Here is a 55,379-nt window from a genome sequence, read left to right on the forward strand (position 1 = left end):
CCGTTCTAAAAACAAGCCCCCCTCATAGACTAAGATTGACGAATATGAGACAAGGGGTTTTGGCATGAACGGGGATATTTTATTAGTCATTCTCATTATTATCGGGCTTGTTGGCCGTTCGCCGATCATTACGACGGCGGCCTGTGTTTTACTTGTTTTCAAGTTAATTGGCTTGGACCGCTACTTGCCGACTGTCGAACGAAGAGGCTTAGAGCTTGGTCTGCTCTTCTTAACGATGGGCGTGCTTGTCCCGTTCGCAAGCGAGCGTATTTCGTACAAAGACATCGCCAGTGTCTTCACAACCTGGCCGGGCATCATTGCGTTGATTGGCGGTGCCATCGCGACATACATGAATGGCAAAGGGCTTGAATTATTAAAAATAGACCCACAATTAATTGTGGGTCTTGTTCTTGGTTCTATATTCGGCATTATCTTCATGCGCGGCATTCCTGTCGGACCGTTAATGGCTGCGGGAATTACGGCATTTCTCTTAAAGATCGCTTACTTCTTGGCGGATAAGTTCAAATAGCTGATCTTATCTGCGGTCTTGCGGTCCGCCGACGAACACTTGGCTTGTTGTGTCCAAGCCATAAGCCGTATGAAGGGCGCGGATGACATCCTGCAAGTGTGTGCCGTCAATGACACAGGAAACCTTGATTTCCGATGTGCTAACCATGGAAATGGTAATGCCCAAGTCGGAAATCACTTTAAACATGGTAGCCGCAACGCCCGGTGTGCTGACCATGCCTGCACCGACGATGGATACTTTCACAAGGTTTACTTCCGAAGTCACTTCGCGGAAGCCCACTTCGCCGCGCAGCTGCTCCAGCACATCCAGCGCTTTGGCTTTATCTTCCAAAGTCGTCGTGAAGGAGAAATCAGCCGATCCGTTCGTCACACCGCTCTGTACGATAATATCTACGTCGATTTGTACATCGGCGAGAGAGGTAAACACTTTCGCAAGCTGTCCTGGTTTCTCAGGAACACCTAGAATACTTATTCTTGCCACATTTTTATCATAAGCGATGCCGCGTACGACGATTCCTTGCTCCATGACTGCTTCCTCCTTCACATTGGTACCTTCATTATTCGTAAAGCTGGAACGAACCACGAGGGTTACGTTGTAGTTCTTAGCGTATTCCACCGCTCTTGGATGCAGGACGGCTGCTCCGAGATTCGCCAATTCCAGCATTTCATCATAGGAAATTTCATTCAGCTTACGCGCTACCTTCACGATCCGCGGGTCTGTCGAATAGACGCCGTCGACATCCGTGTAGATCTCGCAAAGATCCGCTTTAATTGCTGCCGCCAGGGCGACTGCCGTCGTGTCGGAACCGCCTCGCCCCAGTGTCGTGATCTCCCCGGACTCCGTCATCCCTTGGAAACCGGCAACGATGACAACATTGCCCTGCTCAATTGCATTCAGCACACGATGCGGCTGGATATCTGTAATTCTCGCTTTCCCGTGCAGCTCCTCGGTGAAAATACCGCTTTGCCAGCCGGTGTAAGACACCGCTTTTTCACCTAAACTATGTATCGCCATCGATAAGAGGGCAACGGACACTTGCTCTCCTGTCGTTAACAGCATATCCATCTCGCGGGCCGGAGGGGCTCCGTCGTAAATTTGCTTGGACAGGTCAATCAATTCATCGGTTGTATCCCCCATCGCCGAAACGACCACCACGCAGCTATGCCCGGCTTGCTTTCGTTCCACGATCCTTCTTGCTACACGTTTCATTCGCTCCGCATCACCGACAGAGCTGCCGCCAAATTTCATGACGATTAGAGACATAGCTGACTCACTCCTAACGCATACTATTGCTTAACATTTCCGTATTATAGCATAAAACAGCGAATTGTGTAGATAATTCCGAACGATTTCCGCAAAAACCCCGCTCATTCATCGGAATCAGGGATTTTAACAAAAAACAGACCAAAACTGAAAGATCAGTTCTGGTCTGTTTGCCATTCACACCCGAGCTTCATTAAGCACGGGAGATGTATTTGCCGTCATCCGTATCAATCAGCAGCACATCGCCTTCGTTGATGAACAATGGCACTTGCACGTTAAGGCCTGTTTCGAGCTTAGCGTTCTTCGTTGCACCTTGCGCCGTGTTCCCTTTAATGCCCGGCTCGGTTTCAGCAACTTTCAACTCAACGCTCTTAGGCAGGTTAATACCGAGAATTTCACCTTGGTAGCTCATGATTTTGATCATCATGTTCTCAATCAAGAAGTTCAATTCCCATTTCAATTGATCCTGCTCCAAGCTGATTTGGTCAAAAGTTTCTGTATCCATGAACGTATGCTCGCTGCCGCTGGCATACAGGTACTGCATTTCACGGTTGTCGATGTGCGCGCGGCCCACGTTCTCGCCTGCACGGAATGTACGCTCAACGGTGTTGCCGTTGCGCAGGTTTTTCAATTTGGAGCGAACGAATGCCGCGCCTTTACCTGGTTTCACGTGTTGGAAATCCTGAACAGTGAACAAATCGCCTTCTACTTCGATGGTAAGTCCTGTTTTAAAATCGTTAACTGAAATCATGCGTAGAGCCCTCCGCTAATCAATAATGAGAAAATCTTTCGTTGAATGTGTAAGTATTTTAATGCCGGTGTCGGTAATTACGACATCGTCCTCAATCCGTACTCCCCCGAAACCAGGGAGATAGATGCCAGGCTCGACGGTTACGACCATACCGGGAGTTAAAATCATATCTTCCGTCTTGGACAATCGCGGAGATTCATGAACCTCCATGCCCAATCCGTGTCCTGTACCATGGCCGAAGAAATCGCCATAGCCGTGCTTGATGATGACGTCCCGCGCGAACGCGTCGCCTTCACGGCCTGTGATGCCCGGTTTCAAGTTCGCCAAGCAATTCAATTGCGCTTCTAGCACAATGTCATAGATTTCTCTATGCTTGTCCGTTGGCTTGCCGAGCATAACGGTACGGGTGATGTCAGAGCAGTATCCTTTATAATACGCTCCAAAATCTAGTTTGACAAATTCGTTGCCTTGCAATACACGATCGCTGGCTTTGCCGTGCGGCAGCGCGGAGCGCTCGCCGGAAGCGACGATCGTTTCGAAGCTGGTCGAAGTGCCGCCGTTTTTGCGGATGAACATCTCGATTTCAAGCGCGATCTCTTTCTCAACTGCACCTGGCTTCAGGAAGGACAAAATGTGCGAGAACGTTTGATCCGCCAAATCCGCCGCTTCCTGCATCACCTGCAGCTCGGCTTCGTCTTTGACGATCCGGATCTGCTCAACGATGCGGCTGGTCGGCACCAGCTCGATGCCTTCAAGACCAGCTTGAAAGTTCACGTAGTCGCCGTAAGTAACGTCTGCTTGTTCAAAGCCGACTTTTTTAATGCCTTGCTGCTGCAGTAAGTCCTTGACCGTTTCAATCGCCTTCGGCTTATGTTCCACAACTTCGAACAATCTCGCCTGCTGCGGCGCTTGCGTCATATACCGGAAATCGGTCAGCAGCAACGCCCGATCCCATGTGATAAGAATATAGCCGGATGATCCTGTGAAGCCCGATACATATGTACGGTTATAAGCATTCGTGATGAGCAGTGCTGGCAAATCTTGCTGCTGCATGACTGTTCTTAGACGTTCAATGCGTTTCTCCTGCATCCATTATCACCAATCTTTCTTACAAGTGGGGTAGTAGCGCTCGTAATCCGAGCCCATAGCCTGCGGCTCCGAACCCGCATATTTGCCCGATCACGACAGGAGCGGTAACCGAAGTGTGACGGAACTCTTCACGCTTGTGAATATTCGACAGATGAACCTCCACAGCGGGCAGTTGCACGGTCGACAGCGCGTCGCGAATCGCGTAGCTGTAATGCGTGAAGGCGCCGGGGTTAATCAGGATGCCGTCTTTGGTGCCGTAAGCCTCATGAATTTTGTCGATGATATCGCCCTCATGATTGGATTGATAAGCTTCGAGTTCAATCGACAGTTCCGCGGCAAGCTGTTCAAGACCTTCAAGAATGGCAGGAAGTGAGTCCTTTCCATAAATGCCTGGCTCCCTTACGCCGAGCATATTTAAGTTCGGACCATTAATAACTAGGACCTTTTTCAAGAGAACCCTCCTAGCTTCAGCAAATGGTTTAAGCTTTTGAACTTAAGTATTTTACCATAACTTTCATGTCTTGTGTATAGGCTCTCTTTCTCTTTCATCATTATATTCAACCGTAATGGAATATCCGATGAACATGCCCCACACCAGGAAAAGGCAAAAATCACTCAAGATGGAATTCAAATCCTGATCTTTAATCCAGAACACCATCCCGGTGATCGGTCCGATCAGCAAATATAAGACACACCACCAGACGAACCCGTACGCAATCCCCCACCAGGGCCCGTCCTGCTTCCAAAGCATAACCATATAAAGGAATGCCGCCACAATCGAAAATAGCGTGAAAAAGCCCCAGCCCATCAGCATCCCCTGCCAAGTGAGCAGAAAATCATGGCGAAAAAACGGTTCAACTAAAAATCCGATCGTAATTTTCGTGAATTTGAAGTATTGCTCGACAATTTTCAGAGCCCCCCATATAAATCCGGCAAAAAAACCAATATAAAGCGCAAATAACCATCGGTTTGTTTTCATCTTGCTTGCCTGCGTGTCACTCATGCCTCTTCCATTCCTTTCTCTGTATACGCTGTCCGTCATTTCCTGAACAGGAATAGTATGTTCTACCTTCATCTGTAGCATTCAAACCGCGAATCCGTTACAATAAGTAGATAGTACCTAAATCAAGTATAGATTAAAGAAGGTGGACCTATGGCAGAACAAAACAGTATTTACGGAGGACAAGCCGTCATCGAAGGCGTCATGTTCGCAGGAAAGAATGTGCACGTTACCGCTGTGCGCAAAAAAGACGGCTCCATAGAATATCTAGAGGTGCCGAAAAAAGTCATTCCTTGGGTCCAAACACTCAAAAAAATTCCTTTTATCCGGGGCATCGTCGGGATTATCGAATCCAGCGCCAAAGGCGCGCAGCACCTGAATTTTTCGGCGGAGGCATTTGCCGAGCAAGAGGGTGAGGAGCAGAACGCTCCGCGGAAAGAAGAAAAACCAGGCCTGTTCAACAACGTCTCCATGATTCTAGGCGTTGCTGTGGTCGGTGTCATTTCCTTCCTTTTCGGCAAATTCGTCTTTACGCTGGTGCCAGCGATTATAGAGCAGTTTTTATTCGGCAATGTATTTAGCAATCAAATTCTTCATAATCTTGTAGAGGGCGTTATTAAGATCATCCTGCTGGTCGGATATATTTATTTTATCTCATTGACCCCGATGATCAAACGCTTGTTCCAATACCATGGGGCTGAGCACAAAGTCATTAGCGCCTACGAAGCCGGCATGGAACTCACTGTCAGCAATGTGCAGAAATTCAACACGCTTCACTACCGTTGCGGCAGCAGTTTCATTGTCTTTACCGTTATCGTCGGTGTCGTGATCTACTCGTTCCTGCATTATGACGGTTACGTGGAGCGCATTGTACAGCGCCTGCTGCTGCTCCCTGTTGTCATTGGCGTTTCCTATGAAGTGCTGCGCTTCACCAATTCGCTGCGCGATACACCTGTTCTGCGAGTGCTCGGTTATCCGGGACTGTGGCTGCAGCTGCTGACTACGAAGGAACCGGAGGATAGCCAAGTCGAGGTCTCCATTGCCTCTTTCAACCGTATGCGCGAAGCGGAAAAAAGAATTATGGAGGGACAGGCATGAGAAGACGTTTTTCAGCAGTCGAAATCGTTATTGGCGTATTGATTGCGATTGGTTTAATCGTAAGCTTGCGAACTTTATTCATCCCAATCCTCGTGCTGGGCATCATCTTTCTCTTATATAAATTTCCGCCGAACCGTTGGAAATGGAACGCGCGGATGAGCCGCAGGACGCGAAAGGGGAAAACAAAAACCGCCAAGTTCCGTGTTATTAACGGTGGCGGATCGAACCCATCGGATTCCGATTCCGATGATATGCCGAAATATCATTAAGATTAACCATGCTGGTCTTTATGGCGTCTGAGCACATATTTCTCGTAATTTTGCTCGTACGTCGCCATCGTCCACTTATGAAAGTATTGATCCGTGGCTTGATATCCTGAATTGAACAAATCGATGCTGGTGTCCTTGGACAGATCAAATTGGATGTTCTTGACGCCGAGTGTTGGGATTTTCACGGTACGGAACCGGTTGTGCTGTTCGATATAGCGCTCGTCATGAGCATCCAGCATCGTTCCGAATAAAGCTTCCAGCATTGAGAACGGGCCGTGAATCCGGTGCATCTGCTGATCGCTCTTCCCAACTAGTTGAAAGCCGATCACCGGAATCCGCTGCGTATCCGCATCTCGATCGAAGACCCACAGCGGAAAGTTGCTTAACAGCCCTCCATCGACGATATAATAGAATTGTTTGGCAAAAGGCTCTGCATTGGCAGAGCTTTTTATTTTTTGCCGGATCATCACGGGATCAAAAAAATAAGGGATGCTCGTGCTCATCCGCACAGCCTTGGCTACCGAAAACCGGCTGGGATCGATGCCGTATTGCGCGATATCGTCTGGCAGCACCAGCAGCTTCCCCTGTGTGATGTCCGAGGCGATGATTCGCAGCTGATTCGGCCTGAGGTCGCCAAAGGTGCGGATGCCTTTTGCCAGCAGATGGCCGTAGATCCATTGCTCCAGCGCTTCGCCGGAGTACATCCCTTTTTTGATCAGCAGCCGCACCGCGGGTCCGATGACTTTCGCATTGTAGATCGGCGAGCGCTTCAAAAACGATTTGAACGGCATTCGGATGATTAAATCTTTCATCTCGTCTCCCGTGTATCCCGCTGCTAGGAGCGCAGCTACAATGGATCCGGAGCTTGTACCGGCTACCTGGTGGAATGTGTACCCCCGCTTCATCGCTGCACTCACGCCGCCAGCCAAGGCAATGCCCTTCACGCCTCCGCCTTCAAACACGCCATTGATTTCCATCATCGAACTCCCTCCTTCAGAAGCCCCGTTTCATGGCAGTAGGCTCACTTTGGTATATGCACGGTGGGATTGTATCTATGACAAGAAATCTGACGGGTCGCGGCGCAGTTTCGGTTGAGGTGACGATGATTGCTGTAGTCCGGAAAAACCCAATTGCAGCTGGCTGCAGCTCGTACTTGATCGCTGTAGTCCGGTTTTGCCGAACTACAGGCACCTTTTTCGCTCAAACGCGTAGAAAGGTGCTCTGCAATTGGGCAAATCCGGACTGCAGCATCCCCGACGCGCGTGCCCCCTTATGCAATTGGGCAAATCCGGACTACAGCTCAAGATGCCGGCAGACCGGACTCCATCCGCGATGGCGGTCAGCGCGAGGCAAGCTCTGTAGTCCGGTTTTGCCGGTAATGGAGAGATTGTTGGTCCGCGTAAACCAAGAAAAAAGGCTATCCCCCAAAGGGACAGCCTTTCTAGCTATCTGCATCCAAATCCTTCCGCACCAGGGCAAGATCGTCCATGCGGCCTGGCTCGCGGCGAAAGTATTCCAGTAACGTTTCAATACATGTGATGGAATCCCAGCTCAGATGATGCTCAATTCCTTCAACATCCTTATATATGTTGTCTTCATGAACGCCGATCAGGGTAAGAAACTCCTCGAGAAGTTGATGGCGGTCGACTAAGCGCTTACCCATCTTTTTCCCTTTGGATGTAAGCATCAAGCCGCGGTATTTTTCATAAACCAGATAATTGTCTTTATCCAGCTTTTGGATCATTTTCGTAACTGATGAGGGATGCACCTCAAGCCCTTCGGCAATGTCGGAGACACGAGCGTAGCCTTTCTCGTCAATGAGTTTGTAAATTCTCTCCAGATAGTCTTCCATGCTTGGCGTGGCCATTGCGATGTTTCCCCCTGCTTTCGTTGATTTCCGATCCATAGCTTAAACTATCATAATGCATGAACATAGACGCGGTCAAATCTCCCATGATTCAAGTTAAGTCCGCTTGGGACACTAAGAGTTATCGAGACTAAGCCACTAAATCGAGTCGAAAGGGAGATTGCCATGACTACGGAATTGCTGACACGGCCCGTGCCGAATACGGCGGTTTTTGTCCCGGAGCTTGTATATTTTGAGCCGGACGCCATGAATTATCCCAAAGGACAGCAGATTTACGAATGGGCCAAACAGCAAGGGCTGGAAATTCACATGACAACCTCGCACAACCAAATCCGCGATCTCCCTGGGGACACCGAGCTGGAGAAATACCGCATCGCCAAGCAAACCCTCGTTGTCGGGCTGCGCAAGACGCTGAAGTTTGACACTTCCAAGCCTTCGGCGGAATACGCCATTCCGATCGCAACAGGATGCATGGGCCACTGCCACTATTGCTATCTACAAACAACGCTAGGCGCAAAACCTTACATCCGTGTCTACGTCAATATGGACGATATCTTGGCCGCGGCGCAAAAATATATCGATGAACGCGCCCCGGAAATCACCCGTTTTGAGGCTGCGTGTACGTCCGATCCCGTTGGATTGGAGCATATATCCGGATCCTTGAAGCAGGTGATTGAATTTATGGGACAACAGCCGCTAGGCAGGCTGCGGTTCGTCACGAAGTTTCATCATGTCGATTCGCTGTTAGACGCGAACCATAACAAGCATACCCGCTTCCGCTTTAGTGTCAATGCGGATTATGTAATCAAAAACTTCGAGCCCGGCACTTCGCGTTTCCACGAGCGAATCGAAGCCGCTGGCAAAGTAGCGCGAGCCGGCTATCCGCTTGGATTCATCATTGCCCCAATCATATGGCATGAAGGATGGGAAGAAGGCTATGCGCGATTGCTTGAAAAGCTGCATGAACAGCTGCCGCAAGAGGCGGTGCAAGACTTGACATTTGAAATGATTCAGCACCGTTTCACCAAAACGGCCAAAAACGTCATTCAGAAGCGGTATCCCAAGACGAAGCTCGAAATGGACGAAGAGAAGCGCAAGTATAAGTGGGGACGTTGGGGGCAAGGCAAATACGTCTACCCTGACGATCAGGCTAACGCATTAAGGGAATTTATCACCGAACAAATCTTTGATAAATTCCCTGACGCGAAGATTGAATATTTTACGTAAGTGTTAAAATCTTAAAATTTCAACCAGTCGGGGGTAATCGTGTTAAGCCAAAGCGTAATCTGCGTCATTTTTCCAGTGTACAGCAGAATGGCGATTAGCACCATGAGCCCCCCGCCTATTTTCATCAAAGCATTTGAATAACGCAAAATCCAGCGCGTCGATCCGATGAAAAACGAGAGGACAAAAAATGGAATGGCAAATCCTAGCGAATACGCACTTGTCAGTTGGAACCAAGTACCTGGTTCTGTTGTAGCCAGTGCTAGAATAGCGGATAAAATCGGCCCGATGCACGGCGACCAGCCTGCGGCAAAGCCCATGCCGATCAGGATCGAACCGAGATAGCCAGCAGGTCTGAACTTCATCTGCAGCTTTCTTTCTTTCATCAGCCATTGCGGTTGAAAAATGCCAAGCAAGAACAAGCCCATAATAAATATTAATAGAGCAGCGATTTGACGCAGCAAATCGCGATATTCAACGAACATATTGCCTACGAATCCGGCCGTTAAGCCCAGCGCATAAAAAATAATCGAAAAACCTACGATAAAGCTTAACGTGTGCAGCATCGTCCGGCGGCGAACGTCAGCGGACGACTGTCCGGATTTTAACTCACTGACGGAAATGCCCGTTATGTACGAAAGATAGGACGGATATAATGGCAAACAGCAGGGCGAAATAAAAGATGCAATTCCCGCCCACAATGCGATCCATAAGTTGACGGAGCCGATTTCCATATCAGATTCTCAGACCTCTTTTCATGATTATTCCAATAAGCAGCGCAATCAATGTGAGAACAACCGTTCCCCCGGGCGCCAAATCCCATACTCCTGCCAAAATAAGTCCTATGATAACGGCAATTTCGGAGAAAAGCACGGCCAGAAACACCGAATGTTTAAAGCTGCGGGCAATGAGCAAGCTGCACGCCACCGGGATCGTCAACAGCGAGGAAACGAGCAGCGCGCCGACAATTTTGATCGCAACGGAGATCACGAGGGCAGTTAGCATCGTAATCATCATGTTGTAGTAACGCAGCGGAAGACCGCTTACACTCGCCGCATCCTCATCAAAGAACATGAGGAAAAATTCTTTAAAATGCAAAGCAATGACGCCAATAACTAGCAAGCTAACCCCGAAAACGACCCATAAATCCGTCGAATCCAACGTATATATGCTGCCAAATAAATAGCTCATGACGTTCATATTGAACCCTTTGCCTAGTGTAAACAGCAAAGTTGCTAGTGCGACACCGCCAGACATGATGATGGCAATGGAAAGCTCGGCATAAGTTTTATAGGCTTTGCGCAGCTTTTCGATGGCGAATGAAGCCAACAAAGCAAAGATAAGTCCTACACCCAACGGGTAAACATTAATTAAAAAACCGAGCGCGACGCCGGCGATCGAGATATGGGCAAGCGTGTCGCCGATCATCGACAACCGCCGAAGGACAAGAAAAACGCCCATCAAAGGCGCTGTAAGTCCGATGAGCAAGCCGCCGATCAAAGCCCGCTGAAAAAAATACTCCGTGAAAATATCCAATGTGTCCTCCTACTGAACGCCGATCATCTCCCGAATCTGGTCGAGCGAATGCGTCAAATTCGTCTCGCGGCAATCTTCGGGATCGTGGGTATGCTTAACATGAAATTTAATGCCGCCGCTTTGCTGCTGCGGCTCAGAACCGAGATACGATTTCATCATATCCATATCGTGGGACACCATGATGAACGTCATATGATGATGCTGGTGCATATGACGGATCATGCGGAAAAAGCCGGCTTGCGTTTCGGCGTCAATGCCGACGGTCGGCTCATCGAGAATGAGCAGTTCCGGATTGTTGACTATCGCCCGGGCGAGAAAAGCGCGCTGCTGCTGGCCACCCGACAGCTGGCCGATCTTGCGGTCGGCCAGATCCTCGATTCGCATCGCCATCATCGCATCTTCCGCCTTCTGCAGATCGTCTTTGGACAGCCTGCGGTAAATCCGCTTCTTACTGTACAAGCCCGACTGCACAATCTCTCGCACCGTTGCCGGGAATAACGGGTTAAACGCATTTTTCTGCGGAACGTAGCCGATCCGTTCCCAATCCTTGAACTGGCTGAGCGGCTGCTCGAACAGCCGAATTTCCCCTGCGGTCGGCTTGAGCAGACCGACGAGCATTTTGAGCAGCGTCGTTTTGCCGGCTCCGTTGGAGCCGATGACGCCGACAAAATCGCGTTCCAGCGCAGCAAAGCGCAGGTTCTCAATCACTTTTTTATGCTCATAGGAAAAAGAAACGTTATCTATCGAAACGATGCTGCGATGGCAAGATTGCAAGCTGCTATTCTCCATCTACGAAACTCCTAACTGTTTTGAGTAAAATCATATCTAAAGTCTTGTTACTGCTATTGTAAGGCTTTCACAAGATTTTTCAAATTATCGTCCATAATTGAAATATAATCTTTTCCGGCCTTTTCCTGCTCAGCCGTCAAGCCTTCCAACGGGTTCAAAACCATCGTGTCAACGTTCGCATCCTTAGCAAGCGTCTTGGCCAATTTATCGGACACCAGCTCTTCAAAGAAAATATATTTCAATTGATGCTCTTTAATGTACTGATTCATATTTTTCAAATCTTGCGCAGTCGGCTCCGCTTCCGGAGACAGCCCCATGATCGCTAATTGCGTAAGCCCGTAATCACGGCACATATAGGCAAAAGCTTGATGAGATACGGCGATTTCTTTTTTCGACGTCTTGGCAAGCTCTGTGCGGTAACGCACGTCCAAATCCTTCAATTTGGCAGCATACGCCTGATAGTTTTGCTCAAAAGCATCCTTATGCGCAGGATCTGCGGCAATCAGGGCATTTTTAATATTATTGGCCATTTTCACAGCGTTTAACGGACTGAGCCAAGCATGCGGATCATAAGCCTCTTTGCTATCCGATGTCTTTATTAAATCGCTGCCTTGGCTAGCTTCCACAACCTTAAGGGAAGAATCCTTGGGAATGGTCTGCAAAAAGTCTCCGACCCAACCCTCAAAACCTGCGCCTTGATACACAAACACTTGGGCATTGTTCATATTCTTGATGTCGCGGCTCTTAGGGGACCAGTCATGCGGCTCAACGCCGGCTGGCACCAAGTTAATGACGTTCACATATTCGCCGCCGATGTTGCGGGTAAAATCATAGAGCGGATAAAAGCTCGTGACGACATTCACTTTGCCCTCGATCAGCCCCGCTTTCGAGCCAGGCGCACTTCCGCAACCCGTTACAACGAATAGGAAAATAGCTAGTAAACCTATATAAATGAATCCTTTTTTGAACATTTTAGTCTCACCGTCACATTTCTAAATCGTAATTTTTTTTATTAACGACCTTGATTATACGAGTTAGGCTTCCAAAATGTCAACAGATAGGCGGATATTACGAGGGTCGAACAGGCTAGCTGGCAAAGGCCCAGAAAAAAGAAAATCATCCTGCTTGATTAGCAGGATGTCACTATGAGATGCGGCTAGACGATTAAGATTCCGATTTGCCTCCTCCTTGCTTTTTGGAGGAAGGTTTGCTGCTTGCTTTGGGCGATGCTGACGGTGAAGGTGAAGCTGAAGGCGAAGGCGAAGGAGAGGACTGCTTCTCGCTTTGCTCCTTCATTTTCTTATTCCGCTCCTCCGTTTGCTTGATCGCCTTCTTATCCTGCTCAATCTGATATTGAATGATTTCTTTATAAATGTTGTACTGCTTGTGCAGTTCCTGATCGATTATACTTGGCTTCGCCGTACTCTGCGCTTTCTGTTTGTTTGGGTCGGCCCCTTTCGTTTTGTCGGATTGGCCGCCACCGAACATGCCGCAGGCGGTGAGAAGAACGATTAGCCCGGCGATACCCACACATTTAAGGAACACCATTAGTCTCATGCGCTTCACCCCGTTGAGTTCTTTGTCCTTAGATTGCCCCAATATCGCGAAAAAACGCCGATCCAACTTCTTCATCCGATAAAAAAAACACCCCGATCTCTATGAGAATCGGGGTGTCTACAGTTATTTCACGATAGCGCCATTCGGCATACTGTCCGGCACCGTCGCCAGCGTTAATTGATCACCGTGCGAAGCGGCCAGGATCATACCTTGCGACAGCTCGCCGCGCAGCTTGGCGGGCTTCAAGTTCGTGACGCAAATCACTTTGCGTCCTTTGAGTTCCTCGGGCGAGTAAAACTTCGCGATGCCCGAGACGACTTGACGCTGCTCGTAGCCGAGGTCGAGCTGCAGCTTCAACAACTTATCCGCGCCTTTCACAGGCTCGGCTGCGATCACTTGCGCCACGCGCAGCTCCACCTTACCGAAATCGTCGATGCCGATTTCGTCTTTGGGCTCCGGCGCGGGCACAACTGCAGCAGCTTCAGCAGGCGCTGCTGCCGCACTCGCGGCGCTGCCGGCTTCGCCGCCGCTCATCGCCTGGACGATGTAGGCGACTTCCGCCGCGACGTCCAGGCGAGGGAACATCGGCTCTCCCTTCTGGACTTTCGTCCCCGCAGGGAGCAGCCCGAAGTCCTGCATGCTGGACCACTCGGTCAAACGCGGCAGATCTTCGGCAGCAAGGCCCAGCTGCTGCCAAATCAGTTGCGGCGTCTTCGTCAGGAACGGACGCAGCAGCACGGACGAGATGCGCTGGGACTCCGCCAGCACATACATCACGGAGCCAAGAGTTTCACGCTTGGCTTCATCTTTCACCATCGACCACGGCTGTGTCTCGTCGATGTATTTGTTCGTGCGGCTGATCAGCTGCCACACGGCCGACAGGGCGATGGAGAATTCCATCTTCTCCATCGCTTCCTCGTACTTCGCTACCGCAGCTCGGACAGTCTCCAAGAGACTGTCGTCGAATTCGGTAGCCCCCGGCACATAAGCGGGAATGCTGCCGGCAAAATACTTGTCGATCATGACGATCGTCCGGTTCAGCAAGTTCCCGAGGTCATTGGCGAGGTCGTGGTTGACCCGCTCGACAAAGCTTTCCGGCGTGAACGTACCATCAGCGCCGAACGGCACTTCGCGCATCAAGTAGTAACGCAGCGCGTCAAGTCCATAGCGGTCGATCAGGGTTACAGGATCGACGACGTTGCCTTTGGACTTCGACATTTTGCCGTCCTTCATGAGCAGCCAGCCGTGGGCGAACACTTTTTTCGGCAGTGGCAGATCCAGCGCCATGAGCATGATCGGCCAATAAATCGTATGGAAACGGACGATTTCTTTACTCATCAAATGCACATCGGCTGGCCAATATTTGCGGAACGTGCTCTCATCGTCCGAACCGTAGCCAAGCGCCGTAATATAGTTGGACAGCGCATCAATCCACACATAGATGACATGTTTAGCGTCACCAGGAACTTTGATGCCCCAATCAAACGTCGTGCGGGAAACCGCCAAATCTTCCAGACCCGGCTTGATGAAGTTGTTCAGCATTTCATTTTTACGGGATTCCGGCTGAATGAACTCTGGATTTTCCTCGTAATACTGGACCAAACGGTCAACATATTTGCTCATACGGAAGAAGTACGTCTCTTCCTTCATTTTCTCCACGGGACGTCCGCAGTCCGGACATTTGCCGTCAACCAGTTTGCTTTCCGGGAAAAAGGCTTCGTCCGGTACACAGTACCAGCCTTCATATTCGCCTAGATAAATGTCGCCTTGATCCAGCAGGCGCTGGAATATCTTCTGCACCGAATTTTTGTGGCGGTCTTCTGTCGTCCGAATGAAATCGTTGTAGCTGATGTCCAGCTTCGCCCAAAGATCTTTAATTCCGGCCACGATGCCGTCCACGAATTGCTGTGGCGTCGTGCCTTTTTCCTGAGCTTTGCGCTCGATCTTTTGCCCATGCTCATCGGTTCCGGTCAAGTACATTACATCGAAGCCGCGCAGCCTTTTGTAACGGGACATGACATCGCCGGCTACCGTTGAGTAAGCATGGCCGATGTGCAGCTTATCGCTGGGATAGTAGATCGGCGTAGTGATGTAAAATGTTTTCGATTGAGTGGACATTTCATATTCCTCCTGTTTGGTTTTGTAAATAACACAAAAAGCCCTCATCCATCTTGGGACGAGAGCTGAACTCACGCGGTACCACCCAGGTTCCCCCGCCTTTCACAAGATCGGGGCTCAGTAAGTCGTTGCGACTTGCCCATTAACGCTGGGACACGAAGCCAGCTTACTCCCATGTCCGCATAGGCGGCTGAATGGGCAGCTCGAAGGCTTATTCTCCAGGACCATCTTCCAAACCTGCTCCTATACCGGCTTTCACCTAACCCGGCTCTCTGTTCATAGGCCTCCGCTTGTACTTATCCGTTCATCGAATCCATATTCTTAGTGCTTTAAGAAAAATATAGCGAAAAAGGAAGCGCCATGTCAAGCGAGGCGGTCACTTTTGGGCGAACCGGATGCCGGTGGCACGTGATCGATCCCTCCGGGATGAAACGGATGGCATTTGCAAATCCGTTTCACCGTGAGCCACGAACCTTTGACCGGGCCATGCAGTTCAAGGGCTTCCAGTGCATACTGCGAGCAAGTCGGGTAAAACCGGCACGTCGGCGGCTTCAAAGGCGAAATAAACTTCCGATAAAAATGGATCGGTACTTGGAGCGTTTTCCTGAGCTTCATCGTCCGCGGCCCTTCCTTTCTAACTGCCTGCTCTCATCATGCCTGAAAAAGCAAACAGCGTCAACTTGGCTGGGCGAGTGGTAAGTTGGACTCGCTGATGAAGTTACTCACCGCATTGCGGTTGACAGCGGCTATACGATATTCTACACTGACCATGACACTGAATGGTGTCCCATTTGAATGTTAGGGATAGATGATCGTGAGCGATTCTAATCAGACACGAGATGTGTACGATGCCATTGCCGACCCGACTCGGCGCCAGCTCCTTCGGTTATTGGCAGATCGGGACGAGATCCCGCTGCATGAATTGACAAGCCAGTTCGACATGGGCCGGACCGCGGTCTCCAAGCATTTGGGCATCTTGAAGGAAGCCGGTCTTGTCATCGACCGAAAAGTCGGGCGGGAAACCCGTTATTCGCTGAATGCGGCGCCGCTGAGAGAAATTCAAGATTGGGTTTCGTTTTACAGCAAGTTCTGGAGAGACAGAATGGTACTTTTAAACCAACTTTTGCAGGAGGAACAAAATGAGCCATAGCGTAGCACTCGATTTTCAATTTGCAAGTCCGATTGAAAAGGTATGGAAAGCTTTAACTGACTCGTCGACTTTGGCGAAATGGGTGATGGCTAATGATTTCAAACCGGAAGTCGGCCATAAATTTCAGTTCCGCACAGAACCATCGCAATGGTGGAACGGCATCATCGACTGTGAGGTGCTGGAACTTGAGGAGCCGCATAAGCTATCGTACTCCTGGGTCAGCGGCGGAGAAAACACGGTCATCACATGGACATTGAAGCATGAGGACGGCACGACTTACCTGCATCTGGATCAAACCGGCTTTAGCGCAGCGAAACCTGCTGCCGAAGGCGCGAAACACGGCTGGACGCGAATGTCCGGAGAGCTTGGGAAATTGCTCGCGCAGTAGAAGCGACTGAGGCCTCGGGCGCAAGAGCGCAGCTGAGGGCAGCTGGGCGCGGCTGGGGCGTTTATCCTGCAATTCTGGCAGGATATTGAGCAGATCGGCTCCGTTTCGGGTGCCATCCTGCATGTTATGGCATGATATTACGCGATTTTCGGCCAGAAGGTCCGGTTTTCGTGTAAAATCATGCCTTTTTTACAGGATGAGTCTAGGCGAAGCCGCGCAGATGAGCCCCGACGTCCTCGCGTGTCAACGAAGACGTCTGCAAGGCATTGCGATGCGCGGCATCCGGCCACTTGCCATCCAAGTGGTACTCCCGCAGCGCATCGGTGTCTTTGAGCAGATGGCCGGTGAGGATGCACACGGCCGTCTCATCGCGGTCCGCATCCCCGTCGCGGACCAGCTTGCGCAGCCCGGCAAGCGCTGCCGCCGATGCCGGCTCACAGCCGATGCCGCTGCGGTCGATGACCGCCTTGGCATCGAGAATTTCGGCGTCGCTGACGCTCAGCGTCACGCCGCCGGTCTCTTCCAGCACTCGCCGCGCTTTGCGCCAGCTTGGCGGGTTGCCGATGTTAAGGGCAGAGGCCCGGGTGTACGGCGCACGCTCCGGCGTGAGCGTCTCCGCTCCCTCTGCCATCATGCGGTGGAAGGGACTCGCCCCTTCCGCCTGAACCACCGCGACGCGCGGCAACCGCTCGATGAAACCGAGCGTCTTCAGGTCGCGAAGCCCTTTGCCGAGCGCTGTCGCATTGCTCAGCGCACCGCCTGGCAGCACGATCCAGTCCGGCAGCTGCCAATTGAACGATTGAGCAATCTCGTAGACGATGCTCTTCTGCCCTTCAATCCGCAGCGGATTGATCGAGTTGCAGACGTAGAGCCCCAGCGCTTCCGCATGCTTTTCCAAAAACAAAATACCGTCATCATATGTTCCCGCAAAACGGATGACCTTGGAGCCATACGATAAAGTTTGCAGCACTTTGTTCAAGGATATATCTTTATCCGGCACGAAAACACAGGACGTATCGCCCGCAAAAGCTGCATACATCGCCAGGGAAGCGGATGTATTGCCAGTCGAGGTGCAGGCAAATTTGTTATAGCCAAGGGAGCGACCGTGCGAGACCGCTACGGTCATGCCGTTATCTTTGAAGGAGCCGCTCGGATTCTCGCTCTGAGCCTTGAACCACAGCCCCCTCAGGCCGCCAAACCGCTGAAGCGGTTCGGAAGCGGCATAAAGCCCCGTATTGCCCTCGTATTTGGTGCATATCGCTGACTCCGCAATTTCCGGAGCGATAAGCTCTTTATACCGCCATACGCCTGATGCATAGATGCTCATGCGCTCAGCCAGTCTAGCGGCAAACACCCGCTTTAGCTGCTCCGCATCCACTTTTGCAAAATCATGAACGACCTCTAATAAACCACCGCATGCGCATTGATACACAAATGTCCCTTCAGGCAGCTGTTCGCCGCATGCACTGCATACGAATTTCATCCGTCTTCTCCTCCATTTCCTTTTGTCAGGCTTTTACAAAAAATATTCCTTTCTTCGTCCATTTGTTTTCCAACGCATCAGGGATTCCATTCGTTACGACCGTATGCACGGCGTCGATCCGGCACACATTGTACACGTCACGTTTGCCCCAGTCTTTTTCATCGACAATGATAACGGTCAACTCCGATTGCTGCATCGCCGCCAGCTTGATCGCCAAGCTTTCCTGCAGTCCGGTTGTCAGCTTGCCGTCGTCCGCCACACCGGCAGGTTTGAGAAAACATTTGTCAAAGTTCATCTGGTGCAGCATCTGAATCGTAAACGGCCCGTAACAAGCTTCATCCTGCTTATGAACACTGCCCCCAAGCTGAATGAGATTCACTTTGTGAACGAGTACAGGCAGGCCGTGAATGCTGTTCGTCACCACCGTGACATCCGGCAGCTGGCCCAGCTCATCAAACATGAAATGCGTGTAGCTGGACGATTCGATAAAAACGGTATCACCCGGCTGAATGAGCGCGACCGCCGACCGGGCAAGCGGCCTCTTCCGATCCGGCTCCCCGCGGTCCCGGTACGGTACAAAGCCGGATACGCGGCCTGTAGGCACAGCGCCGCCGTGAGCTTTTTGCAGCAATCCGCGTTGTTCCAAGGCACGCAAGTCTTTGCGAATCGAATCTTCTGTCACCTCAAACAAGGCTGCTAATTGCTTGACCTCGACTCGGCCGTCTCTGGCCAGCATGGCGACAATTTCGTTGCGGCGTTCTTCACTGAATAATCCCATCTTGCTCATCCGTCAATCATGGCTCCATTCAAAATAAATTATCATTTGTTATTATTTATAATTATATTTTATTATTTATTATTATTCAATATTCATTTCCGCAAAAGTGCTGTAATCATATATAATGCATTTGATATAACTAATTTTAAAAAAGGAGCTTACTTTCTATATGATGATCGAAATTTTTCAGGACGTCGTTTGCCCGTGGTGCCGGATCGGCAAAGCCAACTTAATGGCTGCGCTGGCGCAATTCACCGATGAGCCGGTTGAAGTCCACTATCGCGCCTTCCAGTTAGATCCCACCACACCTGTGGAAGGCCTACAGTTCCGTGAAATGATGCGCTCCAAAATGCACGCTAGCGACGATCAACTGAGCGGCATGTTCGGGCAGGTTACACAAGCCGGCCAGGCGGCAGGCCTGCACTTCGACTTCTCCAAAGTCGAATATATGCCGAACACGCTGCGTGCCCATCAATTGATCGCGATTGCTCCTGAAGCAAGTAAACAGCGGTTGGTCGATGCGCTGTTCAAGGCGTATTTCGAAGACGGTCTCGATGTGGGGAACGTAGAGGTCCTGCTCGATATTGCCGAATCGCAAGGAATGGATCGCGCCAAGACAGCTGCTAGCCTGCAAGCGAAGGAAGGCTTGGAGCAAGTCGAGGACGATTTGGAGTTCGCCCGCGGGGCTGGCGTGAGCGGTGTTCCGTTCTTTGTCGTTAACCGGAAGTATGCCCTGACTGGCGCTCAACCTCCGGCAACGTTCCTGCAGGCGCTGCAGCAAATTAGCGCCGAGCAGGACAACGCGGAATAACCATACATGAGGTCACGAAAAAAGACGGCATCTACTCGCAAACAAATGAGTAGGCATCGTCTTTTTTCCATTCCGTTAGGTCTATCCCCTCTTCCCTCTTTACTCTATTTATAAGATAATAGACTAATGAAATTAGATCTTACTGAACAGGAGCATTTTGATGCAGACATGTTTACTCATCCTCAAACGCTTGCCTACCCGTATAGTAATTGTCATCCTGCCATTCTTACTGATGGCGATGGTCGAATTTCTAGAGCGGGGCAATGTGCAAGATTTGTACACGTGGGTGCTCCATCACCCCCTTTCCATGGTGCTCGCCTACTTTGTCGTTGGCGCACTGTATTTGTTCCTCATCGCTGTGACAGGTCGAAGCCGGCTCGCTTTCTGGGTGCTGTGTGTCCTGCTGCTGCCTCTGGGCGCGATTAGCGGCAGCAAGCTTCAAGCAATTGGGTCCCCCTACTATCCGTGGGACTTGTATTTCAACAATCAGCTCGTCGAATACCGCCGTTTTTTAAGCGCTTACCTGAATCTGCGCATCATTGTCACCATTGCAGCTTGCCTGCTTGTTGTCGCGGTCTTGTTTTACGTCTTCATGCGCAAGCGCCCAACCCGCTTCCACCCTGTAGAACGCGGACTTTATGGCATCATCGCCATCGTGCTCATGTGCAGCCTTTATATGGACAAGCCGATCCCGTTCATGAACATGTATGGCCTGTACACCGTACCTTGGGATCAAACGATTACATATGACGAGAATGGGTATTTGTTCTCTTCCGTACAAATGCTCGGCTTCCTGAAAGTAGCCAAACCTGACGGGTACAGTGAGAAGGCCGTTGCGAATGTCATGAGTCATATCCCGCAGCAGCCTGCGACAGCGGCAGATCAGAAAAAGCCGAATATCATCGTCATGCTGAGCGAATCTTTCTGGGACCCGACCATCATGAAAAACATTCATTTCAGCGAGGATCCGATCCCTTTTCTGCACAACTTGCAAAAAACGTATACAAGCGGCTGGATGCTCTCTCCACAGTTCGGAGGCAGTACGGCAAATGTCGAGTTTGAGGTGCTCTCCAGCAACTCGATGCGCTTCTTTGGCCAGTCGCCTGACAAAATTTTGCCCTACATCGAGTATATGAACCATGGCGTCGATTCGTTGGCCAGCATCACGACTAGGCAGGGCTATCAAGCAACAGCGATAAATCCTTTTTTCAGCTGGTTTTTTGACAGCAGAAAAGTGTATAAGCATTTCGGTTTCTCACGCTTTATTTCCAGCGAGTTTTTCCCCAATGATTTCGAAGGGCCGAACTATGCAGATCGCGCAGTTGCCAAAAAAATTATCGCGGAAACAGAGAAGAGCCCGGGACCGGATTTTGTTTTTGCCAATACGATGGAAAACCATCATCCTTATACACCTGGGAAATTCAGTAAAAACACCATCGAAGTGAACGGTGACATTTCCTCGCAATCCAAGGGGATTTTGGAAACGTACGCGCAAGGCATCAAAGACGCTGATCTCTGTTTGCGCACATTGGTCGAGTACTATTCCAAGCAATCGCAACCGACGATTATTTTATTTTTCGGCGATCATTTACCGTTTTTTGAGGACGATTATAAAGTATACCGCGATGCCAAATATGTCCTACCGAACGATCCGGACTTATATACGAAGACGCACTACACACCGTTTGTGATTTGGAACAACTTCCTGCCGGCTGATCAGGAGAAACCGGATATGAAGATCGATCCTTCCTTCCTCGGGCCCAAACTGCTGCATATGGCAGGGGTGCAAGGCAGCTATTATACGGACTATTTGTACGAGCTATCGCAAAAAATCCCGGTCATCCCTCCACAAAACATGTGGGAGCAGTACCATATCAAAGAATCCGATCTACACGATTATGAGCTGCTGCAATATGACAATTTGTTTGGCGGGCGGTACGGGTACGCAGCCAAGGGATTCAAGGACACCATTGTCCAGCCATCGTACACCTTGGGGTACGGCGACCCAGTCATCAATAATGTCAGTGTTCAGGACAAAAAGCTGCGCATCGAAGGATCTAACTTTTTCTCCTCCTGCAGTGTGTACATCGACGGCGCAGAGCTGAAATCCAGCTTTGACGGTGGGAATACGCTTTATGCCGATATCCCGGATGGCCTTGATCTGGCCTCGAAGCCGGCGCATCAAATCGAAGTGCGCATTTACGACGATAAGAAAATGAAGATCGGCCAATCGAATCTCTTCCCGCTTCCATAGGCATGACCCAAGCCCCCTTTCGAATAGGATGAAACCAGATTCCTTCGAAGAGGGGGTTTGTCTATGTTCTGCCTGCTTCCGCCTGCTCAACCGGTGATGCCTGTTCCTCCGGCGCATGTTCATTTTTTTAAGGCCATCACAAGCCAAACGTTAAAACATCATCATATGATCCGATTGTATACGTTCAACAATAATGGAACCGCTTATGACGGGCACGTCCATCAATTTCAAGGCATTACAGGCATTGTTTACGGCCATTATCATAACTTTTACGGGATAACCGGTCCTCCGATCCCGCTTGCTAATGGCAATCACTACCATCTTCTGGAGGGCATTGTCGAACTGAACGCCTATAACACGTCCAGGGGTCATAACTTGATGATCTCGGCTGCCCAAGAAGGCTTGATCCGCGAGTGGCATCAGCATGAATATTCCGGCTATTCCACAGTTGGATTTGGCTATGAGCGAGAATGAAAAAGAGCCAAAGCAGCAGGTAAACCACCTGTCGCCTTGGCTCTTGCTTAAATTACTGCTTATCCACGCGGATCGACCATGCGAATGAGAACGATTCACCTGGCGCAATCCCTTGTGCCCCCGACTGTGCAGCCGGATAAGGCTCATTGAACACGTTCATTATCGCCGTGTACGGCTCCAGCGAAACGGCATTCGACCACGGCGCGGTGAAGAGGACATGGATGGGGAACTGACTTCCCATGTCATAGACCAGCTTGGTCCCTCTAGCCTCGTACTGCAGCTCACACACCTGCGCTCCCGGCTCGACCGAGAGCAGCTGCGAGCCGCCCGGGTACCCCGGCAGCTCTGTCACCGGCGCACCCTGTTTCATCGCCGCAAGCAGCGGCGACGGCCCGGGACCAGCCGCTGCAAAGCCTTCCTCCGTCAGCGGCCACTCCGCTGCTGCCGGAATCACGACCCGGACGCGGTCCGCTTCCTCCTTCGCGAAGGCGAAGTAAGGATGGAAGCCCAGCGCGAACGGCATCGTCTGCGAGCTGCGGTTGAGCACCTCGCCGCTCAAAGACAGCGTACCGTCCTGCAGCCGGTACGTGAAGCGGAAGCTGGCGGCGTGCGGAAAGTACGCCAGCATGTCCGGGTGCTCCGCGAAGTCCATCTCCGCGGAGACAAAAGCACCGCCAGCGGCGTCCGCACCGCTGGCGACGACCTTCCACGGCCGCTCGCGCAGCTCGCCGTGGGCGTGGTGCGGCTCCCGGTTCATCGGGAGCCGATATTCGCGGCCTTCGAAAGTGAAGGCCGCATGTTTGACGCGCCCCGGCGGGAACAGAATCGGCACGCCATAGCGCGACGATTGTTCACGCAGCGTGGCCAGGCTGTCCGGCTTCGCGATGTAGCCGGCGCCGCGCACGTCGAAGCGGAACAGATGGAAGCCGACGGACGGAATGATTTCCGCCGTCGCTTCATGCTCATGGTCGATGAGCCGGATTGTCGGCGTTCCGTCCCATTCGCTTGGCAAAACTTCATATGTATTCATGTCAGCACATTCCTTTCCTTCAGCGGATATTTCTTATGATACATGGTGATCATGCCAATTCCCAGCAGCAGAACGATCGTGGTGGCGAGACTTCCCTCGGCGCCGAATGAGCCGCCGGACAGGATGGCAGGTCCCGTCTGTTCGATGCTCAGCAGGGAAGCGACCTGCGTACCCGAAACGTCAAAGCCGTACACATTTCCTTGCAGGAAGTTCCATGACAAATGCATACCGATGGGCATCCATAGGCTGCCGGAAAGTTCTCTGCTTACACCGAACAGCAATCCTGCAAGCAGCAGGTTCATAATGGGCAGAGGCGTCGTCCACATCCCCGGATTAAAGCTATGCAAGAAGGCGAAGAAAATCGTGGACACTGTGACACCTGCCACAACCCCGAACCGGGCTCGAATCAGACCCTGCAAATAGCCGCGGGCAAACATCTCTTCATTGACGGCAACGGCGATGAAGAGCAAGAAGCCCCAAATCATTTCCTGGGCAATAGCCGCATGTAACGGCACAGTCGACAGCTTGACGCCGCCAAGCGCCCAAATGAAAGCGCAGCTGAGCGTAATGAAAAGCGCTCCTGCTGCAATCCCTTCAGCGATATGCCTTGCGAATCGGTGATCCCGAAAGCCCATGAACCAGCCCTTTTTTCGTTCGAAAATGGCAAATGCAAGCCATACCCCGGCGATAAAGCCAATCATTTGCGCCCACAGCGCCGCTTTCACAAAAAAAGGATCGCTCGCTACAGCATGGATGCTCACTTCCAAGGCTGGCTGCCGCAAAACAGCGATCACAGCCGCCGCGACGGAAAGTATAATCGTAATTATAACGATCATCAGCATACACAGGATGAACTTCCCCACTATGGCCAAAATGGAAATCAACGTCTTTCTGCGTCCTTCGATGCGATTCGCCTCCTCTCTCCTTCACACTATTCGTGCAAAGCCCCCCATTTCCTGCCTATTTCCAATCGATTTCCACCTCATTCACGCAGGACGCACTTGTGCAAAAGTGCGCGCCATGACACAATGGAGAAAAATGCTGCTACGGAGGCGTACAACGCCATGCTGTTCGTACTATTTGCCTTAACGCTGATCGGATTAATGCTCTTTCTGATCGATCCCAAATCCGGCACGATGCGCTGGATCAGCGCAGTCGCCTTCACCGGAGCCTTTGGCGCGCTAGCCGCCGTATTATCGGACGATATCATCCCCTATTTGCAAAACGCCGCTATGAATCCTACGCTTATCGGCGTATTCTATCACATCCAGGCTGCTTGCTCCCTGCTGTCTTATTATGGGTTGCCTTATGCGTTCGCCATGCTCGCATTGCGGTATAACAGCGCCTGGACGAACGATTCAACCCGGTTTTACTTGCCAGTCATTTTGCTGCTGCCTGCGCTCGCCTGCCTCTTGTTCACGCCAGGCTACAATGAGGTGACACCGATTACGTTTCCCGTTGTAGCCAGTTGGGCTGTGCCTTATATCATCGGGGGCGCGATCTTAATCGCCATCAAAAAAGAGCGGCTGCCAGCCATGAGACGGACGCACCTGTTCACATGCCTCTCGGTGCTGCCGCCGGTCATTTGCTTCGCCGTCTTGAACTACGTGATGCCGAGCCTCGGCTATTACCGCATGTGGGTATACCATACATGGATTCTCGCTATCGTCATTCCTTTTTTCATGTATACCCTGTTCACCTACGGTATCCTTGGTATTCGCCTCATGATCGAGCGACGCAAGCTGGACTCCACGCTGCGCGCCATTACGTCGGGGACGGCTATTCTCAACCATGCCATCAAGAACGATGTCGGCAAAATGCGGCTTTTTCTTGAAAAAATGCAGCAATACGCCATCGAAACGAATCAGCAGGAGCTGCTGCAGGATCTCGGCGTCGTGATGAAAGCGTCGGGCCATATTCGCGAGATGATCGGCCGGGTACATGAGCAGACGCAGGAGCTGCCTATTCAAGCAACGCTTGTCCCTCTGGGTGAGCTGCTCCAAGAAGTCATCCCGGCTCTTGAACCTTTTCTCAGCGGTATCCGTCTGCACATGAATGTCCCGGAATCGCTCGTACTTAATGTTGATCGAATTCAAATGACGGAAACGTTGACGAACGTGCTGATGAATGCGGTTGAAGCGATGCCGCGTGGCGGCGAATTGACGGTGAAAACCTTTTTTAATAAAAAAAATGTCGTCCTCGAAGTGCGCGATACTGGTGGGGGTATGGACAAAGCGACACTGAAATTGGCGTTGGAACCGTTCTATACAACCAAAAGCGGAGGCCGCAGCAACTTTGGCCTTGGCCTCGCCTATTGTTACAGCGTGATGAAAAAACACGGGGGGATGCTGGAGCTGGCTAGCAGACCTGGCGAAGGGACGAGCGTCTATTTAACTTTTCCGGGCTACCGACTACAACCATAAAGGGGAGCAACATAGATGGAACCGATTCGAATTGTCATCGTTGAAGATGATCTTGATTGGCTGCGCGGCCTCACATCCTATTTGCGCCGGCAGAGCGATTTTCAGATTACCGCGACAGCTTCCACCGCCGAAGAAGCGATGGAGCTTTTTCGCGGAGAACCGCTTGCCGATGTTGTGCTTATGGATATTATGCTTGATGACAAGCCGGCGGGCATTCATTTGGCAGAGCAAGCACTGCTGGCGTGGGGCGTCAAAGTGATTATGCTGACATCCATGGAGGAAAAAGAATTGATCTTTCAATCCTTTCAAGCCGGGGCAATTGATTATCAAATTAAATCGCAATATGAAGTGCTGCCGGTTGTCATCCGGGCGGCGCATGCGCGCAAGTCGTCCATCAACGCCGCGGTCGCCGAGCAAATGCGCGAGGAATTCCGCCGTCTGAAGAAGCTGGAACACGCTTTTAAAGTCAAAGAAGTTAAAGAATTGATCACACCTACGGAGCTGCAGGTGCTGGAGATGATCGATCAGGGGCATACGCAAACGGAGATTGCCAATAAATTCTTTATTTCATTGCGTACAGTCAAAATTCATGTCGGGCATATTTTAAAGAAGCTCGGCAGTGCAAACAGCAAAGACGCGGCAAAAAAAGTCAGGGAGCTCGGCCTGTTCGAACAGGAACGGCAATCCGGCGCGCCTTCTGACCAAGATCAGTGAATGTCCCGTTTGCTGAATCTTCCGCCCTTCACGTCGTGGATGTTGCCCACTGCCAGGAATGCGGCAGGATCAAGCTCTTCCACGATGGACTTCAGTTTCGCCTCCTCCAAGCGGGTAATGACGCAGAAGATCACCTTTTTTGAATCTCCGGAGAACCCGCCCTCGCCTTCCAAATAAGTGACTCCGCGGCCTAGACGGTCGAGAATCGCCTCACCTATGGGCCGAAAACGGTCGCTGATGATCCATACCGATTTGGATTCATCAAAGCCCTCGATGGTCACATCAATCATTTTATAAGCGATAAAATAGGCAATGAGCGAATACATCGCACGATCCCAAGTGTACACAAATCCGGCGCTGCCAAGAATAAATACGTTGAAGAACATAATGATTTCGCCTACAGAAAAAGGAAGCTTCTTGGCCGCGAGAATGGCGACGATCTCGGTCCCGTCCAGCGATCCTCCGGAGCGGATGACGATCCCTACGCCGATTCCAAGAATGATCCCGCCGAATACAGCCGCAAGCAGCGGGTCGATCGTGATGGGCGGCACCGGATGCAGCAGCGCTGTGCCCACCGACAACACAAGAATGGCGAATAGCGTAGAGAAGGCGAACGTTTTCCCGATCATTTTATATCCGATATACAAGAACGGAAGGTTGAGCAGCGTCAGCCAGATGCCCAATTGACTATCTGTAATATATGACAATATAATTGAAATCCCCGTAATGCCGCCATCAATAATTTTGTTCGGCACCAAAAAAATTTCCAGTCCAACGGACATCAGCGCCGCACCGAAAAATAAAAATAAGGTCCGCCGCAGCAAGGCGCTTTTCGTCATCTTTTTGTGCTGCATGCGGAATACGCCTCTTCGTTGAAACTTCGTTTGCGGATTGGCCATTCATCATCTCCTCCTCTTCGCTTACGCAAAAATATTTCCTTACTTTCTTCGAGTTTCAGACAGTATTTTCCTGCCTGCCTCAACGGTCTACCCGTAACAAAAATATATGCGACAAAACCGCCTTTATCCGCATAAAAAATGTAAGAAGAGAGATCTCAAACCATCGAATAAAATCGTTTGCCGTGATATAATGTCTGATATCCTTTACAATAACTAAATATTTTTTACTTATGGAGACACTATGAGAAATAAACTCATTCCCGCATGGCGGTTTGTCCGTCAATGGTCACCGCTATTGCTTGCCGCTCTAATTCCTTTGCTCATTATGGAAATTTTGAGCCGCGGCCGTTATTTGGAGATGCTGACCTGGAGTGTGAGCCACGTTCTGGAGCTTATTTTCAACGGGTCCATCCTCCTTGGATTCATGCTGCTGCTGATGGCAGCGATCGGCCGCACCCGCATCGCTTACTGGGTGATTTCCGCTATTTTTATCATTTTTGCACTCATTAGTGGCGTTAAGCTGAAGATTTTAGGAGTTCCTTTGACACCTTGGGATCTGATGGTTGCCGGCGAAGGAACGGACATGGTCAAATATGTCACCAATATTTTGAACGCCCGCACTTTAGTTGCCTTGCTGTTATTTATCGGTGCCAGCTACGTTCTCTTCTACCGGACCACGTGGATTGCCAAGCGGTTTGCCAAAAAAGAACGCATCATCATGGCTGCTGCCGGTGTCATTATGCTTGCTGCTGTCTACACGGACAAACCGCTGCCTGTGCAGAGATGGGCGCATATTCAAGCTGAGACCTGGAATCAGGCTGACAACACCCAATCCAACGGCTTTGCGCTCGCTACCTTTTTGAACACAAAAGCGATGTTCGGCGGCGGACATCCCGGGTATGATGACAAGGCGATTGAGACGATCGTCAGCCAAACGCCGAAACCGGAGAAAGCTGGTGCATCGCTTGGCGACATCAAGCCGAACGTCATTGTGATCTTGAGCGAAGCTTTTTGGGATCCGACTTTGATCCAAAGTGTACAGTTCAGCCGCGATCCGATTCCTTTCTTTCACAAGCTGCAACGGGAAGGAACAGGCGGATGGATGCTGTCACCGCAATATGGCGGGGGGACGGCCAACGTCGAATTTGAAGTGTTGACGGGGAATTCCATGCGTTTCTTGCCGCAGGGCTCCGTTGCTTACAACCAGTACATTAACGGTGAGGTCGATTCCTTGGCCAGCATCTATGCGAGACAGGGGTACACGTCTACGGCGATCAGCCCTTTTTACAACTGGTATTTTAACAGTAAAAAAGTGTATGAGGATTTTGGATTTTCCAAATATATTCCAATTGAATATTTCAAACCGAATTATGAAGGCCCTTATATCGCTGACAGCGAAGTGGCCGCCAATATCATCAAGTCAACGAGCCAGAGCAATGGACCTGATTTTGTGTTCGCCAACACGATGGAAAATCACTTTCATTTCTACCCTGGCAAGTTCCCGAAAAATACGATCGACGTTACAGGCAATGTAGCTCCTTCTTCCATCGGCATGCTGGAGACGTTGGCGCAGGGCATCAGTGCTGCGGATAATATGCTGAAGGAACTGGTCGAGCATTATCAACAAAGCGGCGAGCCGACGATTATCGCTTTCTGGGGCGATCACCTACCCGCACTTGGTGACGATTATGCCACTTATATCGATACCAAATATATTAGCGGCAAAGATGATCCGGACTTTCTGAAAAAGATGTACAGCGTTCCACTGGTCGTTTGGAACAATTTTGACACGTCTCATAAAGATTCGCTGAACATTAGTCCATCGTTCTTAGGCCCTTATTTGATCGATTTGTCCAGACAGCACGGCAGCTATTACACCGATTATTTGCAGCAGCTTTCGAAAAAAGTACCGGTCATCCCGCCTCAGGATCATTTTGCGGAGATGCACGTCAAAGCTGACGATCTCAAGGACTATGAGACGCTCCAATATGATATCTTGTTCGGGGATCGCCATGCGTACAAGGATTATACAACGCCGATTATCGACCCTCATTACCGGCTTGGTTATGGGCCGATCACGATTGCCGGCGTTGTGCCTGATACGCAGGATTTATCCGGCCGCAGCAGCGTAACGCTGAAAATTACCGGCGAAAACTTGCCGCCGCTTGCTTATGCGACGCTGAACGGCGAGCAGCTCCCGACCACTTGGGTCGATGAGCACACCGCTACGGCCGTCGTAGAAGGCGACCGCCTGAAGTCGGGCATCTGGGACATTCAGATGAACGTCAAAGATTCTAAGGACGATGTCATCGGCAAGTCCAACACATGGCCCGTCGAGATCGGCGGGCGATAAAAGAATAGCGATCCCTCGGCTGAGCCCAGCGAGGGTGGGAATGGCCCTTAGCGGACGATGTGCTTCCGCTAAGGGCTTTTTTGCGCTAGCGGCGGGGCGCTGAACGCCTAACAGCGCCTCACCGTAGCAGACTCTAGTTTCCAGGCCGATTTTGCCCACTTAGACATACGCCCCAAAAGCCCCAGCAATTGGGCAAAACCGGACTGCAGCTTGAGTTTCCGGCCGACTGAGCCCCAATCGTGAGGGCGTTGGGTACCGGGCAAGCTCTGTAGTTCGGAAAAAACCAATTGCGTGAGGCTGTAGCGCGTATTTGATCGCTCTAGTCCGGTTTTGCCGAACTACAGGCACCTTTTTCGCTCAAACGCGTAGAAAGTGCCCTGCAATTGGGCAAAACCGGATTGCAGCATCCCCGACGCGCATGATCCCTTATTCAATTGGGAAAATCCGGACTACAGCGACGTAACTCCTGTACCGCCGACTAGCTGCTCTCACGCAAACCCAACACAACCGCCAAACTAGCTACTTTCAAACTTGCCCACCAAACACGAACATCGGATCGCTAGGACAAACGTCTCGGGCTTAAACGCGCTTCACGACGCTAACGCCCCCTTCACGGCGTTCCCCTCAGCTTTTAGCGTTGTACAACAACGCTAAAAGCTCCCTTGCCCCCGCCGCACGGCGCGCCAAAGCAAAAAAAGCTGCCCCAAAGCCATCTACGATGACTTTGGGGCAGCCTCCTATACGCTGTGACTAGGACAGCGGTACGATTCTACCCGTTGCCTGCGATTCGAATGCAGCCAAGATGACGTTCAGGGAACGCATTCCCTCTTCACCGGAAATACGCGGCGCTTGGCCTGCGGCAATGCTGCCGATGAATTCGTCGATGACGCCGCTGCTCACTTGTTTCTCGTTCGTGGAGATGGTACCGACTTTGTACTTCTCCACAGTGCCGTCGCGCAGCTCAACGATCACTTGGTCGTCCGGATGCGTACCGATCTTCATCACGCCGTTCTCACACCACAGTACGGTCGAGTTGTCCTCGCCTTTGTAGTACGTCCAGCTGGCAACGAGGGAACCGATCGCGCCGCTCTTCATGCGCAGCACGCAAGTCGCGTTGTCGTCCACTTGTGTGCCTTCTTTGTGAAGCGTGCCAACAAAAGCGGCCACTTCCGAAACTTCATCGCTTAGCAGCCAGCGGATCAAGTCGGATTTATGTACGCCGAGGTCACCCATGGCGCCCATGATCGCTTCTTCCTTACGGAAGAACCAGCTGTCACGACCGTCAATACTCCAGCGCTCCGGACCCGGATGACCGAAGGACGTGCGGAATGTCAGCACACGGCCCAATTTGCCGCTGTCCAAAATTTCTTTCGCCTTCACATGTGGAGGCATCAGACGCTGGTTGTGGCCAACCATCAGGAAAACGCCGTTCTTTTTCGCCGCGGCAATCATAGCTTCCGCTTCTTCTGTCGTCGAAGCCATCGGCTTCTCAACGAGCACATGTGCGCCGGCATTCGCTGCGGCAATCGATACTTCCGCATGCAGATAGTTCGGCGTGCAGACGCTGACAGCGTCCACTTTTTCATTTGCAAGCATTTCCGTATAGCTGCTGTAAGCTTTACCGCCGTGAGTCTGCGCGTAGTGCTCAGCTCTTTCGATAACCGGATCGACGAAAGCAACAAGCTCTACGTTCGGATTCCAACTGTATTCTGGAATGTGACGATGTTTGGCAATCGAGCCGCAGCCAACGACGGCAACTTTAATTTTACTCATGGTTATTCGATCTCCTTAATCCCTATATTACGAACGAACGTTCGTGTAATGTTCTTTTACCCAGTTCAAGCTGTTCTCCACACTTGTAAGCGGCGGTTTCTGGCAGTGATCCTGTTCCACCACAAGCCATTCTGCACCTGCCTGCTCTGCAGCCACGATCACTTTCTCTAAATCGACGTTGCCAAGGCCGAGCTCCAACGTAATGATTTTGCCTTCTTCATCTTTGCTGAAATCTTTAAAATGAACAAGCGGCAAACGGCCTGCGTATTTCGCGATATAAGCAAGCGGATCTTGCCCAGCGAATTGTACCCAGCACACGTCCATTTCAACGTTGATCGCGCCTTCGCCTGTTTTGGCATACATGGCGTCGAATACGAATTCTTCCCCGATCTTGGCATGGAATTCGAAATCATGGTTGTGATACAGGAATTGCAAACCTTGCTTCTTCGCTTCCACAGCAATCTCTTCACAAGTTGCAATAATTTGCTGCCATTGCTCAACCGTTTGACGCTCATCCGGCATCACGTAAGGACAAATGATATATTTCGCACCGATTGTGCGCAGATAGTCGATTTCGCCTTGCAGGTTGTTGCGGAGATTCGCCAAGCTCACATGGCTGCCGATTGCTTTCAGGCCAATTTCATCCAGCAGCTGCTTCAGCTGTTCCGCCGGCATGCCGTAGTAACCGGCAAACTCAACACCCTCATATCCAAGTTTCGCCACATGACGAAGAGTGCCTTCCATATCGTTAGCCATATCGTCTCTTAGCGTATACAATTGCAAACCAATTCCAATACGAGCCATTTCCTCATCTCCCTAATTTGCGAATATAGCTTTATTATAAGTCTCCTAGCCTAGCCTGACCATTCACGATATAATTGAAACATCTCCTATTTGGCTACGAAAGGTGGACGTCATGGAATCCGAACTCTTAACATGCGGCTACTCCTTCCATATGGAAAAGTTCACAGTCAGTACGAAAAGCGGACTCACTTCTTATCTTTTTCGTCTGCAAACCGAAGGCACCAGCGAAGCGTTGGTGAACGGAAAGCTGCAGCGCATCGAAGCCGGCGACCTGCTTCTCTACCAGCCCGGCGATCCCTACGAGCTGCACATCGAAGAGCAGGCCGACGGCAAAATCGCCAGCGGTGACTATTATTTATTCTGTAAAGGCGACTGGATCGACGACTGGTGGCGACGCGGCGCCAAGCCTACATACAGCCGCATCGATCTCGATCCACGGCTGATCTCGCTTTGGCGCCAGCTCATTCTGGAGAAGCGCAGAATGGAGGAAGAAAACCGCGAGCTCAGCGGCTATTTGCTGCAAGCGCTCTGTCTGTATGTGGAGCGGGCGGCCACGGAGACCGTCTCCCTGCAAGGGCGTCCGTTCACCGGCACGCGGATGAAACGGTTTATTGAAGCGCACGCGACAGCGACGTTCAAAATCGAAGACGTGGCCGCCCACGTCGGATTAAGCGTTTCGCGCGCCGTGCATCTTTTCAAGGAATGCTTCGACAAAACGATGATGCAGTATGCCCTCGAGGTGCGGCTCGCCAGCGCCGTCGAACGCATGCACGACAGCTCGATGTCGCTGGAGCAGATCGCTCTAAGCTGCGGTTTCGGCAGCTACCCTTATTTTCACCGCGCGTTCAAGTTGAAGTTCGGTGTCTCCCCCAAGCTGTTTCGGCAGCAGGCGAATCAGGAATGACAAAAAGGGTAACCTTCCGGTTACCCTCCCTTGCTGTGCTGCTCACGGCTTGACTGCGCGTAGCAATTTGATACCGAGGGCGATGAAGATTACCCCGGTTATTTTGTTTAAATACTTCGCCATGGCGCCAGAGCGCAGCCGCCGTGAGGCCAAATCCGTACCGATGACCACAAGCGTACACCAAAGCGTACCTGTCGTAATGAAGGTCAAGCCCAGAATTAAAAATGGCAGCGCGCCATACGTATTATCCACAGAAACGAACTGCGGCAAAAAGGCTAAATAAAACAAAGCTACTTTCGGATTCAGCAGGTTCGTGAGGAAGCCTTGCATATAAATTTTGCGGTTCGCCGTCCGCCCCATCTCCTTCACACCCGCCGCAGCGGATTTCGCACGAAGCGCTTTAATCCCCATGTAGAACAGATAAGCTGCCCCAAGCCATTTGATAAGCTGAAAAGCAACAACCGATTTCATCAGAATGAGCGAAAGCCCGAATGCCGCAAGAACCGTGTGGACGACAGCGCCGCTAATGATCCCGAATACGGACATCATCCCCGCTCCTTTACCTTGAGCCAAGCTTCTGCCCAAAATGTACAATGTGTCGCTGCCAGGCGTAATATTCAACACCAGTCCCGAAATTAAAAACACGAAATAATGATCAATTCCCAGCATGTCATCTACACTCCTCTCTATATGTATTTCATTACGATATCATAGGCTCCGAATGTTGGTAAGGTTTTCTTTTTACTTGCCGCCAGTCTGGACGTTTTTTTGAACCAATTGCGATGTCAAGGCGTCTAACTACGTGTTGGATATTAAATGGGAAAAAAGTTGAGTCGCATTGCAGGAAAACTTTGCTTATAATGAAACATTTTTAACCTCTTGCCCGTAATAATAATTGAACCCGAGAATTCCGTACATAGCCGACGGCAATGCTTGAATATTCGTTAGAATTGAATAGCAAATCTATCTATTTGTAGGAAAATTGTAAAACTATTTTAATGTTAGATTAATAAAACTTTATTATGCTACATCTATATCCAATTCTTAGGATGGTGACCTGAAATGAAAATGTTTATTACGATTCACAACAAAACCGTGCCCGTATACTCCGATGAGAAAAATAAAAAGAAATTCAATCTCTTGAAATCCGCGCTTGAAGCGAAAGTTACGAAGGGCCGGGCAACACTGAAGAAATGTTTGGATTCGATCATCAGTATTGAAATTGTCGGCTGCGAAGCCATTTTACACTCGTTGAACGAGCGCGACTCCCTCGCCTTATCACTCTATTAATCTAGTAAAAGCAAGAACGCCATCCCGTACGGATGAGCGTTCTTTTTTTAACCTATAGATATCTTTCTTTGACGATATTCAAATGATGCTGGGAATGGCCGGCAATAATATAGGCGAGAGACCGCGCTGTAACGTCTCTGCCGCTCACATTCCCCTCGCGCAGCCATGCAGATGCGGGGATGGTGTGCAGCAGGCTGATCGAAGCTTGGCGCACAGCTTGGAAATCTGCAAGCAGTGTAGCCAATGTAAAATCGCCTAACGATCCATTCTCGATCAGGACGTCCTGATCGAAGCCGGGCAGCGGCGTCGTATCGCCTCGCGCAATGCGCATGAGCCGGTAACTCATCACCCGCTCGGTGTCTGTAATATGACCGAGCACTTCCTTAAGGCTCCATTTCCCCTCGGCATAGCGGTGGTCGCTCTGCGCCTCCGTCACTTGCGTGAACAGAGCTGCAATCTCTTCCCCTTGGCGCTGTAAAAATGTGAAGATCTCTTCATTCTGTACGGTGCTGATATAGCCTGCAAAAAAAGGCGCGTACTCATGACTTTCCGGTCGCTGCAGCATCTTCATCCACCCTCCCAATCATAAAATTAGTTCTATCATACATGAACTTGGAATGATTTGGAATCCACCTTTTTTAAAGCCGACAAATTACGAATACCAGTCCCCTCGTTACGATAGATGATAGAATAGATTTTCAACAACTTTACGCACAATCTAGCAGTGGGGACAGCAGCTTTATTTATGTTCAGTTTTGTGAGGCGGCTCGTCATCTGGATAAAATGTCATGTGCGGCATCTCTTCCTTATAATAGCGCAACCTATCCGCCAAAGTGCCCGTATGAAACTCAAATTTGTGGCCGTCGGGGTCGGTAAAATAGATGGACAGTGCGTCTTGTTCGCTGCGCGGTCGGCCTGGCAGAACGTTCACTTGCAATTGCGTTAATCGCTCCAATTGCTGCTCATAATCTTCCTCTTTGATGGTGAACGCCATATGGGTGTAGGACTGATGAATTTCGCTGCGCGGAATATCCGCCTCCACGTTCAAAGCCAGCCAAAGTCCGTCCAAATCAAAATAGGCGAGTTTCCGGCCTTTAACCAGCAGCTTGGCGCCGAACACTTCCTGATAAAAGCGAATCGATCTCTCCAGATCGGATACGGAAAATAATAGATGATTGATACCTTGCAGCTTCATCATTTCACTGGCTCCTTTTGTGATGAGGTAAATGTTGGATGGATCCAGTATAGCATGTTTGCCGCTTTGCGCCCCTGCCTCCTGTTTGAATTCTCCAACCGAATGAAGGTATCATAGGGAAATAGTCTCGAACCAACAGCAGTGAGGTGCAAATCATGAGAACAGAAAGTCAAATCAAGCGCAAATTGAACGAGCTGCAGCAGCAGCAACAAGCGCTGCAAACGCGTAAAGAAGCGGCGGGCAGCGATGCCGAGCGCGATGCGTTGAATGCCCAGCTTGAGCGGCTCGGCGATATGATCGACATGCTGGAGTGGGTGTTGAATGCACCCATCGGCAGCTATCACGTTTAGCATGGATCCGGCCCGGCGGGGCTGCAGCGGTTGAGAGCAGTTACTCTGGTGATGACGCCGGGGTTGCGGGAGTAGCTTCTATGGTGATAATGCTGGAGTTACCAAGAGTAGCTAGGCTGGTGCTTGCCAGTACCCCAGGCAGCTTGCTGTAGTCCGGTTTTGCGGAACTACAGCGGGCGTTTGGCTGCGTTTGACCACTGTAGTCCGATTTTGCCCAATTGCAGCAGCCATTACTGGGTATAACCCTTGGCTTTGCGGCTCTAAGCGGGCAAAATCGGATTATAGGCGCGAAGTCGGCACGTTAGGCCGCTGTAAATGGGCGTTTCCTGACTACACGATCAGAAGCTGCTCACCAAGCCCACATCATCGCAGATAAAAAGGATCCACAGCCGCTCGCGGCCGTGGATCCTTTTGCGGCTTAAGCAGCGCTTAGCCGAATTTGTACGTGATGCCATGGCCGCCCTTCGGGTACACCCAGTCGATGTTGTGCGACGGGCAGGCGATGCGGCACGTGCCGCACTCGATACAGTTTTCGAAAGCGACTGTGGTGATTTTCAGCTTCTTTTCCCACTCGTATACGTCTGACGGGCAAAAGTAGTTGCAATCCTTGGTCGTGCAGCTCAAGCAGGTTTGCGCATCCTTAATAATCAAATGCGACTTGTCGTCACATTTGTAGCGAATGGTGAACAGTTTCTCTGAGACGTCCGTCTTGCTCATCCGTTCATCGCCCTCCATCCTTTATAGCCCAGCTTCATGAGGTTCATCGTGCCTCCGGCCGCATCCTTGATGAGCTGGACAGCCATTTTTTGTTTATCCGCCTTCGACTCCCCGTTCACAAGGAACATATTATACGCCGCTTCATTCAACGCTCTCGGCAGCTTATCGAACAGCAGCTCAGGGTCCTGCTCCTTCAAGAACTGATGCATGCCTTTGTATTTCTTCAAATCTTTGTGCACAAACGATTCGCGGATCTTCTGATCATAAGCCCGCAGCGAGGCCGCTGAGAAATCACCGCGCGCCTTGGCCTCGACGATCGCTTCGCCCGCTAAGCGGCCTGACGTCATCGCCAGATTCGTGCCCTCACGATGCACAAAGTTCACGAGCTGCGCCGCATCGCCGCAGACGCACCAGCCGTCGCCGGAGAGCGGCGGAATCGAATGAAAACCGCCTTCGGGTATCAGATGCCCCGAATACTCCTTCGTCTCTCCGCCTTGAATCAACTTGCGAATCATCGGATGCTGCTTCACCGCGTCAAGAACCGCATAAGGCTTCACCTTTTTATCGCGCAGGTGATTCACCATGACCCCGACACCAAGTGAAATCGTTTCTTTATTCGTATACAAAAAGCCCATGCCGGCCATGCCCAAGGACGTTTCGCCCATGAATTCGATGGTCACGCCTTCGTCGCCCTCAAGGCCGAACCGATCCTCGATTTTCTCCTTCGGAAGCGCTATCACCTCTTTGACAGCCAAGGAAACCTCATCCGGCTGCCACTCGCGGTGAATGCCCATCGCTTTGCCGAGCAAAGAGTTGACGCCATCGGCAATGACCACAACGTCGGCATACAGATCGCCGTCCTCCCGGTCCGTGCGGACGCCGACGACCCGGTTCCCTTCGCGAATCACATCCAGCGCGACCGTTTCATAGATCGGCAAGGCGCCTGCCGCCACCGCTTTATCCGCGAACCATTGGTCGAATTTTACCCGCAGCCCGGTAAAGCAGTTATAAGGTTCCTTGTACGCTTCATTGCGGTGGCCGAAAGTCACCATCGACTCCTTGCCCATCATCCAGACGCGCTGCTCCACAATGTAGCGTTCCATCGGGAAATTCTTTTCTTTCCAAAACTCCGGTACCAGTTCCTCGATTTGCTTGCGGTACAGCACACCGCCAAAAATATTTTTGGCGCCGGGGAACTCCCCGCGCTCCAGCAGCACAACTGACAAACCGCCTCGTGCCATCGTTAAAGCTGCCGCCGCTCCGGCTGGACCGCCGCCGACGACGATCGCGTCAAACTTTTCGTTCATCTGGCTTCACTCCTCTCCCGTGCGGCGATATCGATATCCTGCGAGTCGGATCCTACGGCTTCACCTTCAGCTCCCGCAGCTGGGCTGTCTGCACCTGGCAGCGGCATGCCGAACACCGTGCGGCGCTTTTTGATCTCTGCGGTGATCGCCGGCACAATCTTAAATAAATCGCCGACGATGCCGTAATGGGCGAATTGAAAAATCGGCGCCTTTTCATCCTTATTGATCGCCACGACCACATCGGCGTTGCTCATGCCCACTGTATGCTGGACGGCGCCAGAGATGCCGATGGCGAAGTACAGCTTCGGGCGCACCGTCGCGCCGGTCTGGCCGACCTGGTGCTCGTGCCCGATCCAGCCTGCGTCGACCGCCGCCCGCGACGCGCCCACGACGCCGCCGAGCGCTTCCGCCAGCTCGGCGAGCGGCGCAAAGCCGTCGGGTCCGCCCAGCCCGCGGCCCCCGGAGACGATAATCTCGGCTTCCTCGAGATTAATCTTGCCCGTTTCGCGCAGGAAGTCGAGCACCTGCGCGGCAATCTCTTCCTCGCGCATCCCGGCCTCGATGCGCACAATCTCGCCCGTGCGCGCCGTGTCCTTCGGCAGCGCCTGGAACACGCCGGCGCGCGCAGTCGCCATCTGCGGCCGGTACTGCTTACAGAGGATGGTGGCCATCATCTTCTCGGAAAAAGCCGGTCGGCTGGCCAGCAGCAGCCGTGAAGGCGGCGGCTCGACGTCCAGCTGCGTCGTGTCCGCCGTCAAGCCTGTCGGCAGATGCGTCGCTATCGCACCTGCCAGGTCGCGGCCCGTAGCGGTCGCGCCGAACAGCACGATCTCGGGCTTCGCTTCCTCGATCAGCTGCAGGCATACCCGGCTGTACGGCCGGGTCCGATACGTGCTCAGCTCCGGAGCTTCGCAGAGATACACCCGGTCCGCGCCGTAATGCACGGCTTCCTCGGCGAGATGAGCGACACCGTCGCCGATCACGAGCGCCATGAGCGGCGCTTCCAGCTTCTGCGCCAGCTTCTTTCCTTCGCCCAGCAGCTGCCAGGAAACATTCTTTGCTTCACCGTCGCGCTGCTCGACTACAATGAGTACACCGCGATATGCGGACCAGTCCGGCATGCTGGCATCGGTTTGTTCGGTTGACTTATCGCTTACCATGCTTCGTCCACCTTTCCGTTTATGAAATCCAACCCAAGCGGGCCGGCAAGTCTTTCTCCCATAGCTGATCGGCCAAACTGGCCGCAGCCCCTTCTGCCGTGTCAGAAGTAATCATTTGCGTTTTAACCGCTTTCACTTCTGGCACCCATGTTTTGGCTACGATCGTCGGCGAGCCTTTCAAACCGATTTTCGCTCGCTCCAAGTCCGGAAAATCCGCTGTCGTCCAGACGACCGGCTTATAGCGTGCCGCACGAATCATGCCAGGCAGCGTTGCTCTCCGCACTTTGTTCAGCTCCTTGAGCGCGGTGACCAGAACGGGCATGCTTGTCTCCACAACCTCGACTCCGTCCTCCAACAGTCGGTGCACACGAACTTTCCGCTTGGATGCATCCACACCCACCACTTTGTTCACATAAGTAAGCTGTTCCAAATCCAATCGGCAAGCAACACCCGGTCCGACCTGCCCCGTATCGCCATCAAGTGTCTGCTTGCCGCAGAATACGATATCGACCGGTCCCCAAGTTTCCTCGACCTTACTAATGGTTTTGGCGATCACATAGGAGGTAGCGAGCGTATCTGCACCGGCAAAGCCGCGGTCCGTTACTAGAACGGCCTCGTCTGCGCCTAGCGAGATGCATTCCTTCAAGCCCTTTTCCGCCGGCGGTGGACCCATCGTGACCACTGTCACTCGGGCACCATGCTCATCTTTAATGCGCAGCGCCTCTTCCAAGCCGTGCATATCGTAAAAGTTCACGATGCTTGGAACCCCTTGTCGAATCAGCGTGTTATTTTTAGGATCAATCCGTATCTCTCGGCTGTCAGGTACTTGCTTGATACAAACGACAATATGCAGCATCTCTGCACCCTCCTGTCCCCATTCGAAATCGCCGTGGAACTTGACATCATTGTGAATTTTGTCACAACACACCATTACCAATATATGCAAAAGGAAGTGCAAAATGACCTTCCCTTTATGAAGGATTGTCTAATATTTTTACTTGTGAAGCGACCTATAGGAATTTGTTGGGAGATATGATACACTGAATTTACAATTTCATTATATGATATCATGTTTCATTACATGAAATTAGGAGGCGTTCATTTATGAACAATGACGAGAAATTGAAGGAACACGTGCAAGCGCAGTTTGGCCAGCATGCGGAGAAGTACGTCAATAGCGAGACCCACGCGAAGGGCAGCGACCTGGACGCGCTCATGTCCTGGCTCGATCCTGCTGCCAGCTGGAAAGTCCTCGACATCGCGACAGGCGGCGGCCATGTGGCCAAGCGGCTATCCCCGCATGTACAGCACGTTGTGGCGACCGACTTGACGCCGCTCATGCTGACCGCTGCCAGGACACACCTGGATAGTTCCTCCTGCAGCAATGTCACGTTCGTCATCGCGGATGCCGAGCGGCTGCCGTTTCTTGATGCATCGTTTGATGCGGTCACCTGCCGGATCGCCGCGCATCACTTTCCTCATCCCGATCGCTTCCTGAAAGAAGCGGCACGGGTACTTCGCCCCGGAGGCAAGCTGGTGCTCATCGATAATATCGTCCCTGAAGATGCCGAGCTCGGCGTTTTCATGAATACATTCGAGGCGATGCGCGACTATAGTCATGTCCGCTGCCTGCCGGTATCGGAATGGCAAACGCTCGCCGCTGCGGCCGGGCTGCATCTTGAGCAGTCGCAATCCGCACGCAAAACGCACAATTTCCCTGATTGGGTGCGCCGCACGCTGGACGACGAAGAGCAAATCAGCCATGTCGAACGGTACATTTCGGAGGCAGGCCCCCACATGCACGATTATTTTTCCGTGCACATCGATCATGGCGCTGTGCAATCGCTGGAAATCGACGACTGGCGGGCGCTTTTTAGCAAATCTTGAGACCATCGGGCTGGATCTGGCGAATCGCGCTGGCTCCGGCCTTTTTCATATATAAGGGCGTGTGGTAGGATAGAATGATAGACACAAAGATATATCATATAGAGAGAGGATGTTAAGAGAATGACCTATACCGGCGAACGCATCTATATCCGTTTCTTCGAAGTTTCCGACGCAGAGGCGTTGCTGAGCTTGCACAAGCGCAATCGTGAGTTTTTCCAAGCTTTCACCCCGCTTCGCGAGGAGAGCTATTATACACTTGATAAGCAGATCTCGAACATTCACAGCTGGGAAGAAGATCGGAAAAAAGGTACTAAGTTCAACTTCGGCATTTTCCTGAAGGAAACGGATGAGCTAATCGGTGATATCAGCCTGTTTGAGGTAATACGCGGGCCGCTGCAGAAGGCGATGATGGGCTACTCGCTCGATGCTGCGCATAACGGCAAAGGCTACATGAGCGAGGCGGCGAAGCTTGTCGTTCGCTACGCTTTTGAACATGAAAAACTCCATCGCTTGGAGGCCGGCGTCAAGCCCAGCAATGGAGGTTCGCTGCGGATATTGGAAAAAGCAGGGTTTCAACGTGAAGGCATCGCCCGCAAAAATGTGAAGATCAACGACGTCTGGGAAGACCACGTCATGCTTTCGTTATTGTACGAGGACTTGTACACAGAACCTCGCGAAGCTTAGGCCTAATCGATTACTCCTTATAAGTCATCATTTTATCAAATGCGTCATTTTCCATATATGCCCGGGCCAGTTCGGCTTTCCCAGAGGTCAGAAACATTCTGACGAGAGAGCTGCTGGTCTGCATATAAGGCGTATACGGCGATAAATAGATCGTATCCGCGTTCGTCGTGCTTCTCATGTACTGCTCCAGCTGAAGCTCGTACTCCAGATCCGTCGCATTGCGGATGCCGCGAATGATTGCCTTGATGCCGTGCTCATTCACATAGTCGGCAACAATGCCTTCGAAGGCGACGATGCGGATGTTGCGGTCCCGGGGAATAGACAGCTGAACAAGCTCTGTCCGCTGTTCAATTGTAAAAAAGTGATGTTTCGTACGGTTGTTCGCCACAAGAATGTGCATTTCATCAAATAAGCTCGTCGCCCTCTCAATAACGGAGGTATGGCCTAACGTAATTGGATCAAAGCTTCCTGCGTATGCTACCTTCATCCTATTCCCTCCACTGCCGAATGATCGTTCCTAATCCCTTGCAGAATGCTTACCCTAAGCCTAGCCAAGCGCCCATGAAATCATAACTCCAATTGACTCCTAAGCACCGATTCTCCTTGGGCCCCATAGACTAAAGCGGAGGAGATCAACATGCTCAAAATGATGACAGATTCCGTTCGCTTCCCGGAGAAAATAGGTGCAGGTCGAACGATTGTTAAGAAGTATTCCACCTACCCCCATCCTGTCCGCCAAGTCTCGGCTTCCTTATCCGGCATTGACTACGGCTTCTCGGATGCGGAAGGTTCCTTCTTTCGTTCCCAGATTCAGCTGACGACCAAAATACTGTCCACGTACACGTTTCAAGTCAGTACCTTGTTCGGATTTCGATCGCAGGCGTTCGATAAGCGGGTCGACGCCACCATTCAATACAATTTGCTCATTGAAAGCGCAGATGGCACCCGTTATGAATAATCAAAAAAGAGTACTCCCGTAAGCGTGTCTGCATGCTCTCGAAGTACTCTTTTTATATCCGCAATCGTTGTTATTCGTCGGTTTCTTCATCCACCTCATACGTGCACTGGAACCGCTCAACACCTGGGTATTTCTCGCCCAAGCTGTTAATGACGAAGCCGACATTCCGGTAAAATTCAACGGTTTCCTCATCCGTCTCCGTCACAATTCGTTCCGGCTGGAACTCGGCGATCGTCTCCAGAAGGATGCCTCGGCCAAACCCGACTCCCCGGCTCTCCGGCTCCACAGCCAAATGCAGCAGGTGCATGACCTTATGCTCATCGAGCCGATAGCCAATAATCCCTACATATCGTTCCTCGGATTCGTACACATACAGATGCGTCGCCTCGTCGGCTCTATAGACCGCTATCGCTTGGTCCAGCTGCTCCGGATCAGGGAATATGCTGTAGCCAAGCAGTTCCTGGATCTGCGGTTCTTCTATCCGATTTTTCACATCGATTAACATATCAGTCACTTCTTTCTTCACTCTTCTGATCTTTATTTTAATCTTGTTCATGCGCTCTTTCAACTCTAGCTCTAACGTCCTCCCTGCTAGACATAAGCTAACAGCTCCAGCAGATGCTGAATATGAGCAAAAGCTTGAACGCCTTTGTCCGATAGCGCCTCCTGCGAGCCGCCGTAGCTTATAAAAGGAATGCCAGCCTCCATCGAAGCCCGCCCGTCGATCCAGGAATCGCCAATTGAAAGCCACGCCTCCTCTTGCACTTGAGGGAACTGGCGCTTTGCCGCCAAATAGCCGGAAGGCGACGGCTTCATCGCCTGCATCTGCTCTCTGCCGATCACCAGATCAAAAAAATGATCAATCTGCGTGATCTCCAGCGCATGCCGCGCCGCTTGATACGAATTATTCGTAACAATGACCAGCGTATACTTGCCGGCCAAGGTGGACAGCAGCTCCCGTGCTCCCGTCTCAAGCCCCGCCTCCTCCATCCCGGCGACCTCATGCTTCTGGGCAATCCGCATGGCAGCGTCATACATCTCATCGGTAAGGCCCTGGGCCTTCGCTCTCTCTAGCAGCGTAGAGGTCGTATGGTCAGCGATGGATATGGATGCGGACAGCACGCCGCTGTCGATCAAATAGCCGGCCACTTCGCGTTTCATCGCCTGAAAATCGATATGCGATTGGAGCAGTGTATTATCCATGTCAAACACAATGCCCTGTACCGTGTTTACGTTTGCCCTCACTCTTTTTCCCCTCCGCTAAATGGTAGATTTATGTAAAGTTAATCACTTTCGACATTTTCTTACGGAATTAAGCACACATTGCTATGGACGCAAAATTTGCGCCTCTTTATAATAAGTCTCAGATTGTATATGTGTCTACGAATCTGATAAAGGCAAATCATCGGAAACGATGAGACGCAAAGCCATGGCCTAACGCATCCGCCTGGGTGCTATGGTAGACAGGTTACCGAGTAGCGAGGGTCCATCCTGTTATTCGGGATGGGCCTTTCTTATGAAAAATGAGGTGATGCGATGCATCCTTTAGCCATGATTCATTCCCCTTTATTACTCGCACTGCTATCGTTCATCATTGTGCTTTTTGTCGCTTACTCCATACTTGTTTTTGCCAATAAGTTGCGTGGTCCTTTCGCAAACCGGCGTGTTACCGCGCAAACGGCCTTGAAAGCCGCCGTGACAGATTCCGTCATCGACTGCATCCTGATCGTTAACCGCCGCGGATGGATCATTGAATGGAATCCGGCTGCTGAACGAACATTCGGTTGCACCCGATCCGAGGCGCTCCGCCGCACTTTGTTTGATTTCTTGTTCCCCATTGACCAAAATGGACAAGAAGCAGCCGCTTTATTTCAACGCCTCAACAATTATGACAAAGCTGTCATAGGAAAACGCATCGAAATGGACGCGTTCCGAGCGAACGGCAGCAAGTTTCCTGCGGAAATCACGATCACCGCCGCCCATGTCGGCGGCCAACCTGTCTATATCACTCATCTGCGTGACTTGACGGAGAAGAAAAAGGTCGAAGATATGATCAATCAGCTGGCCTATTACGATCTGCTTACCGGCCTGCCGAACCGCAACCAGTTTCATCAGTTTTTTGTTGATATGCTGGATGCCGCCCGCAGCCACGAGCATAGCGTTGCTGTCCTCTTCCTCGATATTAACCGCTTTAAGCACATCAACGATACGTTAGGCCATCCGGTCGGCGATCAAGTTTTGCAAAAGTTTTCCGCTTTGCTTTCGCGCAGCTTGGCCGCGGAGAGCATCGCCTCGCGGCTTAGCGGCGATGAATTCGTCATTCTTATGTCTCAGGCGAATCGTGAGTCCGCCGCCAGACAAGCTGAATCCGTCATCCGTCAGCTCTATACGCCGTTTAGTTTGAATGAGCGCGATGTTGTCGTATCCACGAGCATTGGCATCGCCATATTCCCTGAAGATGGCGAGGACACGGACGTGCTGCTCAAGCATGCCGATCAAGCTATGTACGCGGCCAAAGAGCGCGGCCCCGGCCGTTATCAGTTTTTCGAACCCAGCATGAATAGGCTCTATAATCGCCGTATAGCGATTGAGCAGGCTTTGCGGCACGCCTTGGACAACGGTGAGTTCGCGCTGGCGTATCAGCCCGCCTTTCATTTGCCAACTGGCGCCATGATCGGCGTGGAAGCCTTGCTTCGCTGGGAGAACGCGCAGCTTGGCAGCATTAAGCCTAAGGAGTTCATCCCCATTGCCGAGGAATCCGGCCAAATCTCGGCCATCGAGAATTGGGTGCTGCGCACCGCCTGCGCCCAGATGAAGGCGTGGCATGACGCAGGGATGATCCGCGTTCCGATCGCGGTGCATGTATCCGCCATTCAGCTGCATGAGCGGCTGGCGCCCACGCTTTCCGCTATTTTGCAGGAGACAGGGCTCGACGCCCGCTATGTGGAGCTTGAAATTAGCGAGAGCACAGCGATGATCAATGATTCGGACATTCTTGAACAACTGATTGCCTTAAAGAACCTCGGCCTCAGCCTGGTCCTCGACAATTTCGGCGCCGGCTCGTCCTTGAACGTGTTGCGCCATGTTCCGGTGGATACGCTGAAAATCGATAAATCGTTCGTGCATGCGATTTCGGCCTCGCAAGAAGAGGCTCGTATGGTATCCGCCATCGTGGCGATGGCCCGCAGCCTGAAGTTGAACGTCATCGCCGAAGGCGTTGAAACGCAGGAACAGCTGCTGTTTCTGGACAAGCACGGCTGCCATCTGGCCCAAGGCTATATGCTCTGTGTGCCTTTAACAGCCGCACAATTTGCAAGTCATTATGTCTACCCTGCTGCTATGGCTCACCTGGAAGCACTTTAATTGAAAAGCCGGATCGCGCTGAAGGCGCCGTCCGGCTTGTTATTGTTTGGCGGGCTAAGCTCCGATACCCGCTTGCTTCGCTGCCGACGGAATGGCAAATGGCGCGGCGAAAGCCGCAATACTGGCGACAAGCGCAAACACAAACATGCTGTGAATGCCGCTATAGAAGCTTGGCGTGCCGTTCAATATTGCGCCCATAATCGTTACACTGATGGCTGTGCCAATATTGCGGGCAAACAGCTGCAATGACGTCGATATGCCCTTTTGGTGCGGTTCTACGAGCTGCTGTGAGCCGATCGTTGAGATCGTGAAGATTATGCCGAAGGCTAAGCCAAGCACGGTTAGCGCCGTAAACGAGTACCAGAATGAAGAGCTTTCGCGCAAAAAATAAAGCATAATGGCGGTCACTAACATGAACGCGTTTCCAATTATTAACAACGGCTTATACCCATACTTTAGCACCCATTTGCCTCCGGGGACGGCAACCGCCATCCAGCCGATTGAGGTGGACAACAACGCGATGCCGCTGATGAAGAGCGAATAGCCCTGCGTCTGCATGAACAGCGGCATAAAGCTGGAAGTGCCGAACAGCGCCAGGCAGCTGAGAAAGGAACCGGCGATCATCACCGCAACAGGACGGTTGCTCAGCAGGGACAGCGGCACGATCGGCGAGCTTTGTTTGCGTTCATACCAGAAGAAAGCGATCAAGAGCACAGCACCCGCCGCGCCATACCAAACCATGTGCTGCTTCACAGCCGTTGTCAGCAGCAGCAGCGAGACGCCGGCTGAGAACAGCAGCGCGCCGCCATAATCGATGGGCGAGCGCTTAGGCGAGTACACTTCCTGATACGGGAGCAGCGTCAGCAGCGCAATGAGGCACACCGGGATGTTGACAAAAAAGATCCAGCGCCAGGTCATATAAGTAACGAAAAAAGTGCCCAACAGCGGCGCCAAGATCGCGGAAAGCCCCCACATGCCCGTAAAAAAGGCCTGCACCTTCCCCCGCTGCTCAACGCTGAACAGATCCCCGGCAATAATCGAAGGAAAAGGCATCATCACGCCGGCCCCAATCCCCTGTATCGCGCGGAAAATAATGAGCTGGATCATCGACTGCGACAACCCGCACAACAACGACCCGCCAAGAAACAACACAATCCCCGTAGCAAAAATCTTTTTGCGCCCAAACAAATCGGACAGCCGGCCAGCCACTGGCGCGAGCACCGTCGAAATCACCATATACGACGTAAATGCCCAGGCATACAAATCATGGCCGCCGATCTCTTTGACGATCACGGGCATGGTCGTGTTGGCAATTGTCGTGTCCATCGAGGCGACAAGCATGGCGAGGACGATGCTGACCATCACCGTAGTACGGCTTTTCATTATTTACACCTCCGAATCTTCAATGCTTTCCAGTCTCTCTATGTTAACATACGCGCTGACCGTACAGGGACATTCACCCAGAATGAAGTCCAGCCATATATTGAACGGTGGCTCCTGTATATTTTCCCCTTTACAAATACAAGCACCATGGAATAAAATAAATCCAATATGATTAGTAGGAATTGAGAGGACATGACGACATGACTTTAAGCATTTTATTGATGGGCGTTTTGGTTGGTTTCCTGGTCGGCTTAACAGGTGTTGGCGGCGCGTCGCTGCTCACCCCTATCTTGGTCATGATCGGTATTCATCCTTCCATTGCCGTGGGTACCGACCTGTTGTATAACTCTGTCACCAAACTATTCGGCACGATTCAGCACTGGCGGCAAAAGTCAATCGATTGGCGGCTTGTCAAACATTTGGCTATGGGCAGCATTCCCGGTGTCATTCTCGCTGTCGGTTTTCTGCGCTTGTTTGAATCGTATTACCATAATCAAGAGGTCATCATTAAGCATGCGTTGGGCTACGTACTTATTCTTGTGGCGATTGCTACGCTTATCAAAGTCTTCTTCGGCCATAAAATCAAAGAGAACCGCTGGCAATTAAAATCGCTTGAAGAGAAGCGCGGTCTGACTATTACCATCGGCGCCGTGCTCGGCTTCATCGTCGGCCTAACTTCCATCGGCTCCGGCTCGCTCTACGCCATTGCGATGCTCTACTTCTTCCGCATGAGCGCCACACAGCTCGTCGGCACTGATATCGCGCACGCCTTCTTCTTGGCCACGACGGCCGGCGTTCTGCATGCTAGCATGGGAAACGTAAACTACACGCTCGTGCTGAACTTGCTGCTCGGCTCGATCCCCGGCGTTCTCGTAGGCAGTATGCTCTCCGCCAAAGCGCCGACTGCGCTGCTGCGAACGATCATCGCCAGCCTCGTGCTGATCAGCGGCTTAAAGCTTATCTGAACAATCCCCCGTCCCCGCAAGGGGATTTTTTTTTGTTTACGCCCATTTTCCGCTAATCGGGTCAAATGCCTGCACCGCTAATGGCAAATTGCTCATACGTTGTGATGAATACCTAAAGCCATAACGAAGGAGTGCCGCGCATGCAGCGATTAATGTGCAAAGGAAAAATACATCGGGCCACCGTCACGGAAGCGGATCTGAACTATGTAGGGAGCATCACGATAGACGGCCTGCTGATGCGAAAAGCGAACATTTTACCCTATGAAATGGTCCAGGTTACGAGTCTCCGCAACGCCACCCGCTGGAAAACATATGCCATCCCCGCACCTGAAGGCTGTGGCAAAATCGGCTTGAACGGCCCTCCGGCCCATCTTTTTCAACCTGGCGACCTGGTGGTCATCTTAAGCCTTGGTCTTATGAATGAGGATGAAATTCGCGCGCTCAAGCCGCAGGTTGTTTTCGTGGATGAACGGAACCAGCTTGTCTCCGTGGAAGAGCACGATCTTGTCATTACGAAGCAAGAAGCGAAGAACCATGAGTAAATTAAGCACCAGCAAGTGGACCAAATATAAAATTATGCGAAAAGACGCCAAACTTCTCCCCCACCTGCCCAAGACCAAATGGCTTAGGGAAAGCTCGCTCTGGCGCATGCTGGATAAATATGATCAGGTCATCATCAAACCAACCGGCAGCTACGGCGGCCATGGCGTCATCCGCATCAAGAGGCTGGCCGGTGGCACTTATCAAGTTCATAACGGCGCGAACAAGAAAACGTACCAAAGCAAGTCTGCACTCAATGCTTATATTCATAAATACAGCAAGAAAACGTATCTCGTGCAGCAGCGCATTCCGCTGGCAACGGTGAAAGGACGCCCCTTTGACCTGCGTGTCATGGTGCAGCGCAGCAGCCGCAAAGCCCCTTGGCAGGTGACAGGCAAGCTGGCGAAGGTCGCCGGCAAAGGCTTCATTGTCACCAACGTGCGCCGCAGCAGCGGCAAGGTCGTTTCCGTCGAGCACGTGCTGAATCATTCCGCCTTAAAGAGCATGTCACGAGCCCGGTTGCTGGAAAAAATGGATAAAGTCGCGCTGGACTCCGCCAGGCAGCTGGACGCCTCCTATCCATGGGTGCACACGATGGGCATCGATATGGGCCTGGATCATGATGGGAATGTATGGGTCATTGAAGTCAACTTTGCGCCGATGTTGGGGCTGTTCCTGAAGTTGAAAAATAAATCGATGTTCCGCAAGATCAAATCTTTTTCCAAGAAATAAGGCGATGCCCTTAGACACATGCCGTCCCCTTCGCCGTATTCCGCTAATAGTCTAATTCAGTAGAGCGCGTTTGTACTATACAACCTCTCCAAGGAGGCAGACTATGAATCGGAATCGGATGAGGCTTATCTGCTCGCGGTGCTCGCAATCGCTCCCTTTTCGCTACCAGAATATGAAATGCACTTGCGGCGGCACCCTGCTGGTCGATTATGATGTGGAGCAAATTGCAAGCATGTTGACCAAAGAAGCGCTTGTCCAACGCTACCCTTCGATGTGGAGATATTATGAATTGCTTCCGGTAAGCAAACCGGACTGTATCGTCTCCTTAGGCGAAGGCTGGACACCGCTTCTGCGCATGTATGAAAGTGAGAAAAAGCTGCCGATCCGGCAGTTGTGGGTAAAAAGAGAAGAACAAAATCCGACGGGCAGCTTCAAGTCCCGCGGCTTCTCCGCCGCCGTCTCGCTGCTGAAAGAAGCCGGCGTCACCAAAGCCGCCGTCCCTTCGAACGGCAACGCTGCCGGCGCTTTGGCGGCGTATGCGGCCCGTGCGGGCATTGCCGCGTATGCGTTTATACCGCGGGACTGTCCGCCGCTGATCGTGCAAGAATGTACGGATTATGGCGCGCATACGTTCTTAGTTGATGGGCTCATCCACGATGCGGGCGCTATTATTGACGCCGGCAAGGATGAGCAAGGCTGGGTCAATGTCGGCACGCTGCGGGAACCTGGACGGGTGGAAGGCAAAAAGACAATGGGGCTCGAGCTGGCTGAGCAGCTGGGGTGGAAGCTTCCAGATGTCATTATTTATCCGACCGGCGGCGGATCCGGAATCATCGGGATGTGGAAAGCGTTCCGCGAGCTGCAAGCGCTGGGCTGGATCGACGGGCCGCTGCCGAGATTCGTCTGCGTGCAGGAGGAGGGCTGCCAGCCTGTCGTCGACGGCTTAGCTGCGCGGGCGCAAGTAAGCGCCGTCTCGGCGGAAGGGGCGTGCAAGCCAAACCCGACAGGGATGCGCGTCCCGAATCCTCCGGATTTGGAGCTGGTCCTGTCGACGGTCGAGCAAAGCGGCGGCACGGCCATCGCGCTGCCTGCCGAGCAGATCGCCAGCGCGGCCGCGAGCCTTGGCGCGCTAGGCATTTCCGCGTCGCCGGAAGGCGCTGCGACGTGGGCGGGCCTGCTTGCCGGCTGTGACAGCGGCTGGCTGCGGCCAACGGACTCCGTCGTGCTGTTCAACACTTCGCACGCCCTCAAGTACGCGACGTTAGCTGGACTGACGCAGCCGCGCACGATTCGGAGCTACGCAGACTTCCGCTCTCTCTAAAAAAAGCCAGGGACACAGGTGAACTCCACCTAATGTTAGACTCAACTAACATTGGAGATGCAGTTCAACAGTTCCCTGGCTTTATTTCTTGCTCTGCGCCTACGCGGCATTATTCGCTTGGTGTGCCTGCGCTGTCGCCTAAATTATTTTCTTCATATAGACGGTACATCGCTTGCACCATCGGCTCTGCCGGATCACGATTCAGCAGGTAAAGCGTCATCAAATATTGCAATGGCAGCGCGCATGTGTTGTTGCCTTCAATAACGGAAACGAAGCCCGCTTCGAGAACTGGACCATGCTCCGGATGAAGCTCCAGGTCTACATAAACTTTTTGATCCGGGAATTCTTCACGGATGGCACCGGCGCAATATGGAACGATATGTTTATCCAACAGTTCCTTCGCTTCGTCTTCCGATTGCGGCGGGTTCGGCAGCGGATGGCTTTCCGGGCTGCGAAGCAAGTCGACGAAGAACGAGGACATCCATAGGATGGCGTTCGGGTTAGTTTGGAAATTACGCATGATTTCATTTAAGAAAAATCCGCAAGTGCAGGTTTTGCCTTCTTTAGTCAAAGTAAACGCAAACATCGGACCATACGTCGGATTGTTGCCGATTTGTCCATCGACTTCATACTCCGGGTACTGCCCCTGCAGCACTTGTTGAATGTTCTGAAACCAGTTCATGATCAATTGGGCTCTCGCTTGTTCCTGCCCAGCTTCTAGTTCTGCTTGTTCTTGTTCAGTGAGCTCAGCTTGAGTCTCGGTATCTTTTTCAGTCATTAGCGTTGAAGCCTCCTGGATCAATCAAATTGGCACGAATACTTCTATTGTACCGCATTTGTCCAAGTTCAGAAAGCTTTAGTTGCGACATTATGGGCGAATGCGCACGACGCCGACCTCCGAAGCATTGACAATAATCGCATTTCCGCCTTGCCCGATGGACGCTTTGGCGCTTTGTCCAATTTTTACTCTTGTTGAACCGCTTGTTACGGTTTGTCTTCTGGTTGCTTTGCGTTTCATCCGCGAACACCCCCTTTCCTTGCCGGTCCTGGTAAAATCCTAGCCTGAAGCTGTGCGGGGGCTAGCGTTTTTTCTTGCTTTTGTTGGTGCGCTTGCGGTTCTTGGCGGCGTTCTTGATAATCTGAATGTTCAAAGCGTTACTGGCGAGCACATTGCCCTGCTCAGCAGCGGCTTTGGCCGACTGGTAAATTTTGATGACGATAAAATTGTTCTTCCCCATGCGGTACCTGTACGTCTTCACTCGCGAACGAACCAAGCGTCATCCCCTCCTGCGGACATATTCCATTTAGCATATGATGCAGGGAAACAGCCCGTCTCGGCGCATGGTCGGGGGGCGCGGGAGCGGCGGGAACAACGGAGCCACGTGGATGACGGAGCCTCAGGGAAGGTGGTGGGAGGCCCACTTCAGGTGGCTGCAGACGGGATAAAACCCGCTAACTGCGCTGCCTGCGGCGTAGGTAGGCGCTGTAGGCCGATTTTGCCGAACTACAGCGACCACCAACGCCTTATTCCGCCGAATTTCGCCCAGCAATTGGGCAAAACCGAACTACAGCGCAAATGGCTGCGCAAAGGCTCACTGTAGGCAGGCAAAAATCGAACTACAACCATTTAAGCTACCTCAAGCCACCTTTAACGGCTGATCATAGCGGATATCCTGGCTAAACGGTCCCGCATCCCGCCTCGGCGCACAGCGACCCAATGCGCCCAGAGCACCTCGCACCTCAACTTACATCCCCTTCGGCGTCGGCAGCCCGAGCACCTCTAGCGCATGGTGCAGCGTCTCCTTGTAACGCTGCGTGATCCACAGGCGGTGCGCGATAAGGTCCGCATCACCTTTGAGCACCGGACACGCACTGTAAAAATGGTTGAACAACGACGCCAGTTCAAACGCATAATGGCAAATCAAGCTCGGCGCCAGCTGCTGGACGGCTGCTTCCAGTGTCTCCGGCCAGTAGGCGATCTGCCTGAGCAGCTGATTTTCCTGCTCGGCGAGCAGAGTCACATCAAGCTTGCCCTTGCCCACCAAAGCTTGCAGTTCCGGCTGCACAGCCGCTTTTTCCAAAATGCTGTTCGCCCGCGTATAGGCATACAGCAAATACACACCTGAGTTGCCCGTCACCTCGGTCGCCTGCTGCAGATCAAAAACAACCTCCGTTTGCAGCTGATATTTCAGCAAATAATAGCGAATGGCCGCAGCAGCAATAGCTTTGCTGGAGATACCCGCTTGACGCGAGCGCTTAGCGTCGATGATGCTCTCCATGCGCGTCAGCAGATCGGCCACTTTGATGCCGATCCCTTGGCGTCCTGACATCGCATAAGCGGCTTTGCCATCAGCGACGTCGATGCCGAGGCCCGCAGCCGTGTCCGGGCTGAGCGATACGACGCCGTAGCTCACATGCTTAAGCTGGCTCGCCTGCTCATCGTAGCCGAGGACACTCAACGCCAGCTTTACCATAGCTTGCGGATATTGCTGGCGGTGATCGATGACATTGATGACGCAATCTGCGCGTCCAATCGGTTTTTTACTGCCGGACGGAGCGGTTGACCACAGCCCTTCCGACCATTTTTTATAAACAAAATCGTTCGGCAATATCCCGAATTTCCACAAATGATAAGCGATATCCTTGGCCGTATAGGTCAAGATGCCATTGGAACGGACGAGCACTTTATCCGCTTGAAAATCGGCGTTCTCCTCCGCCCCAGGTCCCTCAGAAGACTGCTTCAGCACCCAGCAGCCGGCCAGCTTGCCCTCGGTCTCCTTATGGAACATGCCGGTTTCCTGCAGCAGCGCAAAGGCATCCTGCCAAAAGCCGGCCTTCACAATGCTGCTCTCCCACACGAGCACATCGTAGCCGATGCCAAAATGCTTCATCTCTTCCAGCTGCTCGCGGACGATACGTTCGGCAACGAGCTCGCCTACCCATGCCAGATTAGAAGATCCTTCCTCCAAGGCATGGAGAACCTTCACGCGCTCATCCAGCAGCGCCGGGTTTTCCTTGAAAGCATGGTTGACCTTGGCATACGTTTCCCAGCAAAAGTCGCCAAATCGGGCGTAAGACTGTTCCGTTTGGGTATGCAGCAGCCCCACAACCGTATCAGCTAATTGATTGCCCAGATCGTCAATGTAATTGTGCACTTCGACTTGATAGCCGGCATAGCGCAGCATGCGCGATAAGGAATCGCCAATGCAGGAGTTGCGCAGATGACCGACATGAGCTGCTTTATTGGGATTGATCGACGTATGCTCGACGAGCACTTTCAGCGGTTTCCCTTCGCGCATCCCTTCTTGGGCGATCACCGCAGCCCCCTCCATCTCCGCCCATAACGTCCAATTCACATAAAAGTTCAAATACCCCGGCGGAGCGACATCCACTTGGCGGAATAAGCTCTGCACGCTGCCCTGTTCTTGAATGCGCTGCTGCAGCGTCTGTGCGATGTGCAGCGGGGGTTTGCGCAATATTTTAGCCAACTGCATGGCAATATTGCTGCTATAGTCGCCGTGCTCGGAACGCACGGGGTGCTCCGTGACAATTTTTAGCGTTGCCGGATGCTCCACGCCTTCCTCCAGCAGTAATGCGGTAACTTGCTTTTCAATCCCATCAGCTAAATGTTTGTGCAGCATCTTGTTTCCTCCTTCGTCATTCAAGCCATCCATTCGGCGAACGCAAAAAAGCCCCCGTCTCCAAAGAGACGAGAGCTGTTCATTCCCGCGGTACCACTCCAAGTATCAGACCGTTGGTCTGATCTCTCAACCGATAACGGCTATTGCCGGATCTTCCTACCACTCATCACGCTGCTACAAAGACAGCGCACATGTTCAGAAGACCATTTCCCAGGCCCGCTTCATTCCTGGCTTTCGTACCGGTTCCCACCTGATCCGGCTCGCTGCGACTGTCCGCCAAGAACTACTGTCCTGTTCATCAATGTTTAATATTGAATTATCTGAATATTACATCCATTTATACAGGATCATCCAGAAGTTGTCAAGAGGCAAACAGACGCATCAAAATAATGCCGACAAAAGCCATCGCGAGTCCCGACTGCTCCAAGCGTGTGAATTTATCCTTCAACACGAAACGTGTATACAGCAGAACCAGCAGCACATTCATCGCTGCAACCGCTGAAACCAGTCCCGCCATGCCATAGTCAAAAGCTTTGATCATCAGAATCATCCCGACCA

The 55,379-nt window shown here is 51.8% G+C and carries 62 protein-coding genes, 1 riboswitch and 1 other annotated feature (2 of these 64 running past the window's edge); of the genes, 25 read left to right on the plus strand and 37 right to left on the minus strand.

Annotated features, from left to right (window positions below; translation table 11 throughout):
• On the plus strand, window positions 1–9 hold the final stretch of the coding sequence (locus O9139_RS32125) for a 2-phosphosulfolactate phosphatase (RefSeq protein ID WP_270885822.1). 711 nt of this gene lie to the left of the window's left edge; only the last 9 of its 720 coding nucleotides appear in the window; the start codon falls outside the window, past its left edge; its stop codon occupies window positions 7–9.
• Window positions 10–64: 55 nt separating this feature from the next.
• Complete coding sequence (locus O9139_RS32130; RefSeq protein ID WP_270885823.1) at window positions 65–529, plus strand: DUF441 domain-containing protein; 465 nt, start codon at window positions 65–67, stop codon at window positions 527–529.
• A 6-nt stretch (window positions 530–535) separates the two neighbouring features.
• Here the strand turns inward: O9139_RS32130 and O9139_RS32135 are convergent, their stop codons facing one another.
• The 5 genes from O9139_RS32135 to O9139_RS32155 all read right to left on the minus strand — a co-directional run bounded on the left by O9139_RS32135 (window position 536) and on the right by O9139_RS32155 (window position 4,635).
• Window positions 536–1,792, minus strand: coding sequence for an aspartate kinase (locus O9139_RS32135; protein ID WP_270885824.1), 1,257 nt, complete (start codon window positions 1,790–1,792; stop codon window positions 536–538).
• 193 nt (window positions 1,793–1,985) lie between these two features.
• Window positions 1,986–2,543, minus strand: a complete 558-nt coding sequence (efp, locus tag O9139_RS32140) for an elongation factor P (RefSeq protein WP_270885825.1) — start codon at window positions 2,541–2,543, stop codon at window positions 1,986–1,988.
• A gap of 15 nt (window positions 2,544–2,558) precedes the next feature.
• On the minus strand, window positions 2,559–3,632 hold the full coding sequence (locus O9139_RS32145; RefSeq protein ID WP_270885826.1) for a M24 family metallopeptidase: 1,074 nt from the start codon (window positions 3,630–3,632) through the stop codon (window positions 2,559–2,561).
• 19 nt (window positions 3,633–3,651) lie between these two features.
• Window positions 3,652–4,083, minus strand: coding sequence for a type II 3-dehydroquinate dehydratase (gene aroQ / locus O9139_RS32150; protein ID WP_270885827.1), 432 nt, complete (start codon window positions 4,081–4,083; stop codon window positions 3,652–3,654).
• Between the two features lie 63 nt (window positions 4,084–4,146).
• Window positions 4,147–4,635 carry a YqhR family membrane protein gene (locus O9139_RS32155; RefSeq protein WP_270885828.1) on the minus strand — a complete coding sequence of 163 codons (489 nt, stop codon included), beginning with the start codon at window positions 4,633–4,635 and terminating at the stop codon, window positions 4,147–4,149.
• A 150-nt stretch (window positions 4,636–4,785) separates the two neighbouring features.
• Here O9139_RS32155 and O9139_RS32160 point away from each other — a divergent pair, with 150 nt between their 5' ends.
• Both O9139_RS32160 and O9139_RS32165 read left to right on the plus strand, forming a co-directional pair.
• Complete coding sequence (locus tag O9139_RS32160; protein ID WP_270885829.1) at window positions 4,786–5,730, plus strand: DUF1385 domain-containing protein; 945 nt, start codon at window positions 4,786–4,788, stop codon at window positions 5,728–5,730.
• Complete coding sequence (locus O9139_RS32165) at window positions 5,727–5,999, plus strand: hypothetical protein (RefSeq protein WP_270885830.1); 273 nt, start codon at window positions 5,727–5,729, stop codon at window positions 5,997–5,999. The genes O9139_RS32160 and O9139_RS32165 overlap by 4 nt, the downstream gene beginning before the upstream one ends.
• 2 nt (window positions 6,000–6,001) lie before the next feature.
• On the opposite strand, the gene O9139_RS32170 is transcribed toward O9139_RS32165, so the two are convergent.
• Both O9139_RS32170 and mntR read right to left on the minus strand, forming a co-directional pair.
• On the minus strand, window positions 6,002–6,976 hold the full coding sequence (locus O9139_RS32170) for a patatin-like phospholipase family protein (protein ID WP_270886018.1): 975 nt from the start codon (window positions 6,974–6,976) through the stop codon (window positions 6,002–6,004).
• A gap of 464 nt (window positions 6,977–7,440) precedes the next feature.
• Entirely contained in the window at window positions 7,441–7,866 is a 426-nt protein-coding gene (mntR, locus tag O9139_RS32175) for a transcriptional regulator MntR (RefSeq protein WP_270885831.1), read from the minus strand.
• Between the two features lie 165 nt (window positions 7,867–8,031).
• Here mntR and splB point away from each other — a divergent pair, with 165 nt between their 5' ends.
• Window positions 8,032–9,093 (plus strand): spore photoproduct lyase, encoded by a 1,062-nt coding sequence (splB, locus tag O9139_RS32180; RefSeq protein ID WP_270885832.1) that lies wholly within the window; start codon window positions 8,032–8,034, stop codon window positions 9,091–9,093.
• Window positions 9,094–9,104: 11 nt separating this feature from the next.
• Here splB and O9139_RS32185 read toward each other — a convergent pair whose 3' ends face one another.
• From O9139_RS32185 to yidD, 7 genes are all read right to left on the minus strand, one after another.
• Window positions 9,105–9,824, minus strand: coding sequence for a cytochrome c biogenesis CcdA family protein (locus O9139_RS32185; protein WP_270885833.1), 720 nt, complete (start codon window positions 9,822–9,824; stop codon window positions 9,105–9,107).
• Window position 9,825: 1 nt separating this feature from the next.
• On the minus strand, window positions 9,826–10,626 hold the full coding sequence (locus tag O9139_RS32190; protein ID WP_270885834.1) for a metal ABC transporter permease: 801 nt from the start codon (window positions 10,624–10,626) through the stop codon (window positions 9,826–9,828).
• Window positions 10,627–10,635: 9 nt separating this feature from the next.
• Window positions 10,636–11,415 (minus strand): metal ABC transporter ATP-binding protein, encoded by a 780-nt coding sequence (locus O9139_RS32195; protein ID WP_270885835.1) that lies wholly within the window; start codon window positions 11,413–11,415, stop codon window positions 10,636–10,638.
• 53 nt (window positions 11,416–11,468) lie between these two features.
• Window positions 11,469–12,386, minus strand: a complete 918-nt coding sequence (locus O9139_RS32200) for a metal ABC transporter substrate-binding protein (protein ID WP_270885836.1) — start codon at window positions 12,384–12,386, stop codon at window positions 11,469–11,471.
• 193 nt (window positions 12,387–12,579) lie between these two features.
• A complete protein-coding gene (locus tag O9139_RS32205; protein ID WP_270885837.1) occupies window positions 12,580–13,047 on the minus strand; it encodes a hypothetical protein in 468 nt (155 codons plus the stop codon).
• Window positions 13,048–13,095: 48 nt separating this feature from the next.
• Window positions 13,096–15,090, minus strand: a complete 1,995-nt coding sequence (gene metG / locus O9139_RS32210) for a methionine--tRNA ligase (protein ID WP_270885838.1) — start codon at window positions 15,088–15,090, stop codon at window positions 13,096–13,098.
• 363 nt (window positions 15,091–15,453) lie between these two features.
• Entirely contained in the window at window positions 15,454–15,705 is a 252-nt protein-coding gene (yidD, locus tag O9139_RS32215; protein WP_270885839.1) for a membrane protein insertion efficiency factor YidD, read from the minus strand.
• Between the two features lie 199 nt (window positions 15,706–15,904).
• On the opposite strand from yidD, the gene O9139_RS32220 reads away from it, so the two are divergent.
• Window positions 15,905–16,240, plus strand: a complete 336-nt coding sequence (locus O9139_RS32220) for an ArsR/SmtB family transcription factor (RefSeq protein WP_270885840.1) — start codon at window positions 15,905–15,907, stop codon at window positions 16,238–16,240.
• Window positions 16,230–16,628 (plus strand): SRPBCC family protein, encoded by a 399-nt coding sequence (locus O9139_RS32225; RefSeq protein ID WP_270885841.1) that lies wholly within the window; start codon window positions 16,230–16,232, stop codon window positions 16,626–16,628. Before O9139_RS32220 ends, O9139_RS32225 begins: the two co-directional genes overlap by 11 nt.
• A gap of 202 nt (window positions 16,629–16,830) precedes the next feature.
• On the opposite strand, the gene thrC is transcribed toward O9139_RS32225, so the two are convergent.
• A complete protein-coding gene (thrC, locus tag O9139_RS32230) occupies window positions 16,831–18,111 on the minus strand; it encodes a threonine synthase (protein WP_270885842.1) in 1,281 nt (426 codons plus the stop codon).
• A 25-nt stretch (window positions 18,112–18,136) separates the two neighbouring features.
• Window positions 18,137–18,898, minus strand: a complete 762-nt coding sequence (locus tag O9139_RS32235; protein ID WP_270885843.1) for a DeoR/GlpR family DNA-binding transcription regulator — start codon at window positions 18,896–18,898, stop codon at window positions 18,137–18,139.
• A 160-nt stretch (window positions 18,899–19,058) separates the two neighbouring features.
• Here O9139_RS32235 and O9139_RS32240 point away from each other — a divergent pair, with 160 nt between their 5' ends.
• From O9139_RS32240 to O9139_RS32250, 3 genes are all read left to right on the plus strand, one after another.
• Window positions 19,059–19,700: a DsbA family oxidoreductase gene (locus tag O9139_RS32240; protein WP_270885844.1), complete on the plus strand. Its 642-nt coding sequence runs from the start codon at window positions 19,059–19,061 to the stop codon at window positions 19,698–19,700.
• Between the two features lie 160 nt (window positions 19,701–19,860).
• A complete protein-coding gene (locus O9139_RS32245) occupies window positions 19,861–21,954 on the plus strand; it encodes an LTA synthase family protein (RefSeq protein ID WP_270885845.1) in 2,094 nt (697 codons plus the stop codon).
• 63 nt (window positions 21,955–22,017) lie between these two features.
• Window positions 22,018–22,428, plus strand: coding sequence for a YmaF family protein (locus O9139_RS32250; RefSeq protein WP_270885846.1), 411 nt, complete (start codon window positions 22,018–22,020; stop codon window positions 22,426–22,428).
• 52 nt (window positions 22,429–22,480) lie between these two features.
• Here the strand turns inward: O9139_RS32250 and O9139_RS32255 are convergent, their stop codons facing one another.
• A complete protein-coding gene (locus O9139_RS32255; RefSeq protein WP_270885847.1) occupies window positions 22,481–23,458 on the minus strand; it encodes an aldose 1-epimerase in 978 nt (325 codons plus the stop codon).
• Window positions 23,455–24,300, minus strand: coding sequence for a CPBP family intramembrane glutamic endopeptidase (locus O9139_RS32260; RefSeq protein ID WP_270885848.1), 846 nt, complete (start codon window positions 24,298–24,300; stop codon window positions 23,455–23,457). Before O9139_RS32260 ends, O9139_RS32255 begins: the two co-directional genes overlap by 4 nt.
• 159 nt (window positions 24,301–24,459) lie before the next feature.
• On the opposite strand from O9139_RS32260, the gene O9139_RS32265 reads away from it, so the two are divergent.
• Both O9139_RS32265 and O9139_RS32270 read left to right on the plus strand, forming a co-directional pair.
• Entirely contained in the window at window positions 24,460–25,881 is a 1,422-nt protein-coding gene (locus O9139_RS32265) for a sensor histidine kinase (RefSeq protein WP_270885849.1), read from the plus strand.
• A 15-nt stretch (window positions 25,882–25,896) separates the two neighbouring features.
• Window positions 25,897–26,595: a response regulator transcription factor gene (locus tag O9139_RS32270; protein ID WP_270885850.1), complete on the plus strand. Its 699-nt coding sequence runs from the start codon at window positions 25,897–25,899 to the stop codon at window positions 26,593–26,595.
• Here O9139_RS32270 and O9139_RS32275 read toward each other — a convergent pair.
• Window positions 26,589–27,449, minus strand: a complete 861-nt coding sequence (locus O9139_RS32275) for a YitT family protein (protein WP_270886019.1) — start codon at window positions 27,447–27,449, stop codon at window positions 26,589–26,591. The genes O9139_RS32270 and O9139_RS32275 overlap by 7 nt on opposite strands.
• A gap of 286 nt (window positions 27,450–27,735) precedes the next feature.
• Here O9139_RS32275 and O9139_RS32280 point away from each other — a divergent pair, with 286 nt between their 5' ends.
• Window positions 27,736–29,847, plus strand: coding sequence for an LTA synthase family protein (locus tag O9139_RS32280; RefSeq protein ID WP_270885851.1), 2,112 nt, complete (start codon window positions 27,736–27,738; stop codon window positions 29,845–29,847).
• A gap of 750 nt (window positions 29,848–30,597) precedes the next feature.
• On the opposite strand, the gene O9139_RS32285 is transcribed toward O9139_RS32280, so the two are convergent.
• Together O9139_RS32285 and O9139_RS32290 are read right to left on the minus strand one after the other, a co-directional pair.
• Entirely contained in the window at window positions 30,598–31,620 is a 1,023-nt protein-coding gene (locus O9139_RS32285; RefSeq protein ID WP_270885852.1) for a Gfo/Idh/MocA family protein, read from the minus strand.
• 27 nt (window positions 31,621–31,647) lie between these two features.
• Window positions 31,648–32,424 (minus strand): sugar phosphate isomerase/epimerase family protein, encoded by a 777-nt coding sequence (locus O9139_RS32290; RefSeq protein ID WP_270885853.1) that lies wholly within the window; start codon window positions 32,422–32,424, stop codon window positions 31,648–31,650.
• Between the two features lie 112 nt (window positions 32,425–32,536).
• On the opposite strand from O9139_RS32290, the gene O9139_RS32295 reads away from it, so the two are divergent.
• Complete coding sequence (locus O9139_RS32295) at window positions 32,537–33,328, plus strand: helix-turn-helix domain-containing protein (RefSeq protein WP_270885854.1); 792 nt, start codon at window positions 32,537–32,539, stop codon at window positions 33,326–33,328.
• A gap of 42 nt (window positions 33,329–33,370) precedes the next feature.
• Here the strand turns inward: O9139_RS32295 and O9139_RS32300 are convergent, their stop codons facing one another.
• Entirely contained in the window at window positions 33,371–33,997 is a 627-nt protein-coding gene (locus O9139_RS32300; RefSeq protein ID WP_270885855.1) for a LysE family translocator, read from the minus strand.
• Between the two features lie 393 nt (window positions 33,998–34,390).
• On the opposite strand from O9139_RS32300, the gene O9139_RS32305 reads away from it, so the two are divergent.
• Window positions 34,391–34,618: a 3-dehydroquinate dehydratase gene (locus tag O9139_RS32305; RefSeq protein ID WP_270885856.1), complete on the plus strand. Its 228-nt coding sequence runs from the start codon at window positions 34,391–34,393 to the stop codon at window positions 34,616–34,618.
• A 52-nt stretch (window positions 34,619–34,670) separates the two neighbouring features.
• Here the strand turns inward: O9139_RS32305 and O9139_RS32310 are convergent, their stop codons facing one another.
• Window positions 34,671–35,183, minus strand: a complete 513-nt coding sequence (locus tag O9139_RS32310; protein WP_270885857.1) for a DinB family protein — start codon at window positions 35,181–35,183, stop codon at window positions 34,671–34,673.
• A 174-nt stretch (window positions 35,184–35,357) separates the two neighbouring features.
• A complete protein-coding gene (gene fosB, locus O9139_RS32315; RefSeq protein WP_270886020.1) occupies window positions 35,358–35,813 on the minus strand; it encodes a metallothiol transferase FosB in 456 nt (151 codons plus the stop codon).
• A 155-nt stretch (window positions 35,814–35,968) separates the two neighbouring features.
• Here fosB and O9139_RS32320 point away from each other — a divergent pair, with 155 nt between their 5' ends.
• On the plus strand, window positions 35,969–36,163 hold the full coding sequence (locus O9139_RS32320) for a hypothetical protein (RefSeq protein ID WP_270885858.1): 195 nt from the start codon (window positions 35,969–35,971) through the stop codon (window positions 36,161–36,163).
• 429 nt (window positions 36,164–36,592) lie between these two features.
• On the opposite strand, the gene O9139_RS32325 is transcribed toward O9139_RS32320, so the two are convergent.
• From O9139_RS32325 to O9139_RS32340, 4 genes are read right to left on the minus strand one after another with little or no spacing between them, the layout of a single operon-like run.
• On the minus strand, window positions 36,593–36,880 hold the full coding sequence (locus O9139_RS32325; protein WP_270885859.1) for a ferredoxin family protein: 288 nt from the start codon (window positions 36,878–36,880) through the stop codon (window positions 36,593–36,595).
• A complete protein-coding gene (locus O9139_RS32330; RefSeq protein WP_270885860.1) occupies window positions 36,877–38,187 on the minus strand; it encodes an FAD-dependent oxidoreductase in 1,311 nt (436 codons plus the stop codon). Before O9139_RS32330 ends, O9139_RS32325 begins: the two co-directional genes overlap by 4 nt.
• Complete coding sequence (locus O9139_RS32335; protein WP_270885861.1) at window positions 38,184–39,347, minus strand: electron transfer flavoprotein subunit alpha/FixB family protein; 1,164 nt, start codon at window positions 39,345–39,347, stop codon at window positions 38,184–38,186. Before O9139_RS32335 ends, O9139_RS32330 begins: the two co-directional genes overlap by 4 nt.
• Window positions 39,348–39,366: 19 nt before the next feature.
• Window positions 39,367–40,203, minus strand: coding sequence for an electron transfer flavoprotein subunit beta/FixA family protein (locus O9139_RS32340; RefSeq protein WP_270885862.1), 837 nt, complete (start codon window positions 40,201–40,203; stop codon window positions 39,367–39,369).
• 230 nt (window positions 40,204–40,433) lie between these two features.
• Here O9139_RS32340 and O9139_RS32345 point away from each other — a divergent pair, with 230 nt between their 5' ends.
• Together O9139_RS32345 and O9139_RS32350 are read left to right on the plus strand one after the other, a co-directional pair.
• Window positions 40,434–41,234 carry a class I SAM-dependent methyltransferase gene (locus tag O9139_RS32345; RefSeq protein WP_270886021.1) on the plus strand — a complete coding sequence of 267 codons (801 nt, stop codon included), beginning with the start codon at window positions 40,434–40,436 and terminating at the stop codon, window positions 41,232–41,234.
• 120 nt (window positions 41,235–41,354) lie between these two features.
• Window positions 41,355–41,918 (plus strand): GNAT family N-acetyltransferase, encoded by a 564-nt coding sequence (locus O9139_RS32350; RefSeq protein ID WP_270885863.1) that lies wholly within the window; start codon window positions 41,355–41,357, stop codon window positions 41,916–41,918.
• A gap of 10 nt (window positions 41,919–41,928) precedes the next feature.
• On the opposite strand, the gene coaD is transcribed toward O9139_RS32350, so the two are convergent.
• On the minus strand, window positions 41,929–42,405 hold the full coding sequence (gene coaD / locus O9139_RS32355; protein ID WP_270885864.1) for a pantetheine-phosphate adenylyltransferase: 477 nt from the start codon (window positions 42,403–42,405) through the stop codon (window positions 41,929–41,931).
• Window positions 42,406–42,555: 150 nt separating this feature from the next.
• Here coaD and O9139_RS32360 point away from each other — a divergent pair, with 150 nt between their 5' ends.
• Entirely contained in the window at window positions 42,556–42,876 is a 321-nt protein-coding gene (locus O9139_RS32360) for a hypothetical protein (RefSeq protein WP_270885865.1), read from the plus strand.
• Between the two features lie 70 nt (window positions 42,877–42,946).
• On the opposite strand, the gene O9139_RS32365 is transcribed toward O9139_RS32360, so the two are convergent.
• A complete protein-coding gene (locus O9139_RS32365; RefSeq protein ID WP_270885866.1) occupies window positions 42,947–43,432 on the minus strand; it encodes a GNAT family N-acetyltransferase in 486 nt (161 codons plus the stop codon).
• Window positions 43,433–43,467: 35 nt separating this feature from the next.
• The gene (locus O9139_RS32370; protein ID WP_270885867.1) at window positions 43,468–44,121 is read right to left on the minus strand and encodes an HAD family hydrolase; all 654 of its coding nucleotides are present in this window, start codon (window positions 44,119–44,121) and stop codon (window positions 43,468–43,470) included.
• A 141-nt stretch (window positions 44,122–44,262) separates the two neighbouring features.
• Window positions 44,263–44,352, plus strand: a riboswitch (cyclic di-GMP riboswitch).
• 60 nt (window positions 44,353–44,412) lie between these two features.
• On the opposite strand from O9139_RS32370, the gene O9139_RS32375 reads away from it, so the two are divergent.
• Complete coding sequence (locus O9139_RS32375) at window positions 44,413–46,239, plus strand: putative bifunctional diguanylate cyclase/phosphodiesterase (protein ID WP_270885868.1); 1,827 nt, start codon at window positions 44,413–44,415, stop codon at window positions 46,237–46,239.
• A 54-nt stretch (window positions 46,240–46,293) separates the two neighbouring features.
• Here the strand turns inward: O9139_RS32375 and O9139_RS32380 are convergent, their stop codons facing one another.
• Entirely contained in the window at window positions 46,294–47,622 is a 1,329-nt protein-coding gene (locus tag O9139_RS32380; RefSeq protein ID WP_270885869.1) for an MFS transporter, read from the minus strand.
• A 200-nt stretch (window positions 47,623–47,822) separates the two neighbouring features.
• Here O9139_RS32380 and O9139_RS32385 point away from each other — a divergent pair, with 200 nt between their 5' ends.
• The 4 genes from O9139_RS32385 to O9139_RS32400 all read left to right on the plus strand — a co-directional run bounded on the left by O9139_RS32385 (window position 47,823) and on the right by O9139_RS32400 (window position 51,180).
• Window positions 47,823–48,587: a sulfite exporter TauE/SafE family protein gene (locus O9139_RS32385; protein WP_270885870.1), complete on the plus strand. Its 765-nt coding sequence runs from the start codon at window positions 47,823–47,825 to the stop codon at window positions 48,585–48,587.
• A gap of 140 nt (window positions 48,588–48,727) precedes the next feature.
• Window positions 48,728–49,129, plus strand: a complete 402-nt coding sequence (gene panD / locus O9139_RS32390; protein ID WP_270885871.1) for an aspartate 1-decarboxylase — start codon at window positions 48,728–48,730, stop codon at window positions 49,127–49,129.
• Window positions 49,122–49,859, plus strand: a complete 738-nt coding sequence (locus O9139_RS32395; protein WP_270885872.1) for a YheC/YheD family protein — start codon at window positions 49,122–49,124, stop codon at window positions 49,857–49,859. The genes panD and O9139_RS32395 overlap by 8 nt, the downstream gene beginning before the upstream one ends.
• A gap of 103 nt (window positions 49,860–49,962) precedes the next feature.
• Window positions 49,963–51,180, plus strand: a complete 1,218-nt coding sequence (locus O9139_RS32400) for a threonine synthase (RefSeq protein WP_270885873.1) — start codon at window positions 49,963–49,965, stop codon at window positions 51,178–51,180.
• Between the two features lie 109 nt (window positions 51,181–51,289).
• Here the strand turns inward: O9139_RS32400 and O9139_RS32405 are convergent, their stop codons facing one another.
• From O9139_RS32405 to O9139_RS32415, 3 genes are all read right to left on the minus strand, one after another.
• Window positions 51,290–51,958, minus strand: coding sequence for a hypothetical protein (locus O9139_RS32405; RefSeq protein ID WP_270885874.1), 669 nt, complete (start codon window positions 51,956–51,958; stop codon window positions 51,290–51,292).
• A gap of 90 nt (window positions 51,959–52,048) precedes the next feature.
• Window positions 52,049–52,198, minus strand: a complete 150-nt coding sequence (locus tag O9139_RS32410; protein ID WP_270885875.1) for a hypothetical protein — start codon at window positions 52,196–52,198, stop codon at window positions 52,049–52,051.
• A 61-nt stretch (window positions 52,199–52,259) separates the two neighbouring features.
• Window positions 52,260–52,454: a hypothetical protein gene (locus tag O9139_RS32415; RefSeq protein ID WP_270885876.1), complete on the minus strand. Its 195-nt coding sequence runs from the start codon at window positions 52,452–52,454 to the stop codon at window positions 52,260–52,262.
• Between the two features lie 132 nt (window positions 52,455–52,586).
• Between O9139_RS32415 and O9139_RS32420 the strand changes: the two genes are divergently transcribed.
• Window positions 52,587–52,781, plus strand: coding sequence for a hypothetical protein (locus O9139_RS32420; protein WP_270885877.1), 195 nt, complete (start codon window positions 52,587–52,589; stop codon window positions 52,779–52,781).
• 144 nt (window positions 52,782–52,925) lie between these two features.
• Here the strand turns inward: O9139_RS32420 and O9139_RS32425 are convergent, their stop codons facing one another.
• Both O9139_RS32425 and O9139_RS32430 read right to left on the minus strand, forming a co-directional pair.
• Entirely contained in the window at window positions 52,926–54,821 is a 1,896-nt protein-coding gene (locus O9139_RS32425) for an arginine--tRNA ligase (RefSeq protein WP_270885878.1), read from the minus strand.
• Window positions 54,822–54,882: 61 nt separating this feature from the next.
• Window positions 54,883–55,129 (minus strand) — a binding site (T-box leader).
• A 53-nt stretch (window positions 55,130–55,182) separates the two neighbouring features.
• Window positions 55,183–55,379, minus strand: partial view of a DMT family transporter gene (locus O9139_RS32430; RefSeq protein WP_270885879.1) — the final stretch only. It continues 673 nt past the right edge of the window; only the last 197 of its 870 coding nucleotides appear in the window; its start codon lies beyond the right edge, outside the window; the stop codon is at window positions 55,183–55,185.

Source organism: Paenibacillus aestuarii (genome assembly GCF_027789125.1).
GTDB lineage: Bacteria > Bacillota > Bacilli > Paenibacillales > NBRC-103111 > Paenibacillus_E > Paenibacillus_E aestuarii.

Coding starts and splice junctions, on each gene's coding strand:
- O9139_RS32170 (WP_270886018.1), bottom strand. CDS start 6,976: ATGGAAATCAATGGCGTGTTTGAAGGCGGAGGCGTGAAGGGCATTGCC.
- O9139_RS32195 (WP_270885835.1), bottom strand. CDS start 11,415: ATGGAGAATAGCAGCTTGCAATCTTGCCATCGCAGCATCGTTTCGATA.
- O9139_RS32185 (WP_270885833.1), bottom strand. CDS start 9,824: ATGGAAATCGGCTCCGTCAACTTATGGATCGCATTGTGGGCGGGAATT.
- O9139_RS32135 (WP_270885824.1), bottom strand. CDS start 1,792: ATGTCTCTAATCGTCATGAAATTTGGCGGCAGCTCTGTCGGTGATGCG.
- metG (WP_270885838.1), bottom strand. CDS start 15,090: ATGTCCACTCAATCGAAAACATTTTACATCACTACGCCGATCTACTAT.
- yidD (WP_270885839.1), bottom strand. CDS start 15,705: ATGAAGCTCAGGAAAACGCTCCAAGTACCGATCCATTTTTATCGGAAG.
- O9139_RS32165 (WP_270885830.1), top strand. CDS start 5,727: ATGAGAAGACGTTTTTCAGCAGTCGAAATCGTTATTGGCGTATTGATT.
- O9139_RS32385 (WP_270885870.1), top strand. CDS start 47,823: ATGACTTTAAGCATTTTATTGATGGGCGTTTTGGTTGGTTTCCTGGTC.
- O9139_RS32310 (WP_270885857.1), bottom strand. CDS start 35,183: ATGCTGCAGCGACCGGAAAGTCATGAGTACGCGCCTTTTTTTGCAGGC.
- O9139_RS32245 (WP_270885845.1), top strand. CDS start 19,861: ATGCAGACATGTTTACTCATCCTCAAACGCTTGCCTACCCGTATAGTA.
- O9139_RS32225 (WP_270885841.1), top strand. CDS start 16,230: ATGAGCCATAGCGTAGCACTCGATTTTCAATTTGCAAGTCCGATTGAA.
- O9139_RS32285 (WP_270885852.1), bottom strand. CDS start 31,620: ATGAGTAAAATTAAAGTTGCCGTCGTTGGCTGCGGCTCGATTGCCAAA.
- O9139_RS32235 (WP_270885843.1), bottom strand. CDS start 18,898: ATGAGCAAGATGGGATTATTCAGTGAAGAACGCCGCAACGAAATTGTC.
- O9139_RS32350 (WP_270885863.1), top strand. CDS start 41,355: ATGACCTATACCGGCGAACGCATCTATATCCGTTTCTTCGAAGTTTCC.
- O9139_RS32200 (WP_270885836.1), bottom strand. CDS start 12,386: ATGTTCAAAAAAGGATTCATTTATATAGGTTTACTAGCTATTTTCCTA.
- O9139_RS32260 (WP_270885848.1), bottom strand. CDS start 24,300: ATGCTGATGATCGTTATAATTACGATTATACTTTCCGTCGCGGCGGCT.
- O9139_RS32375 (WP_270885868.1), top strand. CDS start 44,413: ATGCATCCTTTAGCCATGATTCATTCCCCTTTATTACTCGCACTGCTA.
- panD (WP_270885871.1), top strand. CDS start 48,728: ATGCAGCGATTAATGTGCAAAGGAAAAATACATCGGGCCACCGTCACG.
- O9139_RS32240 (WP_270885844.1), top strand. CDS start 19,059: ATGATGATCGAAATTTTTCAGGACGTCGTTTGCCCGTGGTGCCGGATC.
- thrC (WP_270885842.1), bottom strand. CDS start 18,111: ATGAAATTCGTATGCAGTGCATGCGGCGAACAGCTGCCTGAAGGGACA.
- O9139_RS32300 (WP_270885855.1), bottom strand. CDS start 33,997: ATGCTGGGAATTGATCATTATTTCGTGTTTTTAATTTCGGGACTGGTG.
- splB (WP_270885832.1), top strand. CDS start 8,032: ATGACTACGGAATTGCTGACACGGCCCGTGCCGAATACGGCGGTTTTT.
- O9139_RS32205 (WP_270885837.1), bottom strand. CDS start 13,047: ATGAAGAAGTTGGATCGGCGTTTTTTCGCGATATTGGGGCAATCTAAG.
- O9139_RS32160 (WP_270885829.1), top strand. CDS start 4,786: ATGGCAGAACAAAACAGTATTTACGGAGGACAAGCCGTCATCGAAGGC.
- O9139_RS32280 (WP_270885851.1), top strand. CDS start 27,736: ATGAGAAATAAACTCATTCCCGCATGGCGGTTTGTCCGTCAATGGTCA.
- O9139_RS32425 (WP_270885878.1), bottom strand. CDS start 54,821: ATGCTGCACAAACATTTAGCTGATGGGATTGAAAAGCAAGTTACCGCA.
- O9139_RS32295 (WP_270885854.1), top strand. CDS start 32,537: ATGGAATCCGAACTCTTAACATGCGGCTACTCCTTCCATATGGAAAAG.
- O9139_RS32325 (WP_270885859.1), bottom strand. CDS start 36,880: ATGAGCAAGACGGACGTCTCAGAGAAACTGTTCACCATTCGCTACAAA.
- O9139_RS32145 (WP_270885826.1), bottom strand. CDS start 3,632: ATGCAGGAGAAACGCATTGAACGTCTAAGAACAGTCATGCAGCAGCAA.
- fosB (WP_270886020.1), bottom strand. CDS start 35,813: ATGAAGCTGCAAGGTATCAATCATCTATTATTTTCCGTATCCGATCTG.
- O9139_RS32330 (WP_270885860.1), bottom strand. CDS start 38,187: ATGAACGAAAAGTTTGACGCGATCGTCGTCGGCGGCGGTCCAGCCGGA.
- O9139_RS32305 (WP_270885856.1), top strand. CDS start 34,391: ATGAAAATGTTTATTACGATTCACAACAAAACCGTGCCCGTATACTCC.
- O9139_RS32395 (WP_270885872.1), top strand. CDS start 49,122: ATGAGTAAATTAAGCACCAGCAAGTGGACCAAATATAAAATTATGCGA.
- O9139_RS32255 (WP_270885847.1), bottom strand. CDS start 23,458: ATGAATACATATGAAGTTTTGCCAAGCGAATGGGACGGAACGCCGACA.
- O9139_RS32340 (WP_270885862.1), bottom strand. CDS start 40,203: ATGCTGCATATTGTCGTTTGTATCAAGCAAGTACCTGACAGCCGAGAG.
- O9139_RS32400 (WP_270885873.1), top strand. CDS start 49,963: ATGAATCGGAATCGGATGAGGCTTATCTGCTCGCGGTGCTCGCAATCG.
- O9139_RS32270 (WP_270885850.1), top strand. CDS start 25,897: ATGGAACCGATTCGAATTGTCATCGTTGAAGATGATCTTGATTGGCTG.
- O9139_RS32335 (WP_270885861.1), bottom strand. CDS start 39,347: ATGGTAAGCGATAAGTCAACCGAACAAACCGATGCCAGCATGCCGGAC.
- O9139_RS32155 (WP_270885828.1), bottom strand. CDS start 4,635: ATGAGTGACACGCAGGCAAGCAAGATGAAAACAAACCGATGGTTATTT.
- O9139_RS32250 (WP_270885846.1), top strand. CDS start 22,018: ATGTTCTGCCTGCTTCCGCCTGCTCAACCGGTGATGCCTGTTCCTCCG.
- coaD (WP_270885864.1), bottom strand. CDS start 42,405: ATGAAGGTAGCATACGCAGGAAGCTTTGATCCAATTACGTTAGGCCAT.
- efp (WP_270885825.1), bottom strand. CDS start 2,543: ATGATTTCAGTTAACGATTTTAAAACAGGACTTACCATCGAAGTAGAA.
- O9139_RS32290 (WP_270885853.1), bottom strand. CDS start 32,424: ATGGCTCGTATTGGAATTGGTTTGCAATTGTATACGCTAAGAGACGAT.
- O9139_RS32410 (WP_270885875.1), bottom strand. CDS start 52,198: ATGAAACGCAAAGCAACCAGAAGACAAACCGTAACAAGCGGTTCAACA.
- mntR (WP_270885831.1), bottom strand. CDS start 7,866: ATGGCCACGCCAAGCATGGAAGACTATCTGGAGAGAATTTACAAACTC.
- O9139_RS32360 (WP_270885865.1), top strand. CDS start 42,556: ATGCTCAAAATGATGACAGATTCCGTTCGCTTCCCGGAGAAAATAGGT.
- O9139_RS32275 (WP_270886019.1), bottom strand. CDS start 27,449: ATGCAGCACAAAAAGATGACGAAAAGCGCCTTGCTGCGGCGGACCTTA.
- O9139_RS32380 (WP_270885869.1), bottom strand. CDS start 47,622: ATGAAAAGCCGTACTACGGTGATGGTCAGCATCGTCCTCGCCATGCTT.
- O9139_RS32320 (WP_270885858.1), top strand. CDS start 35,969: ATGAGAACAGAAAGTCAAATCAAGCGCAAATTGAACGAGCTGCAGCAG.
- O9139_RS32365 (WP_270885866.1), bottom strand. CDS start 43,432: ATGAACAAGATTAAAATAAAGATCAGAAGAGTGAAGAAAGAAGTGACT.
- O9139_RS32405 (WP_270885874.1), bottom strand. CDS start 51,958: ATGACTGAAAAAGATACCGAGACTCAAGCTGAGCTCACTGAACAAGAA.
- O9139_RS32130 (WP_270885823.1), top strand. CDS start 65: ATGAACGGGGATATTTTATTAGTCATTCTCATTATTATCGGGCTTGTT.